The 57671-nt window shown below is 71.2% G+C and carries 38 protein-coding genes and 3 pseudogenes (2 of these 41 cut by a window edge); 17 read left to right on the top strand and 24 right to left on the bottom strand.

All coding sequences use genetic code 11. The features are described from left to right. The 5 genes and pseudogenes from OG435_RS01415 to OG435_RS01435 form a co-directional block, all read right to left on the bottom strand. Nucleotides 1-1020, bottom strand: the beginning of a protein-coding gene (locus tag OG435_RS01415; RefSeq protein ID WP_266874849.1) for a CehA/McbA family metallohydrolase. It extends 1530 nt beyond the left edge of the window; 1020 of the gene's 2550 nt are visible here — the first part of the coding sequence; its start codon is at nt 1018-1020; its stop codon lies off the left edge, out of view. A gap of 1324 nt (nt 1021-2344) precedes the next feature. After that, complete coding sequence (locus OG435_RS01420; RefSeq protein WP_266874850.1) at nt 2345-4342, bottom strand: DUF6351 family protein; 1998 nt, start codon at nt 4340-4342, stop codon at nt 2345-2347. A 184-nt stretch (nt 4343-4526) separates the two neighbouring features. Beyond that, on the bottom strand, nt 4527-4850 hold the full coding sequence (locus OG435_RS01425) for an AMP-binding enzyme (RefSeq protein ID WP_266881493.1): 324 nt from the start codon (nt 4848-4850) through the stop codon (nt 4527-4529). Between the two features lie 33 nt (nt 4851-4883). Beyond that, nucleotides 4884-5515, bottom strand: a pseudogene (locus tag OG435_RS01430) (carbohydrate-binding protein); the annotation flags it as partial. Between the two features lie 169 nt (nt 5516-5684). Continuing rightward, the gene (locus OG435_RS01435; RefSeq protein WP_266874851.1) at nt 5685-6974 is read right to left on the bottom strand and encodes an ABC transporter substrate-binding protein; all 1290 of its coding nucleotides are present in this window, start codon (nt 6972-6974) and stop codon (nt 5685-5687) included. 295 nt (nt 6975-7269) lie between these two features. Between OG435_RS01435 and OG435_RS01440 the strand changes: the two genes are divergently transcribed. From OG435_RS01440 to OG435_RS01450, 3 genes and pseudogenes are all read left to right on the top strand, one after another. Further along, nucleotides 7270-8148 carry a CPBP family intramembrane glutamic endopeptidase gene (locus OG435_RS01440; protein WP_266874852.1) on the top strand — a complete coding sequence of 293 codons (879 nt, stop codon included), beginning with the start codon at nt 7270-7272 and terminating at the stop codon, nt 8146-8148. Between the two features lie 26 nt (nt 8149-8174). Then, the gene (locus tag OG435_RS01445; protein WP_266874853.1) at nt 8175-8423 is read left to right on the top strand and encodes a hypothetical protein; all 249 of its coding nucleotides are present in this window, start codon (nt 8175-8177) and stop codon (nt 8421-8423) included. 151 nt (nt 8424-8574) lie between these two features. Beyond that, a pseudogene (locus tag OG435_RS01450) lies at nt 8575-8676 on the top strand (HNH endonuclease); the annotation flags it as partial. A gap of 6 nt (nt 8677-8682) precedes the next feature. Here OG435_RS01450 and OG435_RS01455 read toward each other — a convergent pair. Both OG435_RS01455 and OG435_RS01460 read right to left on the bottom strand, forming a co-directional pair. After that, nucleotides 8683-9093: a hypothetical protein gene (locus OG435_RS01455; protein WP_266882301.1), complete on the bottom strand. Its 411-nt coding sequence runs from the start codon at nt 9091-9093 to the stop codon at nt 8683-8685. Between the two features lie 43 nt (nt 9094-9136). Beyond that, nucleotides 9137-10111, bottom strand: a complete 975-nt coding sequence (locus OG435_RS01460) for a glycosyltransferase family 2 protein (protein WP_266874854.1) — start codon at nt 10109-10111, stop codon at nt 9137-9139. A gap of 107 nt (nt 10112-10218) precedes the next feature. Between OG435_RS01460 and OG435_RS01465 the strand changes: the two genes are divergently transcribed. Together OG435_RS01465 and OG435_RS01470 are read left to right on the top strand one after the other, a co-directional pair. Then, a complete protein-coding gene (locus tag OG435_RS01465; protein WP_266874855.1) occupies nt 10219-12228 on the top strand; it encodes a GtrA family protein in 2010 nt (669 codons plus the stop codon). A gap of 444 nt (nt 12229-12672) precedes the next feature. After that, on the top strand, nt 12673-13848 hold the full coding sequence (locus OG435_RS01470; RefSeq protein ID WP_266874856.1) for a hypothetical protein: 1176 nt from the start codon (nt 12673-12675) through the stop codon (nt 13846-13848). Nucleotides 13849-13907: 59 nt separating this feature from the next. On the opposite strand, the gene OG435_RS01475 is transcribed toward OG435_RS01470, so the two are convergent. The 6 genes from OG435_RS01475 to OG435_RS01500 all read right to left on the bottom strand — a co-directional run bounded on the left by OG435_RS01475 (nt 13908) and on the right by OG435_RS01500 (nt 20644). Next, nucleotides 13908-14333, bottom strand: coding sequence for a hypothetical protein (locus OG435_RS01475; RefSeq protein ID WP_266874857.1), 426 nt, complete (start codon nt 14331-14333; stop codon nt 13908-13910). Between the two features lie 1782 nt (nt 14334-16115). Further along, nucleotides 16116-16655: an aminoglycoside phosphotransferase family protein gene (locus OG435_RS01480; protein ID WP_266874858.1), complete on the bottom strand. Its 540-nt coding sequence runs from the start codon at nt 16653-16655 to the stop codon at nt 16116-16118. A gap of 83 nt (nt 16656-16738) precedes the next feature. Beyond that, nucleotides 16739-17656: an IS3 family transposase gene (locus tag OG435_RS01485; protein WP_266874687.1), complete on the bottom strand. Its 918-nt coding sequence runs from the start codon at nt 17654-17656 to the stop codon at nt 16739-16741. Then, nucleotides 17653-17961, bottom strand: coding sequence for a transposase (locus OG435_RS01490; RefSeq protein WP_266874686.1), 309 nt, complete (start codon nt 17959-17961; stop codon nt 17653-17655). The genes OG435_RS01485 and OG435_RS01490 overlap by 4 nt, the downstream gene beginning before the upstream one ends. Nucleotides 17962-18520: 559 nt before the next feature. Continuing rightward, nucleotides 18521-19600 carry an IS630 family transposase gene (locus OG435_RS01495; protein WP_430625555.1) on the bottom strand — a complete coding sequence of 360 codons (1080 nt, stop codon included), beginning with the start codon at nt 19598-19600 and terminating at the stop codon, nt 18521-18523. 792 nt (nt 19601-20392) lie between these two features. Beyond that, entirely contained in the window at nt 20393-20644 is a 252-nt protein-coding gene (locus tag OG435_RS01500) for a hypothetical protein (protein ID WP_266874860.1), read from the bottom strand. 342 nt (nt 20645-20986) lie between these two features. Here OG435_RS01500 and OG435_RS01505 point away from each other — a divergent pair, with 342 nt between their 5' ends. Beyond that, nucleotides 20987-21637 carry a hypothetical protein gene (locus tag OG435_RS01505; RefSeq protein WP_266874861.1) on the top strand — a complete coding sequence of 217 codons (651 nt, stop codon included), beginning with the start codon at nt 20987-20989 and terminating at the stop codon, nt 21635-21637. A gap of 462 nt (nt 21638-22099) precedes the next feature. On the opposite strand, the gene OG435_RS01510 is transcribed toward OG435_RS01505, so the two are convergent. The 3 genes from OG435_RS01510 to OG435_RS01520 form a co-directional block, all read right to left on the bottom strand. Beyond that, nucleotides 22100-23071 carry an MSCRAMM family protein gene (locus tag OG435_RS01510; protein WP_266874862.1) on the bottom strand — a complete coding sequence of 324 codons (972 nt, stop codon included), beginning with the start codon at nt 23069-23071 and terminating at the stop codon, nt 22100-22102. A gap of 115 nt (nt 23072-23186) precedes the next feature. After that, entirely contained in the window at nt 23187-23567 is a 381-nt protein-coding gene (locus OG435_RS01515) for a DUF4240 domain-containing protein (RefSeq protein WP_266874863.1), read from the bottom strand. A gap of 341 nt (nt 23568-23908) precedes the next feature. Continuing rightward, nucleotides 23909-24439 carry a hypothetical protein gene (locus OG435_RS01520; RefSeq protein ID WP_266874864.1) on the bottom strand — a complete coding sequence of 177 codons (531 nt, stop codon included), beginning with the start codon at nt 24437-24439 and terminating at the stop codon, nt 23909-23911. A 516-nt stretch (nt 24440-24955) separates the two neighbouring features. Between OG435_RS01520 and OG435_RS01525 the strand changes: the two genes are divergently transcribed. Beyond that, nucleotides 24956-25900, top strand: coding sequence for a hypothetical protein (locus tag OG435_RS01525; RefSeq protein WP_430625556.1), 945 nt, complete (start codon nt 24956-24958; stop codon nt 25898-25900). Here the strand turns inward: OG435_RS01525 and OG435_RS01530 are convergent. From OG435_RS01530 to OG435_RS01555, 5 genes and pseudogenes are all read right to left on the bottom strand, one after another. Next, the gene (locus tag OG435_RS01530; RefSeq protein ID WP_266874865.1) at nt 25897-27480 is read right to left on the bottom strand and encodes a hypothetical protein; all 1584 of its coding nucleotides are present in this window, start codon (nt 27478-27480) and stop codon (nt 25897-25899) included. The genes OG435_RS01525 and OG435_RS01530 overlap by 4 nt on opposite strands. 352 nt (nt 27481-27832) lie before the next feature. Continuing rightward, nucleotides 27833-28630, bottom strand: a pseudogene (locus tag OG435_RS01540) (ABC transporter permease); the annotation flags it as partial. A gap of 1 nt (nt 28631) precedes the next feature. Further along, nucleotides 28632-29330 (bottom strand): ABC transporter ATP-binding protein, encoded by a 699-nt coding sequence (locus OG435_RS01545; protein WP_266874866.1) that lies wholly within the window; start codon nt 29328-29330, stop codon nt 28632-28634. Beyond that, the gene (locus OG435_RS01550; RefSeq protein WP_266874867.1) at nt 29327-30403 is read right to left on the bottom strand and encodes a peptidoglycan-binding domain-containing protein; all 1077 of its coding nucleotides are present in this window, start codon (nt 30401-30403) and stop codon (nt 29327-29329) included. Before OG435_RS01550 ends, OG435_RS01545 begins: the two co-directional genes overlap by 4 nt. Continuing rightward, complete coding sequence (locus tag OG435_RS01555) at nt 30400-31053, bottom strand: hypothetical protein (protein WP_266874868.1); 654 nt, start codon at nt 31051-31053, stop codon at nt 30400-30402. Before OG435_RS01555 ends, OG435_RS01550 begins: the two co-directional genes overlap by 4 nt. A 274-nt stretch (nt 31054-31327) precedes the next feature. Between OG435_RS01555 and OG435_RS01560 the strand changes: the two genes are divergently transcribed. Both OG435_RS01560 and OG435_RS01565 read left to right on the top strand, forming a co-directional pair. Next, nucleotides 31328-32359 carry a terpene synthase family protein gene (locus OG435_RS01560; protein ID WP_266874869.1) on the top strand — a complete coding sequence of 344 codons (1032 nt, stop codon included), beginning with the start codon at nt 31328-31330 and terminating at the stop codon, nt 32357-32359. Nucleotides 32360-32422: 63 nt separating this feature from the next. After that, nucleotides 32423-32611: a hypothetical protein gene (locus tag OG435_RS01565; protein ID WP_266874870.1), complete on the top strand. Its 189-nt coding sequence runs from the start codon at nt 32423-32425 to the stop codon at nt 32609-32611. 90 nt (nt 32612-32701) lie between these two features. On the opposite strand, the gene OG435_RS01570 is transcribed toward OG435_RS01565, so the two are convergent. Continuing rightward, the gene (locus OG435_RS01570; RefSeq protein WP_266874871.1) at nt 32702-33034 is read right to left on the bottom strand and encodes a hypothetical protein; all 333 of its coding nucleotides are present in this window, start codon (nt 33032-33034) and stop codon (nt 32702-32704) included. Nucleotides 33035-33420: 386 nt separating this feature from the next. Between OG435_RS01570 and OG435_RS01575 the strand changes: the two genes are divergently transcribed. Continuing rightward, nucleotides 33421-36642 carry an AfsR/SARP family transcriptional regulator gene (locus OG435_RS01575; protein WP_430625557.1) on the top strand — a complete coding sequence of 1074 codons (3222 nt, stop codon included), beginning with the start codon at nt 33421-33423 and terminating at the stop codon, nt 36640-36642. Between the two features lie 316 nt (nt 36643-36958). Here OG435_RS01575 and OG435_RS01580 read toward each other — a convergent pair whose 3' ends face one another. Further along, entirely contained in the window at nt 36959-37141 is a 183-nt protein-coding gene (locus OG435_RS01580; protein WP_266874873.1) for a hypothetical protein, read from the bottom strand. Nucleotides 37142-37427: 286 nt separating this feature from the next. Between OG435_RS01580 and OG435_RS01585 the strand changes: the two genes are divergently transcribed. The 6 genes from OG435_RS01585 (at nt 37428) to OG435_RS01610 (ending at nt 54544) form a co-directional block, all read left to right on the top strand. Continuing rightward, nucleotides 37428-38837 carry a helix-turn-helix domain-containing protein gene (locus OG435_RS01585; protein WP_266874874.1) on the top strand — a complete coding sequence of 470 codons (1410 nt, stop codon included), beginning with the start codon at nt 37428-37430 and terminating at the stop codon, nt 38835-38837. 148 nt (nt 38838-38985) lie between these two features. Further along, nucleotides 38986-45387 (top strand): non-ribosomal peptide synthetase, encoded by a 6402-nt coding sequence (locus tag OG435_RS01590; protein WP_266874875.1) that lies wholly within the window; start codon nt 38986-38988, stop codon nt 45385-45387. Then, a complete protein-coding gene (locus OG435_RS01595; RefSeq protein ID WP_266874876.1) occupies nt 45384-46205 on the top strand; it encodes a thioesterase II family protein in 822 nt (273 codons plus the stop codon). Before OG435_RS01590 ends, OG435_RS01595 begins: the two co-directional genes overlap by 4 nt. 51 nt (nt 46206-46256) lie before the next feature. After that, nucleotides 46257-47297, top strand: a complete 1041-nt coding sequence (locus tag OG435_RS01600; RefSeq protein ID WP_266874877.1) for a TauD/TfdA family dioxygenase — start codon at nt 46257-46259, stop codon at nt 47295-47297. Between the two features lie 5 nt (nt 47298-47302). Beyond that, entirely contained in the window at nt 47303-49180 is a 1878-nt protein-coding gene (locus OG435_RS01605; protein WP_266874878.1) for a non-ribosomal peptide synthetase, read from the top strand. 12 nt (nt 49181-49192) lie between these two features. Continuing rightward, a complete protein-coding gene (locus tag OG435_RS01610; protein WP_266874879.1) occupies nt 49193-54544 on the top strand; it encodes a condensation domain-containing protein in 5352 nt (1783 codons plus the stop codon). Nucleotides 54545-54646: 102 nt separating this feature from the next. On the opposite strand, the gene OG435_RS01615 is transcribed toward OG435_RS01610, so the two are convergent. Beyond that, a complete protein-coding gene (locus OG435_RS01615) occupies nt 54647-55033 on the bottom strand; it encodes a DUF4440 domain-containing protein (RefSeq protein ID WP_266874880.1) in 387 nt (128 codons plus the stop codon). A gap of 190 nt (nt 55034-55223) precedes the next feature. Here OG435_RS01615 and OG435_RS01620 point away from each other — a divergent pair, with 190 nt between their 5' ends. Continuing rightward, nucleotides 55224-57671, top strand: the 5' end (the start) of a protein-coding gene (locus OG435_RS01620) for a non-ribosomal peptide synthetase (RefSeq protein WP_266874881.1). 4680 nt of this gene lie beyond the right edge of the window; only the first 2448 of its 7128 coding nucleotides appear in the window; the start codon lies at nt 55224-55226; its stop codon lies beyond the right edge, outside the window.

Here is a 57671-nt window from a genome sequence, read left to right on the forward strand (position 1 = left end):
GGGCTGCCCACCCGTCCCGCCGGATCCGTTCCACACCTCCATGGCGTCGACCTTGTCCAGCCCCAGACCGAACTCCCAGAAGGAACCGCGAGCCGGGGTCAGGGGATGAGCGGCGATCACCATGCCTCGGAGGTCGCGCACCTGCTGGGCGTAGGCATCGAATGTGCCCTCCGAGGGCTTGTACCGCCAATCGATCCACTTGCCCTGGGGGATGCCCACCGCCAGCCAGTGCCCGTGCCGAGTGGTCACCTCCTCGGCATTGATCACCAACAGGCCGCCGGGGATGTTGCCCCGCCAGGACACTCCGGTGGAACTGGTGTTGTGGTCGGAGATGGCGATGAAGTCCAGTCCTGCGGCGATGGCGTCGCCGACCCGCTCGTCAACCGTGCGCTGGGAATCGGAGTGGATGGTGTGCATGTGTAGATCACCCCGGTACCAGCCCCAACCGGTGTTCGGGATTTTCGTGGGAAGCATGTCATAAGGAGATATGTCGGGCAGACGGTCGCCGTATTCGAGGGTTACGTCTACCTGCCAGCTCATTCCGGTTTGCACATCGCCGACCATCGGCCCCAGGACGATCGACCACTTGCCCTGTTGGATCCCCCCGGGAACATAGCCTGTGGTGGCGTCTGCAGCGGACAGGGTGAACTCCGAACGGGCGCTGCCGGAGTAGCCGCGAAATCCGGTCGGCCCTAAAATACCGATGTCCATCACGCCTGCCAGCCGATCGTAGGAATAGCTGACAGAGATTCGCCGCACACCTGCTGGAACGGCTATGTCGACAGACGACCACTGGTCGAACCCTGACGGTGAATTTCCCTGGTAGGTCGTCGTCACCTTCTGCCCGGACGTGCCACTGGTGGCGGCCCTGGCGATGCCGGCCGGAACCAGGGTGCCCGCACCTCCGGCGGCCAGGAATGCACCCCACCGCAGCAGACTTCGACGGCTGACACCGTTGGTTCCGGCGACGGCCGTGGGGAAGAGCGGCTCTCCCAGTTCGTCGTGGTGTTGATCGCGCATGACGCCTCCTTGCGAAAGGTGTGGGTCGCTATTGCGAGGGATCCGGTGCCGAGCCAGGCTAGGGCTCCCGATCCTGCTTCCAACAGGTCTCAATCAAGCCGCACGGTGGCAGCATGCGACAGACCCAGATGGAAGATCTCGGCCCTGAACTCCTGGCGTGAACGTGCAGCGAGGGCGCAGGTTCTTCTTCCCCTGCCATCCAGGACGAGCATCATCCGTCCGAGGCTGAACCCCTGATATCAGAGGCCTGACAATATGGATCAAGCCCAGCAACACCTCATCGACTACGCGATCGTGCACGAATCGAGCGAGGGGTTCCGATGAACTGAGCTCGCAGGACCAGTTCAGGAAGTGTGCCAATGGCCCAGACCATGGCCCGACCTCGTTCCGCGCCCCGAGCTTCCGCCCACGCGGCCGCCTCGGTAGAGGAGCTACGCGTGGCTTCGGTACACGACGGCATCATCTGTGGAGCTGCTCGGATCCGGCACGCGCCGTCGGCCTTGAGTACGCCGCCCACTCCCCCATACTTCCCTATTTCAAATCCTCCACAACCGCTACATGTGCATTGCATTGGGTCAATAGAATCAACGTATTGACGAGGGCTGCCTTATCGACCGGCCTCAGGCGTTGGGGACGAACGTACCCCGGGAAGCCAACGTCGGTCGGCGCGGTCAACCGCTCTTACGAGATTGATGGTGTGTCAGGGTGTGTCGAGGCCCGGGGTCGGGGCGTGGTTGCTCGGCCGAAGTCATGGGGAACCCTGGGCACCTGACGCCGACAGCTCCAAGATCACCAACAGAGCCAAGCCGAGGAGTGGGCCGCACGGCGCCATCAGTTGCGCGGACTGCCCGCGAATGACTGATTGAGGTATTTGATCTCTCGGGAGAGGTCAACTATCTGGATTGCAGATGCTGTTGTTGCCATCCTCATCCAGGCCAGGGCATTCCTTCGACGACTGATGCCTCTTGATGGACCAGTCCTCTGTTCGGCGTGCACGCCGAACTTCCCCCCCTTGTCATCGCTGTTGCCGCGGCTCTTTGTGTTTCTAGGCCCGCAGGCCGACGCCGCACCGGACAGCACGGGTGGCGCACAGCTGTCCAAGCCTCCTACCGGAGCCCCTGTGGAGACGGCGGCCATAGGCGTGGCCGCTGCGGTCGGCGCAGTCATCCGCGACACGAGCGAGTTCGCCGACGTGTATGCCGGTTCCTACAGCGACATGGAGGCGTCGCGCGTCACCGTGTACGCCACTGACATCACCCGCGGACGCGCCCTGCTCGACAAGGCGATGAAAGACCTTTCCAAGGCCGACAGGCGCCAGGTGGCCCTAGGGGTCCAGCAGGCGAAGTACAGCAAGACCCAGCTCAACCAAGCGGCCGACGGCATCGGGCGGCAACGCGCCTCCTGGAAGGCGGCGGGCACCGAGGTGCAGGTGATCAGCATCAGTCCGCGGGGCACAGGTCTGCGCCAGCGGCTCGCCGGCCTGCATCCGGGGGTCCGAGCCGATCGGGTAGTCGGCGGCGCACGGTCCGCTCGCTGGGTAGGTCAGCGTGGTGTGGACGCGGTTGCCGGGAGTCAGGTAGCAGGCGTCGGAGAGGTCGGCGGGCTTGTTCGCCGCTGTCTTCGCCTGCTTGCCGCGTGTGGAGGTGTCGGCCGTGATGGCGGTGAGCCAGCGGTCCATCGACGCCAGTACATAGGTGTCCGCGGTCTGGGTCGCGGCCATGACCAGTTGGCTTTCGATGATCACGTGGTTGGCCGTGGTGCCGTTGGCTGACTTGAGCCGTGCCCGCACGACGTAGGACCACTGGGCGGTGTGCACGTCGAGCGGCACCCTGTCCATGTAGACGCGGTGGTCGATGATCGGCGTACTGCGCAGGCCGAGGCTCATGCTGTTGAGGAGGTCGTCGCGGTAGGCGGTTTCGAGTGCCTGCGGGTCCGCTTGGCTCCGCCGGGGCGATGGCGCGCCCTGGGCGTCGTATCCGCCGATGGCTGCGTTGAGGGCGATGAACTGGTCCGGGGTGATCTGCTCGGCGTTGAGCGCCTGGAGGCCGTATTGCACGCCGACGTTGTCCAGGGTGCTGCGCACGAAGCCGGTACCCGGGTCGCGGCCGAACTGGTTGGCGTAGGCCTCCATGAGCGTGCACTTGACACCCCCGGGGTTGGCGGTCGCGTGCCAGCGGGCCGTGAGCGGGATCGACTTGTCGCAGCGTACGGTCGGGTGGCGCAGGTCGATGCCCTGGTCCATGCCGATGCAGGTGCCGAATTCGAGGAAGCCGGCCACCGCGTCCCACTGTGCGGGGGTGAGTGAGCTACCCGCGCCGGCGAAGTAGCGTACGAGGAGCTGGCAGTCGGAGGCTGCCTTTTCTGGCGTGAACGTATCCGGGAAGCCGACGGTGGGGATGATCCCGTCGAGGATGCCGGGGTAGGCATCGGCGATCGTGTACTGCTGGATACCGCCGCCGGAGCCGCCCCAGCCGATGGTGTGCGCTGGAGGTCCGTAGGTCTCGGTGAAGTGTTCCTTCACCGTCATCGCCGCCTCCGCCGAGGTGGGGATGTTGCAGTTGGTCTCCAGCACGTTGAGCGTGGAGGAGGCGACCGCGTATCCCTGGGACAGGAAGAGGTCGTTGAGGACGCCGCCGGTCTGTGCGCCCTGGTGGTGTCCGCCGGCGCAGCCGCCGCCGAAGACGTAGACGAGCCGGTCGTTCCAGCCTTGTTCCTGACGCAGCGGGGAGGGATCGGTGCCGTCGTAGAGGGCGGCGGTCTCGTAGACGGCGCGGTCGATGGTACCGGTCTCGACACGGACGATGTAGGGCACCTTGCGGCCGTCCACGGTCGTGTCTGCGAGGTCGGACGGACGCCGGGCCGGGTCGGCGAGAGGGGCGAACTCACCCGCCTTGCTCCGGTACTTGTAACTGACCCTGGTGGGTGCGGAGCAGTACGGCGGGTGGGCGGGGGCAAGTCCGAAGGCAGTCGTCTCGCAGTAGAACGGCAGGGGTTGCGGTCCGGCGAAGACGGGTCCGTCGGTGCGGTGGTTGATCAGCGTCCGGGTGGCCGTGCGGCCGCGGGATCGGGCGGTGATGCGGTTGGGGCCGTCCTTGAGGCCGGAGACCAGGCCGAGGTGGCTGCCGTCGGGCTGCCGCACGAAGCCGTCGGCCGTGTGTCCGTTCACGGTCACCCTCACTTTGCCGGATCCAGGAGCCGTGACTCGCAGCAGCGCGTCTCCGCCGCTGACCCGGCCGCGGTCCGGGGCAGAGGCGACGGCAATCTCGGGGGCGGGTCGGTCCTCGGCTGCCACACTCCCACCCGGGGGCAGGACGGCGGCCATCAGGACGGCGCATGCGAGGGTGATCGCACTGCGGAGTCTGTGCCCATGGTTGGTCCTCCTTGCTCGATGTGCAGGTGCATGGCGGATCGCAGGAGGTACGCCTTGCGCGGAGGCGACGTCGAGGAAGGCCTCCCCGTGGTGTGCGTGCCTGTTCGGGCCTTCGGGGTGTCGAGGGCCTGGCCGGCTAGTTGACGGAGCGGTCCTTGTCCTGCCAGTACGGTTTGCGCAGCTCGCGCTTGAGGATCTTGCCGGCGGGCGAGAGCGGCAGCTCGGAGACGAACTCCATGCTGCGCGGTGACTTGTAGCCGGCGATCAGTGTCTTGCAGTGTTCGCGCAGCTCCCCGGTGGTGGCCGTGCTGCCGGGTGCGAGGACCACGACGGCGTGGACGCGCTCGCCGTAGGTGTCGTCGGGGACGCCGATGACCGCGCAGGCGGCCACGGCCGGGTGCTGTGCGAGGGCGTTCTCGACTTCGGCGGAGTACACGTTCTCTCCACCGCTGACGATCATGTCCTTGATGCGGCCGACGATGTAGAGGTATCCGAACGCGGCCGCTTCCTGCCTCTTCACGTGTCCGAGCCGGTGTTCGCGAAGCCCGGGTATGCGGAAAGCGCGTTGACGAGGCCGGTGTAGGTGTAGAAGGGGTTCCGGCTCGGGAACATCTGGTTGAACTGGGCCTCGGAGACGACGAACCCGCCCGGGTTGGGGGTGGTCAGGCTCGGGGTGGGCGTCGGCTCGCCCGTGCAGGCGTAGGGGCTCCAGAACCAGGTGGATATGGTCGGGTCGTAGCCCGGGTTGTCGTGGGTGGCAATGTAGAACTGCCCGTTCGGCGCGTACGTGACGACCGCTCCGGTGGCGTACTGGGTGCCGGCCGCCCAGACCGGGTGATTGCAGGCCGTGGGGGAGGTCGGGGTCGGACTCGGCGTGCCGCCGCCTCCGCCGCAGGTGCCCTGGTCGGACCAGACGCCGGAGCCGCCGGTGGAGGGGGTTTCCCCCTGGGTCCACCATTTGGCCTGCCAGTTGTGGCCGCCCGAGGAGGCGGACATGCCGCCGGTGTAGACGGTGGCGGCGGCATAGGGGGCGGCGCACTCCGCCGCGTACGCGCGGGAGCCGAACGGGTTCAGGGCGGCGAGGGCCGCAACGGTGACCGCGGCGGCCGACATCGCGATGAGCCTCTGCTTGGACACGTGCCACTCCTCGGGAGGAAAGGGGCCTCGCCACCACGGCGGGCCGTCCACAATCAAGCTAGGGGCTGGTCTGGACCAATGAGGATCCCCCGTGAGTGGACAACCCGGGTAGCTCTCACGGGGGATGCGCAGGCCGGGCCGAGTTACGTCCGGGCCTCTACTTGTCCGCCTTGCGGGCTCCCTGGGCGATGTCTGCGAGCACCTTCGCCGGCAGTGCGCCCGGCCGCACGGCCGCGCCGATGTTCTTCTTGAAGTCGGCGCTCACCGAGGCCCAGGACTTCTTGCCCACCGGGTACAGACGCGAGGACGGCAGGGCCCGCAGGAACACCTTGAGCGGTGCGATCCCGGGATCGTCGGAGGCGAGCATCCGCCGATAGCCACTAGTCGTCACCGGCAGCAGGCCGTACTTCGAGGTGAAGGCGGTGACGTTCTTCTCCTCGTACAGGAAGTCGAGGAACAGCCCGGATTCCTTCGGGTGCCCGTTCTTGAAGGCCATCACCCAGTCGGCGACGCCCATCGCCTGCGGCTCCGAGCCGTCCGCGGCCGGCAGCGCCACCATCCCGAGCTTGACGCCCTTCGCAGTCGCCTGCTTCACCAGGGTGGGGTGGCCGTTGAGGATCCCCACATCCCCCCGGGTGAAAGCATCGAAGGCCTCCTGGCGGTCCAGCTTTCCCGGCTCGTCCGGCCCCGTCAGCCCGGCACCGACCAGATCGTCCCGCAGGAACTCGAACGTCTTCACGTTCGCCGACGAGTCGATGACGTAGGCCTCGGAGTCGTTCGTCATACCGCCACCGCCGGCGAGCATCCACTGCATCGACTCGGCCTGCGCCTCCTCCGGACCCAGGGGCAGCGCGATCGGCGTCCGCACACCGTCGCTCTTGAGCTTCTTCGCCGCCGTTGTCAAGGCGTCCCAGCTCTTGGGCTGCCACGACGCACCCCTCGTGATCACGCCGGCGTCTTCCAGCAGCTTGGTGTTGTAGAACATCAGCCGGGTCGAGGCCACGAACGGCAGACCGTACTGAGCGCTGCGGATCCGGCCCGCCTGCGCGAGCGGCGTCAGCAGGTCGGCCTCCGTGCGCACCGACAGGAGCTCGTCGGCCGCGTACAGCTTTCCGGCCGCCGCATAGTCGGCGTAGGCGCCTATCTGGGCGATGTCGGGCGCGTGGCCAGCCCGGACCATCTCGGCCACCTTCGCGTCCACATCGTTCCAGGACAGGACGCTCACCTCCACCCGCACGCCGGGATGCGCCTGCTCGAAGCTGTGCCCCAGCTCCTTCCAGTACGGCTCGGAGGAGTTGGCACGGCTGTCACCGTAATCGGCGGCCACGACCCGCAGCACCACCTTCGCGGAGCCCGGATCGGACACCGTCCCGCAGCCGGCGGCCAGCATCACCATCGCCAGGCATCCGGCTCCGGACGTCCACAGTCCACGACGCTTCGCCCTCATGACCCACCCTTCATCGCTCCTTTGCAGGGCGTAGGTCTACACCACTTTCACGCCGCCTTCACAGGGGTCTGCACGAACGAGACCACTCCGTGGCCACCGCAAATCCCCCCGGGCTTCGCATACTTGTATCTGACATGGGCTTGCGGCCGCCCACATGGCGCGAAGCCGGGCATCTGTGCATCCCCCGTGAGAGCTACACGCCCTGTCCCCGCGCGGGTGATCCCCGGGGGGCCGCACATTCCTACCGTGTTCCTCAGATCACCACCGCACGGTGCCCTTGCGACAGGAGACCACCATGGACACCACGTCCGACACCCAGCACCAGCCCGACTCCGCCCCGGGCCAGAGCCCCGACGAACGCAGCGGGCGCTTGGCCCGGATCATGCGCTCGCCGCTCGGCTGGCTGCTGACGGGCGTGGTCGGTGTCGGCCTCGTCTCGGCCCTGACGGCGACGGGCCCTGGCCCCGTACCGGCGCTGGGCGCGGCCGCCGCAGTGGCCGTGTACTGGTGGGTGACGCACCGATTGGCCGGTCGCGACGTAGCGGAGATCGCCCGCCGCGGTGCCCTACGGGAGGCACTGTTCGGTGGCGGGATCGGCCTGGGGTTCATCCTCGTCCCCGTCCTGCTCCTGACCGTCTTCGGGGGCTACTCCTTCTCCTGGGCCGGCCACGGGTTCATCGGGGTTCTCTGGACGACCGTGATGGTGCAGCTCGGCGGGTCGGTCACCGAGGAGCTGCTCTTCCGTGGTCTCGCCCTTCAGGCCTTGGAGCAGCTGTGGGGCAGCAAGGCCGCCGTCGTCATCACCTCGCTGTTCTTCGGCATCGCCCACCTCGGCGCCGCGGAAGCCACCTTGTGGAGCGCGCTGGCGATCGCCGTGGAAGCGGGGGTCCTGCTGGGAGCGGCGTTCCTGTGGCGACGTAGCATCTGGTTCGTCGCCGGGCTGCACTTCGCCTGGAACGCGGCGGAACAGCTGCTCGGCATCTCGGTCTCCGGACACACCCCGGAAGGCTGGTTCACCCTGGATGTCCACGGCCCCGCTTTCCTGACCGGCGGTGGTTTCGGCCTGGAGGCATCGATCCTGTCCGTCCTGGTCGGCTCGGTCATCGCCTTCTGGATGCTGCGCCGGGCCCAGGCCGGCGGCGGGATCACAACCCGCAGCCGTGCCGGCCTCTGAGAGCGGCCGAACCCCCAGGAGACGAAGTGACGACCCTTCAGGCACTGTTCAGACTTCAGCTGCCGAGGGTGCCGTACGACGGGTGGCGGCGTCGGGACGCCTTCGTCCAGGACACCATCCTTGCTCTGGCACTCACGGTGCCGGCCTTCGTGCCGAACTTCTCCCACATCGGTGGTCAGATCGGCGACCTGCCTCAAGGACACAGCCGTAGACCGAGCAGCTTGATCTCGGGGCTCGACAAGGTGAGCCCAAAAACCGCCACCAAGTGGTCGTGAAGTCCCGGCGCAGCATGCACCAACACAACGCCCTACCGGCATGGCGCCCCATACCCGCAGCCCGCCCGTTCACCGCGACGCGACCGCCCCACCGAATGTGGAGTGGCCTCTCGTTCTGTTCGAAAGCACCCCGCCAGCTGAACGAACCCCCTGGTCAGCGGCCCGGCGAGAGGCATACGCCAACGACCAGAATAGCCCCGACACGTTGATCGCAGTGTCCGCCGCCTCCAACAGAGGCAAGTCCGACAAGGACCGTCGCCTACGAGAGCGCCCTGTAGGCCGCGGGACGGGACCCGCTTGCCGGCGCAGCAAGGCCACCGCGTACGGGCGCGCTGTCCTGGGAGGCTGGCTGGTGGAGCTCGTCCTGGTCTTCCTTCGCACGTCGGTCCGGGCTGGCCGCCCCCTTTACCAGGACCAGCATGGTGACGGTCTCGGGCAGGGGGACGGTGGTCGCCTCGACCTGGTCGGTGTGCGCGGACCAGTCCCGGTCGCAGGCATCCGCCTGGCCGTCCCCGGCCTCGGCCGGATCCCGGTCGCCGATCGCCTCCCACTCCAGGCGGTGTTCGAGGCCGGCCCAGCCACAGGAACACACCGCACGTAGCGCGGCAGCCCGCGGAACGTGGGGCCGGCGGCCGTCGTAGACGCTCCGCTGCGAGACCGGGTCCCCCACACCAACCACCACCCCCTCCGGCGTCAGCCGCGGTGCGGTGTCGTCAGGACGGGTTGGGGGCGTTCTGGTGGAGCATGTCCGGGACGAAGTCCGTGTCTCGGGTCGGGGCCGGGTACCTCAGGTGGGCGAGGCGTGCCTGCTCCTGACGCATGTGCATGAAGGACTCCAGGATGTACCCGACCAGCAGCACGAGCACCGCGATGATCATGATCGAGGCCGACAGTACGGCGGTGGGGAGGCGCGGGACCGTGCCGGTCTCAATGAACTCGCTGACCAGTGGGGCTCCCAGGATGAGGGAGACGAGGGCGAGCAGGCTCGCGACGACGGAGTGGTACAGCGAGGGGCGCTGGCGGCGGGCGAGGCCCAGTATGAGCTTCAGGATGCGCCAGCCGTCTCGGTAGGTGCGCAGCTTGCTGACGCTGCCGGCCGGGCGGTCCTTGAAATCGACCTCTATCTCGGCCGTGGGCAGACGCAGGCTGAGTGAGTGCACCGTCATCTCGGTCTCGGTCTCGAACTCGTGCGAGAGCGCCGGGAAGGACTTGATGTAGCGGCGCGAGAAGACGCGGTAGCCGCTCAGCATGTCCGTGACGTCGTTGCCGAACAGCGAGCGGACGGTGCCGGTCAGCATCTTGTTGCCGACCGCGTGGCCCGCGCGGTACGCCGTCTCGACTATCTCCCGCCGGGCGCCGACGATTTGGTCGTACGGGCCTTCGAAGAGCAACTCGACCATCTCGCGGGCGCGCGACGCGTCGTAGGTGTCGTCGCCGTCGATGATGAGGAGCGCGTCCGCCTCGATGTCGGCGAATGCGCGGCGGATCACGTTGCCCTTGCCCTTGCGGAGTTCGTGGCGCACCACAGCGCCCGCCTTGAGGGCTTCGGCGACGGTGCCGTCCGTGGAGGCGTTGTCGTACACATAGATGACTGCCTCGGGGAGGGATGCGCGCAGGTCGCGAACGACCTTGCCGATGGCGGCCTCCTCGTTGTAGCAGGGAACGACACACGCAATCGCCGGATTCATCGGGTGATTCCTCGTAATGGTTCGGAAGGTGACAGGGTGATGACCTTGAGCGTTCGGATGTTATCCCTAGTTTGTTCACATGACTTCCGTGCGCTTACGTTCTGTCCATGCTGCAAACGATGGCGTGGAGTCGGCGCATGCCCGCGTGGGCGCGCAAGGTCTGGCGGGAGGTCGCGGCCTTCGGCGTCGTCGGCGCTCTCGCGTTCGTGGTGGAGACCGCCAGTTTCAACCTCATGATCTTCGGTTCCGCCTCGTCGGGCGGCGGAATCCTGGGCAGTGTGCCCGTGCTTGCCTCCGTGGTCGCCACCCTGCTCGCGATGGCTGTGAGCTGGTTCGGCAACCGCTACTGGACCTACCGGGACCGACGCGGCGGCGCCCAGCGCAGTGAGCTCATCTGGTTTCTGGTCATTAACCTGGCGGGCATGGCTGTGACGGCCGTCCCCATCTTCGTCTCCCACGAACTGTTCGGCTTGGGGTCGCCCCTGAGCGACAACGTGGCCCGGCTGATCGGCTGGGCGACGGCGACGCTGCTGCGCTTCGTCGCCTACCGCAATCTGGTCTTCGGCCAGCCTGGAAAGGACGCCATTCCCGTGACCGTCAGCACCGACCGGTGGACCACGACACTGCGCGGCGCCTGGCGGCGCGGCGAGCCCTGGCCGTGGTGCCTGGCCGTCATCGCGATCATCTGCGGCGTCGTGGTGAATGCCATCTTCCACCCCGGCTACCTGAGCACGGACAGCGTGGAGCAGCTCATGCAGGCGCTGGGAGACCGGCCGGTGACCGACTGGCACCCGCCGGTGATGGCCCTGCTGTGGCGCATCCTCATCGACACCACCGGCGCCATCTCGGCTATGGCCACGCTCCAGATCGCTGTTCTGTGGGCGACGTTGTGGGTCCTCGCCCGACTGCTGTGGAAGAAGACCGGCAGCCGTGCGCTGTCCCTCGCCGTGCTCGCAGTCGGCCTCGCCCCGCACATCCTGACCTTCACCGGGGTGGTGTGGAAGGACGTGCACATGGCGTACGCCATGCTCGCCGTCCTCGCGGTGGCGCTCACAGCGCGCGAACTGCCCGCCGGCCGGACCAAGACGCGCTGGTCCCTGCTGGTCCTGGGTGTGCTGTTCCTCGCGTACGCCATCCTGGTCCGCAAGAACGGCTTCCCGGCCGCGATCCCTGTCTTCGTGCTGCTGGTCATGGCCGTGTGGCCCGCCCCGGGCCGCCGCCGCTGGCTGGTCGCCACCGGCGCTCTCGTCGCGGTCACCGCGGTCGGCAGCGTCGCCGTCTCGGCGGCCACGAGCCCCGTAGCCACCCGCCAGTACGCGCAGATTCCCTTGGACGACCTCACTCACGTACTCACCCCGAAGCAGGTGCGCGAGGCCGCCGAGCAGGCCGGAGCGAGCGCGGACTTCCGTGACCGCTTGGTCACCACCACCGTCCAGTGCCAGAAACGGCACATCCAGGCCGACGTGTACTTCAACTGCTACCCGAGGGACCTGTCGCTCGGTGCCACCGAGCTGAGCCAGAACGCCGACGTCCTCGTACGGATGTGGACGCAGCAGATACCCAAGCACCTGGATGGCTACGCCGCGTACCGGGTGCAGGTGTTCGCGAAGCTCCTCTTCCAGGGCAACCTGGCCTTCTACGACGGCTCCGCGACCAAGCTCGACGTCCTCAAGAGCGCGCCGGTCAGCCAGCCCCTGAAGTTCACCGTGCAGAGCTATGTGACCGGCTTCGACCGCGACCTGCCGATGCTGTTCGAGGGCTGGTTCTGGTTGGCCATCTCCCTGGTCCTTGCACTGCGCCGCCGCTGGGTCGGGCCCTACTCGCGGGAGCTGAGGCTCCTCGGGGCCAGCACCGTGCTGTACATCCTCGCCTACGTGCCCACGGCGCCCCAGTCCAACTTCCGTTACGTGTACTGGCCCGCGCTGTCCGGAACCATCGCGCTGGTCCTCATTGCGGCCGGGTACCTGGTGCGGCGCCGTGAACAGGCCGCGGAAGCCGTGCACGCGACGGACTCCGTCCCCGAGACGGCAGCCACCGCGGCGACCCCGTCCCCCGGGGCCCCGGCCGCGCCTCCGCAGGAGGTCGCCGCTCCGCAGGAGGTCGCCGCCCCGCGGTGACCCGTGTGGTCGACATGGCGAGTCCGGCTCGAGATCGGACCGTGGGGTACTCGACGGTGGAGCCTTGACCCAAGGCCGGGTAGTTGACGTTTCCACAGGTCAGGCAAGCCAGTTGAAGGATTTTTGACGCAGAGCAACGGAGCTCGTTGGTACAGGCAGTCGATCAAGACAGCTTGTCCCGAAGGAGCTCCGTTGCATGTTTATGCAGGTCAGGGCTGCAATGCGCAGTCGTGTTGCAGGGTCGGTATTACACAGCCCGGGTGAGCACTGTCCGATGACAGCGGATTCTGAGGCCGCACCATCGCATGTTCAGTGGTCTAGGCCACTCTTCCGCATGCCGTCGCGGGAGGGCGCGTTCAGGCATCCTTGGGCTGCGTGATCATCCGGAATGCCCCATCTACTGCCCTTTCGAGCCCTCGAAGGCTCCTGTACTCCATACCTGCGATGGTCTTGGGGGTGGCGGCGATCCTGATCGGGGTCTGGCTGCTTCTCGTCCCCGTGCGCCAAGACCGTTCCGACGCCCGTGCGTACGACGCCGCCACCAGCTGTGTGGCCGGAAGCGCGCGGGAGCGGGCGGGCGACTGCCTGAGCGCGGTGCCGGCCGTCCTGGAGAAGATCCGCAGCGAGGGCAGCCGCAACCCAAGAATCTACATGGAGGTCCGGCGCGAGGACGGTGGCCGGCAGGACATCCGGCTGTCCCGCTCCACCAGCTCCTCCTTCGCACCCGCCGGCACCGCGCTGCGGCTGGTCAGCTGGCGGGGCGAGATCCGGCACGTCAACTACGGCACGGGCAAGGCCGCCAGGACCGTCTTCACCGAGCACAATCCGCGCACCGCGCACGAGACCTCGCTCGGCTGGGCCCTGGGCCTCGGGCCCGCGGGCGCCGCTCTGCTGTGGGGCGGGGCCTGGTTCGCCTGGTATTCCGGATACTCCCGGCGGACCACCCCCTGGCAGTTCAACGTGCCGGTCCTGGGGCTCCTCCTCCTGGCCGTCATCCTGGGGACCTCCCCGATCATGTACGACAGCGTGCGCGAGACGCTGCGCTGGTCCGGGTTCATCCTGGCGGGCTGGGTGGCCGCCATAGCCGCCAGCTGCCTCCACCTGATGAGGACGAGCACCGACACGATCCGGGTCCGCCCGCGCACCAGGAAGCGAGACCGGACCTTCCCAGCTCTCCTGCTCGGCGACACCAGCGGCCCCGGGGGCACCCCACGCCACAGCCACATCGTCGTGGGCCCAGGCGTCCTCGCGTGGACCAACGACCCCAGCGGCCGTTCAGGACGCACACCTCTGCCACCCGGCCTGGTGCTGGAGCGGGTTCGCCACCCGTACGCCACAGACCCCAGGCCCGTGCGAAGTGGCAACAAGTGGCAGTTCTGCCACGTGGCCCAATGCCGGGACGGCGACACCGAGATTCTCATCGCGGTCGAGCGGCGCGCCATGCCCTGGCTGGCCGGCGCGCTCGAAGCAGCCCGCCAGGCCCTCAGCCATCCAACCCCGACAGCCAGAGGAACAGCGACAGCCAGAGGAACACCGACCACACCCACATACCAGCCAACCAACCTGCACACCCCCAGGTCAGAAGGCCAGCACAGGCACTACATCAATGGCCCGTCATAGAAGCGGCCCCGGGAGCCAGGATCTGCACCCATCGTCGTTCCACCCTGCCCACCGGACGATCACCCGTCCTGCGGGAGGCAGGATCCGTCAGGGTTGTGTCCTTCGGCTACGGCTCCGGCCTCCCCCGGATAGATCGTGGCATTGATGCAGGCCCGGCCTTCGCTCAGCCCGATCCTGGCGGGGTGGGCGCCGCTCGCGGCCCTGACGTCGAGCCGTGCCGACGCGGGCGGCGCGAGTGCTGCCCGCGTACGGCTGAGGAGCCGCTCCTCGGTCAGATCGGACTCCCCCTGGAGTTCCTTGGCCAGCGCCTCCATGGCTGCCCTGCGGGGCTCGGCAAGCTCGTGTTCGGCCCAGGTGAGCGACTCCCGTTTGGGATCCCCTTTCGAATGGGCGAACTGTGGGCCGATGTGTTCGGAGAGCTGCCAGAGGAAGACGGAGGCGAGGCCGAGGAGGACCAGAAGGGAAAGGGCGCACCCCAAGAACACGTATGGCTTCGTCCTCGGGGTGCGGCCTGCGGGCTGAGCGGCCATCAGATGCTGCCGTACCCGATGTCGCGCAGCTTGTGCCCCTCGGTCAAGATCCGGTCCGCCGCCAGATGAGGACACACCTCCGAATGCCATGTCGTCAGCACCCGGCCCTGCGAAACGCACACCGTGCGGTTATCGCCCTGCCCTCCGGCAGCACCACGGAAAGCACATGAGTCAGGCCGTAGGAGTTCACCGAGCACCATGCCCTCACCCTTCCCACCCCACACAAAGAATCCCCTCACCTGAACAAGATGCGATCCGCCCGTACCAGCCACAGCCGGTTGAAGCCACGCACGTGGACCGCCCTCAGCCCGTCTTGGTCCCGGGGCGGGGCACGGGGAGATAGGGCCCGGGGCCGTTGCCACTCTGAGGACCACTCCGTACCGGGCACGGAGGTCCGCGATGGACGGCGGCCGGGCCCGGTCGGTGGCGCAGCGGGAGTACGGGACGATGTCGGCCCGGCATGAGTGATCTTCTGCGACCTGGCCCGACTGCTGCGGCTGGCCAGGTAGAGGCGGATAGTCCCAACTGACGGACAGATCCGCGGCCTCCGACTCCAGGTGCGGCGCCGGCATCAGAAGCCCGCCCGACTCCTGGGGATACACACCCTGCTGCTGGTGGTACATCAGCGCATAGTCCAGGGATCCTCCTGAGGCGCTCCCGGGGCCGTTGATGTTCTCTGACCAGGTGGTGATGCCCGATGCGCCAATGCGGCGCAGGACCTCGGTGATGTCACCCTCGACCCCGTACACAGCCTCGGCGCTCATCGAACAGGACATCAGGTGGACGGTGGCCTCCTCCTTGAAGCCCCCGTTACTCGGCCCGGTACACACATCCGAGACAGCCGTGAACCCCAGGTGTAGGCCCTCAATCCCATCAAAGCGACCCAGCCGCGCGCGGAGCCTCACCTCCTCGGCATCCCGCTCATGCTGCGCGCCGGCGGTAGTGGCCATGGCACGCAACTCCCCGTCATCAGGCAGCGCGGAGCAGCCGCTCGTCAGGATCACCGCACTCAGCCCTGCCACGACGCCCGTCAGGCGGCTCCTGGGTCCCCTCGCGCGTGCCATCCCCGCCCCGTCTCATCGGTTCCGATCATCGGTTCCGAGGCCCATCCTCGTTCTGACCGGACACGGGCGCATGAGTACGCGTACTCACCCGCAGCGACCTCAAACACTTTCACCGAGGCCTGGATACGGGCACGCAGCCCGACATCCTGAAAGCAGACCTCGGGTGCAGCCCTGGTGGCCCGCCTCATGGACGCACCCGTCTGCTCGCTGACCGTGCCGCCGTCGGCGCAGCCCGCCTCCCGCGCCCGGAATCCCCGGCGGCGGCTCGTTCCCGCTTCGCCACCACCCCTGTCGCTGCGCCCGGCCGGACAGGTACCGCCCCCGCCGCGCTGGCAGGAGGCTGCGCATGGCCGCGGGTGGTACGGGGGAGGTCGCGTTGGCGTCGGGGTGGGCAGAAGGCGGTGCGGTTGCCGGTGGGCAGCGCGCGGTCTGATCCCCGGGGGACATCCGCGTCAGGCCCCAACGGGCCTCGAAGGCAAGGGCCGCGGCGTGCATCGCCACGATGTCACCGCGCAGCCGGGGCCGGCGTCCGTCGACGCGGGCGAGGGTCGCCAGGAGGCAGACGTGGTGCCCGACGCCAGGTCACCACCGACCCGGTGCCCCTGGGGATGATCCGCAGCAGCCGCCCCTCGTCATCGTCGATCTCGTGTACCCGCACCCGTTCCGCCACAGATCAGCAGCCTGACCGATCCGTCCAGCCCCCACCAGGCCCGTTGCCGACGGCATGCCGCCGCAACCACGCCGCCTCCGTGGGCGTCAGATTCGGGTCATCCAGCTTCTCCCGGACCGCCTCCCGCATCCGTCCCGACGGGTCGGTCCGACAGCCGCTGCGCATACCGCGCAGCAACAGCCCCCGCCCGAGGCGGGCAGCGAGTCCCGGCACGTCCGCGCTGCCCACGGTCACGAGGGTCATCGCCACATCGGCAGCCGGATCACCAGCTCCCGCGTTGCACCAGTCGATCACCACCGGACCCCGCCGGGTCAGAATGATGTTGCCGGGGTGCAGGTCGAGATGCAGTACCCGGTCACCATCCGCCGTGCTGAACCGCTTGGGCAGCCACTCCGGTGCCGGCAGCGCATGCAGCCGGTCGTGCATGCGGCCCAGCTCCCGGCCGAGAGAACCCACCCGCCACCGGCGCCGGGCCAGCTCATCCAGCATCGTCGGCCCGGCCAGCCGCTCAAGAACCATGTCGGTGTCGGTGATCTCGTACACCCGCGGCACCGGATACCCACATGCCGCAAGGTGCGTCATCAACCGTGACTCCTGAGGTTCCCCCGTTGTTCGGGAGTTGCTGATTAGCTGGTCAGGAGGGGTTGACGGGTGTTCAGGTTCGCTGGTTCGGCCGTCGCCTGGTTGGCGTAGTGCTTCTCTTCGTACTCGATCGGGCTGAGGAAGCCGAGCCGTTCCTGGATGCGACGGGAGTTGTAGAAGCCATCGATGTACTCGAAGAGCGCGAGGTTCGCCTCAGCCCGGGTGGTGAAGGTCCGGCCACGGAGGCCCTCGGTTTTGATGAGCATCCAGAGGTTCTCCGCGAGAGCGTTATCGTATGAGTCGCCGATCGAGCCCATGGACGCTTCAACTCCAGCTCTCATTAGCCGGGTTGTGAGCTTGATAGACGTGTATTGACAGCCGTGGTCCGCGTGATGAATCAGCTGGCCGGGCTCGACCTCGCGGGACGCGAGGGCGTACTCCAGGGTGGTCAGCACCAGGTCGGCGTCCGCGCGGGCGGAAGTCTCCCAGGCGACCACCCGGCGGGAGAAGGCGTCGCGGATCGCCGAGAGCCACAGAGGCCCCTCACCGGTGGAGATCATGGTGAGGTCGGTGACCCACAACCGGTTCGGAGCCGGTGCGGTGAAGTCCCTGTTGACCAGGTCCGGGGCCAGGGTGGCCTTCGGGTCCCGGCGCGTGAAGCCCTTGCGCCGTGGGCTGACCCCCGCGATGTCGGCCTCGCGCATCAGGCGCTCGACCCGCTTGCGGCCCACGTGGACACCCTCACGCTTGAGGACGGCGTGTACCCGCGGCGAGCCGTAGTTGCCGCCGGAATCCGCGTGGATCTCTTTGATCCGCTCGGTCAGCTCGACGTCACGGCGCCTTCGCTCGCACGGCTCGGCCTCTGCACGGCGCCAGCGGTAGTAGGTGGAGGAGGGGATGTGCAGTTCCCGAAGTACGCACTCGACTCCCAGGCACGGGTGCTCGTCAACGAGCGCCGTCACCTGGGCCGGGTCGGGTCGAGTTGCGCCGCGAAAAACGCCGAGGCCGTCCGCAGTACGTCGTTGGCCCGCTTGAGCTGGACATTCTCCTTGCGCAGGGCCGCGAGCTCGGCGCGTTCGTCGGTGGTGAGCCGGTCATCGCGTTCGCCGGCATCCGCCTCCGCCTGGCGGATCCACCCGCGCAGGGCCTCGGGATGCACGCCGAAGTCGACAGCCAGCTTCTTGATCTGGGGCTTCGGCTCCGCGGTGCGATACATCCGTACCGCACGCTCACGCAACTCGAGCGAGTATTTCCGGGGTGCAGCCATGGCCACTGGTCCTCTCATGAGTCCCATCTGACCCGATGTCAACACTCTCCGCATCCCGGGGGAACCTCACTCCAGACCGGTGGGCCCCCCATGCCGGTATCGCCGCAGCACCCTGTACTCATCCAGGGCATACACATCAGCATCCCGGCCCTGCGCGATCAACTCCATGCCGTGCAGTCTGCATTGATGGCCCAGCCCTCGCCAACAAGCCCAACGTTGCCTGATGCGGCACTAGCCACCCCCGGACCCTGCTGGTCCACCACTGCGGACGAGGCCGTGCTGGACGGTGGACGAGACCGAGGACTCCTCCGGCCCGCAGGGCCACGACGGCTGGCCCACCCCCGCAGCACACCGTAAGAAGGAGCACATCCGTGACGCAGCAGCACATCACCACGACCAATTCGGATGGCGAAACGGTCATCGCCGCGACCCTCGAGGACGGCACCGAGGTCACGGTCGAGAACCCCGAAGCAGCCGAACTCGGCTCCGCCTACGAGGCCTCGTGGTCTCCCGCTCGGCACACCGGGCTCCACCCTGCCTGGGTACTGACTTCGGCTTTTCAGGGTGAGGGTGGTGCGTCGAGGGTCAGGCCGGTGCCGGCTATGAAGCCGTCGAGGGTGTGGGGCCGGTATTGAAGGCGTTTGAGGCGGTTGCGGACGAGGGCTTCGAGGCGGTCGAGGGCCATGACGGCGAGGTTGGCGAGGCTGCGTTTGACGTGGGCCCATACCCACTCGACTGGGTTGAGTTCGGGTGAGTAGGCGGGCAACAGGAACACGGTCAGCCATTCACGCTCGGCGACGAAGTCGCGCATCCTGCGGGAGACGTGGGTGTTCAGCCGGTCCCAGACCAGCACGATCGGTGCCCTGACCAGCTGGTGGACTCCGTCGACGAGCGCGATGAAGTCCCGCTCGCTCATGCTGCGACGTGTTCCCTTGCCCGCGGGATGGGTCCGTAGGCGGTGACACAGCCGGGTCCTCGAGCCTGGCCGCATCGCGATCAGCCCGGCCACCGACAGCCGTCCCGACCGCCGGCCGCTGATGGTGACGACCGGAGTCACTCCTCGCCGGCCCCAGGTACGCCCCCGGGGCGGCCTGCGGGTGAACCCGGCTTCGTCTTCGAAGCAGACGTAGCCCCCGCAGGCCGCCCCTCGCCCTTTTACCTCCGGCCAGGTCGCCTCCCGCCACATACTCACGGCCTGCTCATCGCGTTCGGCGACCCGCCGGGCGGGGACCTGCGGGCTGAAGCCGAGCCGGTGCATCAACCGGGTAGCGCCCGAGACGCTGTAGGTGACGTGGAACTTCCGGCCGATCAGCGTGGCCACCCTCGACGCGGTCCACACCTGGTCCTCCACCCAGCCATGAGCGGCCGGGCCCTGCTCCAGATACGCGGCCAGCTTCTCCAGACACCGCGGGGACAGACGGCACCGTGGACCGCTCGGACCGCGGGAGGCCAGAGCCTGAACACCACCATCCCGCCACAACTGATGCCATTGATAAGCCGACTTCACGCTCACCCGAAGCCGCCGTGCGACCTCCGACGGATTGATCTTCTGCTCGAACAGCTCAGCCGCCTGCATACGAACCGTCTCCCGGCGCCGACGTCCCGCAGGAGTCAGCCCGCCCCCATCCGCATATTTCACACACCACGGATACAGCCACCCACCCAGACCCATCAGGGACTTCGCAAACATTCACCCCAAAGAGCTGAAGTCAGTAAGCGGCGTCGGACGGCTTACCCAGGGCGGAGCACTTGCCAGACAGGCCACCCGCTCGCGAAGTGCCTGCCCCGCATCCAAGCCCGGCCCCGTCTTCACCGCCTACCGGCCGGAGAACCGTGAACGAGTCGGCGGCGGCGGTGATGCTCCTCCTTCGTCTCCCGGCCGGGGTCAGCTCGGGGCAGCCCGGGACCGAGAACAGGAGACGATCCCGTTCGCGCCACCTCGTCGATTCCTGGCCGTTCCGCCGCAAGTCGCGGTTCGGTGACGTTGCGCGCTGCAACGCTCTGACCAGGTAGGCAGGCAGCCAGCAAGGAGACAGTCATGCCGTAGGCGGCTGGCTTCGAAAGCATGCATCGTTGAATCGGTGACGCCGCTCACCTGCCCCGGCACCGTGCACCATCACTGTGCCGGGGCTTGCCGCGCAAGCGGCGCGGCCGCCTTCAGTACGCGGGGCCGTCGGCCGTCGTAGACGTCCTCCTGCGAAACGGCCTCCCCTCCCCCGCCGGAGACGCTGTCAAAGGACACCGGCTCCGGGACGATGCCATCGACGAGGACCGCCTCGACGGCACCCGTGTGGGATCTACCGAACACCTCCGTCGTCCACCGCTCGTGCCTGCTCACAACGCCCTCCCCGCACCGTTCCTCAGGCGGCCCGCGATCCGCAGCCGCCTGAACACGACGATCTCGCCGACAGACCGTCGGGCAGGCCGGTATTCACGAACTGGTGGTGGGGACTTCGGCCGCGCCGCCGGCCTTGACGGCGTCCACGACGCGTTCGTGAAACGCCGCGAGGCCGTCTGGTGGGAGCGGGGTGGGGCTGCCCGTGAGGGTGTAGGACTCCTCCGCCCCCGTGTACTGGATCCGGACCTGCACGGTGCCGTTCGGGCCGGCCTCGGTCGTCACGCTGACGTCGCCGGTGATGGCGCCGACCTCGTCCGTTATCGCTCCGCCGTGCCCTGCCTTCATGTGGGCGGTCAGAGAATCCGACCCGGCCTCGCTACCGTCCGGGCCGGGGCCGTCGCTCGGGCTGCTGGGTGGTCATGAGGGGCACGTCTCCAGCATCGCGGTCAGCTTCGCCTTCTCCGTGTTCAGGGACGTTGAAGGTGCGGATGAGGGCGACGTGCTGGTTACCGATGTGGCGAGGCGAAAAGGGGGACCCGGTGCCGTCACCACCAGGCTCTTACGTCACCACCATGTCCCGGTGCTGTAAGGGAACTGAGCTCGGGGCACCCGCCCGCCCAGTCGGCCACTAGCCTGCGGCATTGGGCCCAGCAGCCCAGCCGGCCACCACACCCGGGAGACCCCGCCATGCCCATCTTCGGTCCCCGCCCCCTCCTCGCCACGATCGCCCTTGCAACCACGCTGACGCTGACCGCCTGCAACCCTGCAGCCGAAGCCGAAAGCCCTCCCGCCGCTCCCACCTCGGCCCCCGTCTCCGCGCCCGTCTCCGCGCCCGCAAGGCCCGCTTCCACCCCGCCCGCCGGTTCGGGCAAGCACACCCTGACCGAGGCCGCCACCGCCGGCGGGCTCACCAAGGCCACCGGCGCCAACGCGGTCTCCGACGTCCCCATCGACCCGGGCGAGATGCGGGACGACATGCACCTGGTGGTCGCCGACTACAACCGTGCCGGCCAGACCTCCGGCCGCCGCATCCTTTTCGTAGGCGTCGACAGCGTTCCCGAGGACCCGAACAAGCGTCGCGAGCACCTTTGGCGCGGCCTGATCGACTACGCGCTGCAGAACGGCTCCACCGGCACCCCCACCACCGCCAAGCCGTACCAGCCCGGCCCGTTCGGCGGGTCCCTCGAATGCCTCAGCCTGCCCGAGTCCGCCAACGCCACCGACGTCATCTGCGGCTGGTCCGACACCACCACCGCCGCCGTCGCACTCTTCCCCCGCACCACCCCAGCCGACGCCGCCCGCCTCTTCGCCGCCATGCGCGCCGACCTCGAACACTGACCGCCCCATCTACCGCACCCCCACGGCCGGGACCGGGCCGCCGCTGGCCGCCCGGAAGCAGCAACTGGGCGAGAGCGAGAGGCTGGTGGCCGTCAGCGTGCACCTGGCCCGCCTGAACGGAGATCAATCCTGCCGCTTGGGCGCTGATGCGTCGGCACCGGGCCAATGGCGGCACCGGCACCGTCATCGACGGGCACGCGACGGACGTGGCGCTGCTGAAGGAGCTGCGCAGGCTCGGAGGGCCTCGGTCACCGGCAGGTGACCGAGGCCTTCGCTGCATTCGGTCCCGGCCCCTCCTCCGTGAAGGCTCTGACGGGACCAGTGCGGCGCCACCCTCTCTACCCGCACACCGGGCGCACGTGCGGCCTCCGCCACGTCCTGCTCCCGCGAGCAGGACGCGGCCGGCATGGGGTCAAACTGCTGGGGAGCCGGTGTGGTCGTGACCTCGGTAGCCGTGGCCGGCTATGCCGCCGCAGTGCGCTTCTCGTCCGGCGAGGCACCGAGGGTCGGTGGGCCGGTCCGGACGACGTGACGGGCTTTGAGCGCATCGGATTCCGGCGTGTTCTCGGCATTGACCGTCACGCCTTCCTCGACGTTCTCTTCCGACAGCGTCAGCGGGCCGAACACCGGATTGATCGGCAGTTGGTACCCGGGCGGAGCTTGAGTCTCCACCCAGCAGTACGTGCCGAGTGCCTCGGTACGGGAGCACACACCGTTGGCCCCGGTGGTGCAGGAGCCTCCGATGTCGGTGTCCGGGTCGGCGCCGGTGGTCTGGAGACCCGGAATGCCGTTGGTCTCCTCCCACATCTGGAAGACGGCGCCGGCCAGCGGGTTGCCCGTGTTCTCGTCCTCCTTGATCACGGTGACCGCACCGGTGACGGGCAGGCCGGGACCGTCGCAGCCGGGCGAACCGTCGGGGCAATGGTGCGGGGGGTGGCAAGGGCTGCTGCGGAAGGCCAGATCGCTGTGGGGGGTCAACCAGCCGCCGTGACCCGGTGGGCACACGGCGCCCGCGCCGCCGCTGGCCGGAGCCGTGTTCGGGAACGGCTCTGCCGCCGCAGCGTACGTAGGGGTCGTCGCCAACAGCGCCGCCGTCACCGTCCCGAAGATCCAGGGGCGCCACGAAGCCCATGTCCGGCGCAGTTCACGACCGGCGAACCCCGAGACCGTCTCCGGGGCCTTCTCCAGCCGGCCCGCCTCCCACTGCGCGGCGACCTCGGCATCGGCCAACACGGCCTGAAGGATCCGCTCGGCCTCCCCCTGCACCGGCTCGCTCACCGCATGCCCGGGCTCGACGGCCAACGTGCGCGCGAGCTCGTCGATCACCACGTGCTGACCGTGCGACAAGTTCGGCAGCTGGGCAGCGTCCAGCCTGCGGTGCGCCGTAGGGAGCGCCTCGCCGAGCTGGACCAGAGCGGGGTTCCGACACAACATTCCGTGAGGATGATCACCGGCGCTGGAGGTCGTCACCATCCGCAGGCCATGCCGTGCAAGCGGCCCAGCCCTCGGTGTTGGAGGAGGATTCGTAGGAGTAGCGGGTATCGCGGTCCTACTCCTCCCCCGTGATTCTTTTGTATGCCCGGTCCGGGGTGTAGAGCAGGTGCTCGGCCCAGATGAGGTCGGTGGCGTAAGGGGTGAGGACCAAAGGGCCTTGGAGGGCGCTGTCGAATTCGGTGCGGCCGGCGGCGACGACTGCGGCACGGGTGTGGAGGAAGGCGTCATCGGACAGGTCGTGTCCGTACTCCGTACGGTCCGGCCGGTAGGGCGCCCAAGCCAGTTGTTCCGCAAAGCCGATGACCAGCGACAACGTGGACTGGGTAAGCCGCTCGGTCCGCGTGGCTGCAAGGAGTTCGGCGTCCGGGTCAGGTTCCGGGGGCCTGCAGTCCTCCATGAGGTGCCAGAAGGCGTCTCCGGACCGATGGCAAGGCATCCAGACGGGGCAAGTCCGCGGTGCGGACGACGGTGATCCCGTCTTTGAGGCACTGACCGAAGCGGGTTTGAAGGATCTCTGCGAAGCTGCGGACGTGCGTGTGGAGGGCTCACGGACACCGTTGACCTGCGGAAATGCTACAGAGGGCCGATATGTGCGGTCCGTCCGCGGGAAGGTGACAGCTGAGGCGCCGTCGCCGGTCAGGGCGTCGGGGAGGCTCCCGTGAGTGACATCCAGTCTCGGATCGTCTCCTGGTGCGAACCGTTCACCGTGCTCGCGGCCGCTGCCTCGGCTTGCTCAATGGAGCATGGCGCTCCTGCCCGAGTGAGCAGGACCAGTGGTCACCTGGGGCCTGTGCCGACTGGCTGGCCATCGAAGGGCATCCACTCCCAGGGCCCGTCGAACCGCCATGCCCGGCCGTCGGCATCACCCACATCGTCGCCCGGTGCGAGGTGGGCGTACGGCCGCATCAACAGCTCGAAGGCGAAGGGGGTCCCGTCGTCAGGATAGACGTCGTACCCCGAGCCGTTACGATGGCTGCCGTCGTCGGGAAACTCCCGGTAGGACAGGCCGTGGCGCAGCACGGTCAGTGTCCGTTCCGGGCAAGGGAGCCAGCCCGTCTCCAGGGGCGGATCATGATGGTCGACGGCCGTCACGTGCACCACGGTCGGCGGCACTCCGACCCGGCAGATGTCTCCCGCCTTCAGCTGGTGGGGCGGCGGTTCGGTGCGGAACAGCTCCGTCTGCACGTCTGGCGCGCCGGACTCGCCCGTGTCCACGCCCAGGGCGACGATGCCGTTCCAGTGGACGGAGCCGCAGGCGCTGTCGATTTCCCACCAGGGCCAGTGCACGGACACAGTGCCCCAGGTCACGGCCCGCTCGACTCTGGCCTGCGTGAAGGGACAGCCAGCGCAGTGGACACGCTCGTGCTGGCACGGCGTCTGTGCTCGCTGATAGAGAGGTGGGGTTCGGTTGGCGAGCTGACCGCTGATCTGCAGACGGCCGAAGACGTGTGGAGGATGGTGGGGGTCTTGCCCAGGGCTGTCTACAACGCACAGGGCGTGTCATTCGACGCGCACCAGTGGACTCACGAAGTACCGGGCGGACACGTTGCCCAGGGATTCATACGGGCTCGTGCCGTTGCTGCCGTTCCGCGTGGACGTCGATGCGCCGGTGGATGCGGGCCGGCCCAAGAGCCCCCTCCGCCAGTGACTTAGCCGCGCTGTCGGCACCTGTCAGAGCACTCGGAAGCTGCAGGGGTGAGGGTGCAGCGGTGACCGCCCGGCCGTCCGTGTGCAAGACGGCCCGGCCGTGGCGTGGTGCGGGGGCACGGCCGGGCCGCCGGGGCTAGCCTCGGCGGCCGGACGACCAGGACAGGTAGGTGCGCCGTGCCCCGTTCCGCAGTGCCCGAACCCCCGCGTACGGGCCGTACCGGCCGCAGGGCCGGCTCCGTCCTGGTGCTGCTGGCGCTGTGCGCGATCGGGCTGGCCCCGGCCGGTACGGCAGTCGCCTCCGACCCGGGATCCGGGGGCGCGGGCGGCCCGCTGTACGTCTCCGACTACGGGAACGACCGGGTGCCGCGGGTGGCGCGGCGCGGCGGGCAAGACGTGGTCCCCGCCGTGGGCCTGGTCCGGCCCACGGGCATGGTGGTCGACGCCGCGGGCGATCTCTACGTGGCGGACACCGGGAACAACCGGGTCGTACGGATCCCCGCGGACGGCGGCCCCCAGGTCACCGTCGCGACGGACGGGCTCTCCCGCCCCCTCGGGCTGGCCTTGGACGCCGCGGGCGATCTGTACATCGCCGACAGCTTCAACGACCGGGTCGTCGAGGTACCCGCGGACGGCAGCGGGCAGCGCACCGTACCCACCGTGGGACTCCTCCACCCCTGGGGCCTCGCCTTCGACTCCTCGGGTTCCCTCTACATCACCGACTTCGTGAACGACCGCGTCGTCACCCTCCCCGCCGGAGGCGGCGCGCAGCGCACCCTTCCCTTCATGGGGCTCTCCCAGCCGGCCGGCATCGTCCTCGACCCGGCGGGCAACCTCTACGTCTCCGACACCGGCAACAGCCGTGTGGTGAGGCTGGCGGCCGGCGGCTCCGGCCAGAGCACGGTCCCCGCGTCCGGGCTCAACGACCCGCTGGGCCTGGCCCTCGACGGGAGGGGCCGCCTCTACGTCGCGGACGCCTTCAACAACCGGGTGGTCCGCCTCTCCCCCGACGGCAGCGGCCAGACGACCCTCCCCGTCACGGGCCTGAACACCCCGACGGGCCTGGCGATCCCGCCCACCCGCACCCTCCCGGCGGGCATCCATCGCGAGGGACGGTCCTAGGAACCCTGCGCCTCCGCGCCGACCGCCGGGTGGACCAGTGCCGCACGCAGCTCGAGGGTCAGGGAGTCTGCCCGGGCGGCCAGGTCCGGGTCGAGGAACGTCACCATGCCGTAGCTGCCCCTGTCACCCCACATGCAAATGGCGCGCCGGGCACGGTCGAGGCAGCTGAGGTCCGCGCACTCCAGCCAGCCCCCGGCCGGTCCGGCCGCCGGATTCCAGGACCGGTTCACCCTCGCGCCGACACGTTCGGCTCCGGCACGTGCGGCGTCCATGAAGGAACTCAGGGTGTCCGCCGACATGTCGTGGAAGTCTCCCGTCACCACGTGGACGCCGATGAGCCCGTCGTTGGCCTTGAGGTCGCCGTACGCGGGGGTGAAGGACTCGTAGCCTTCCCGGGCTACGTAGGCAGCCTCCAGCTCCTGGTTGAGCGGGGAGTTCCACAGGTGCCGCATGCCCTGGAACGTGTCCGGGACAGTGACGTCGTAGCGCGGATACGCGGTGTACTTCGCGTACGACCACACCCCGGCCCCCACCAGGCTGCTCAGCACCACCGCCGCCCCGGCCAGGCCGAATGCCAGCTCGCGGGACGAATACGGCGGTACGGGTGCCGGCGCCAGCTCGGGCAGCGGCGCTTCCTGAGGCACCGGATGTGCGGCAGCGGCCAGCTCGCCCCGGCGCCGGGCGCCGCGCAGCACCCTGCCGAGCCAGAAGGGCAGCGCTCCGTAGGCAGCGATCCCGGCCCACCACACCCATTGCGGAAGCCCCAGGCCGACCACGGCGACGAGCACCGCGCCGAGCAGGACGCCGCGTACGAGGCTCGACTCGAACGGCCGGCGGACGAGCGGCAGCAGGAGCACCCGACCGGGCCGGTCCAGCACTTCGAGGGCCTCGGCGAGCATGGCGCGGCGCGCGTCGTCCGGCCGCTGCGCGGCATCCGCCCGCGCCTGCCCGGCCGCGGGGCGCACACCGCGGGCGGCCGTCAGTGCCTGGCGCAGGTCGTAGAGCTGCGTCCGGGCGATGCGCGGCGGCCTCGCGGCGGCCTTGTCGCGGGCCGCCGCCAGCCAGGGCGCACCCTGCACCTGGGCCACGCGCAGCGCCTCGGGCGAGTCGGGGGCCAGTTCGGCCACCCGCGCCGCGAGGGCGGGGCCCCGGTTCTTGCGTGCCGGGTGGTCCTGGAAGTCGCTGCGCAGGCAGAGTTCCGCGTACCCGGCGAGCAGCCCCAGGTGGTCGGGGAACACCTCGAGAGCGTCCCGGTAGACCTCTTCGGCGCGGTCGTCCTCGTCGTCGTCGTCCTCGGCCGCGTGCGCGAGCGCGAGGAGCAGCGACAGCTCGGCGTCGGGCCCGTACGCCTTCAGTCCCGTCCGGGCCGACTGCCGGGCCGCGCCCCACCGCCGCGCGGTGAGCAGCGCCCGGATCTCGGTGCGGGCACCTTCGGCGCCTCCGTCCGCCGCGACGTTCGCGTCCGCGACTTCCTGCCCGGCGCCTTCGGCTGCGGCGGTGACGGGCGAGGTCTCGTCACCGGCCGGGCGTGCGCCGACAATGCCCTCATTGAACTGGTTGTTTTCATTCGCGCCGTGCATCGCTACTGCGTCCCGTCCCTTGGTCGTGCGACCGGGCCCCTTCCCGGCCGCGCAACTATCGCGTGCAAATCGGAGTCCGTCAATCCATCGGACGGGCCCGGGGAGAGGCATCGTGGCTTCGGGGTTCAGGAACACCCGTACAGCGCTGGGCCGGTGGATACTCGGGGCATGACTGTCTCCAAGCCCGGTCTCGACGATGCCGTGCTGTACAGGCTGAAATTCGCCCGACGGCTGCCCGCGAACCTGTCAGCGCTGACCGGGCCGTCCCACGGAATCATCGAGCTCCCCCTGCACGTGGCCTGGTCCGGGCAGCGCGCCTTCGACCTCGACCAGCCCCGCCAGCGAATGGGCCTCTACCGCACCGTCCTGGCCGAGGGCACCCGCCCTTCACCGAGCCCTCGTTGCCCGGATTGACCGTGCGGGCCAGGACGGTGCGGACGTCCTCGACGGAGGCGTCCGTCGAGCGCTCGAAGATCATGGACGGGTGGCCGTCGAATCCGAAGTACTTTTCCGCGGCCGGGAAGCCTACCATCGCCACGCGGTCCAGGTTCGGGACCAGTTCGACGGGCTGAAGGATCCCGATGACCACCATCCGTTCGTTGTTCATCATGATGGTCTCGCCGGGGGCGGTGACACCGAGGCGGTCCGCCGCCACCGACCCGAGGACCGTCACGGGGAACTTCTCGTTGCCCTCGTTCAGCCAGCTCCCCTCGGCGACGCGGGCATTGAGGGCTTCCAGGAGATCGGGGCGGGCCGCTTGCGTGGTGACGCCCGCGGTCCGTTCCTGGGGCACGACGTCGCTGCGGCGGATGCGGGCATCCACGTCGGCGGTGGCCGTGGCGTGCTGGACCGGGCCGATGCGCTCCACCATCGCCACCGCCGACTTGGGAAGCTTCACGTCCTGGCCCAGTGCGTCCTTGCCGGCCTCGGCGGTGAGCAGGTTGGTGCCCAGGCGGTCCAGCCTCGCCATCAGGTCGGCCTTGCTGGACTGGGACAGGCCGACGACCGCGACCATCGTGGCGATGCCGATCGCGATGCCCAGGGCGGAGAGGAACACGCGTGCCCTGCGGGCCCGCAGGCCCACCGCGCCGACGCGCAGCACATCCCGGAGGGAGAGCCGGGAGGGCTTCAGTGCGCGGACGGATCCCATCTCACCTCACCTCCCGGGTCGGCGCGTCCGTGATGATCTCGCCGTCCCGGAAGCGGACTCGACGCGGCAGCGATTCGGCGATCCCGTTGTCGTGCGTGATCACGCAGATCGTGGTGCCTGCCGCGTTCAACTCGTGGATGAGGTCCATGACGATCCGGCCGGACGCCGTGTCCAGGGCGCCCGTCGGTTCGTCCGCGAGCAGCAGGTCGGGGTCGCCGACCAGGGCGCGGGCGATCGCGACCCGCTGCTTCTCGCCACCGGAGAGTTCCTTGGGTGTGTGGCCGAGGCGGTGGCCCATGCGGACGCGCTCCAGCGCTTCCCGGGCGCGGGCCTTGCGTTCCTTCGGTCCGACCCCCGCGTAGAGGAGTCCGTCGGCGACGTTGTCGACCGCGTCGCGGCCCGCCGCCAGGTGGAAGTGCTGGAAGACGAAGCCGATGTGGCGGGCTCGGAGCGCGGAGAGCTGGGCGTCGGTGAGCTCGCGCACGTCGTAGCCGGCCACCTTGACCGTCCCGGACGTCGGGCGGTCCAGGGTGCCGATGACGTTCAGCACGGTCGACTTGCCGGAGCCCGACGGGCCGACGATCGCCATCAGTTCACCCGCTCTCACCAGCAGGTCCACGCCGCGCAGGGCGTGCACACCGCCCGGGTACGACTTCGTGACGTCCCGGAGTTCGATGACCGGGGTGTCGGGGGTCGTCATTGCTTTGCCACTCCGACCTTCTGGCCCGCCTCGATGGCAGCGCCGCTGACCTCGATCCGTCCGTCCGCTGTCATGCCGGTCTCCACACGGACCATCTTCGAGGTGTCCCCGGTGACGATCTGGAGCCCGTAGCCGCCGCCCTCGCCGCGCAGTGCGACGACCGCTTCCACCGGGACGGCCAGGACGTCCTTGCGGCTCTCACTGACGAACTTCACGCTCGCCGTCACCTTGGCGTCCTCCCCCGACACCGCTGCCCCGCCGCCGTCCAGGGCGACTTCGACCGTGATGCCGCTCTGGGCGGAGGCTCCCTGCCCCGGGTCGGCTTCCGGTGCGACCTTTCCCAGCACCTTGCCCGTTTCCGTCTTCCCGCTCGGCAGCGTGACCTCCACCTTGGTGCCCTTCGCGGTGAGCGCCGTGTCCCCCTGATCGAGCAGGGCGCGTACGACCGGCTGTGCGGAGGCCACCGTGAGGACGGGCTTGTCGGGGCCCACCTGGTCCGCGAGGGCCGCGTCCGCCTGGACGACCTTGATCTGGTCGGGCTGGAAGACCACGTCGCCCCGGCCGACCTTGCCGGTCGCCTCCCGGTTCAGGGACTTCTGCCACTGCTTGACCGCGGCCTCGGTCGCCTCGTCGAAGCGCGGATCGACGTAGAGGTCGCGTCCGTAGCCGAGCGCGCTGAGGTTGCGCTCCAATTGCAGTACGTCCGATCCCCTGTCCCCCCGCTTCATTTCGCGGAAGGCGGGCACGGGTCCGTACAGCAGCGTCACCGGCTTGTCGTTCAGCTCGTAGAGCGCATCGCCGCGCTTGAGGGTCGCCCCCTCCTTCGCCGCGACGGTGACCGTCCCCTCGACCGCCGACTTCACTGCGCGGCGCTCCGCGAAGTCGATCTTGCCGTCGACCGTCTTGGACTGGACGAGGTCGGTGCGCTCGATCACCGCGGTGGCGGGCGGGAGCCGGCTGTTCCCGCCCTCGGCGCCCGCCTCCTCCCCGCCGCCGATGACCAGCGCCCCGGTCCCGACCGCGGCCGCGGCGATCGCGGCACCTGCCACGGTGAATCCCGTACGCCGCCTCATCCCTGCATCCCGTCCAGGCCGTCGAGCAGCTTGGGCTTGCACGTCTCGCGGGCCGCCTTGAGCGTCGGCGAGTTCCTGTCGATCTGCGGCGACACCGGGTTCGGGTCGCCACCGGGCATCACGTTGCCGCCGGACATCGTCGGGTTGGTGAACTTCGAGATGCCGTTCTCCCGCATGCACTTGGCGTGCGCCAGCATCGACTCGTAGTCCTTCTGCGCGTCGCGCTTCGGCTCCAGCTTCATCGCCTCGGACATCTCAGGGCCGCAGGCGCCGCCCTTGCCGCCCTTCTGCTCCTCGCCGCTGCCGCTCGGGGAGGTGATGGCGTCGATCTTCGCCCAGTCGAGATGTCCACTGAGCTTGGGATCGGGGAAGTCCTTCACCCCGCCCTCGGTCCGCATGCACTGGACGTACTTCATCTGTGCGTCGAAGAACGCGCCCTTGCCCCGGGCGGCCGGCTCCCCGGCGGTGCTCTCCGGCGAGGCGGCTCCCCCCGTGGCGGCGCCCGCGGCGTCCGGGACCGAGGCGACTCCGTCGTTCTGCTTCGCCCCGTCGGCGTAACCGCCGTTGCCTCCGCACGCGGCGGAGAAGGCGAGAACGGGGGTGACGAGGAGGGCCGCGGTCCGCAGCCGGGTGCTGGTCTGAATGCTCATGAGGACCACCCTCCGGGCCCTACATGGTGGCCAGTAGATGACCACATGATGAGGACGTAACAATGCGACCGCTCCAACGAGCGGTCCGCCAGCCGTGTGGCAGGAGGCGAGCACCGGCCCGACTGGGGTGCGGACGAGGACCGGGGTGAGCACCGGCCGGCTTCTGGCTTGAAGCCAGCTGCGTTCCACCCCGGATCCGGGAGATCGTGAACTGCGCACAAGACGCCGGCGGGGAGTCCACCCGGCTGTGACCAGCTCGTTTCACGGAGGGCACATGCCGCAGGACATCCACTTCCACCTCCCCTTCCCCACCTCGCTCAGCCCGGACCTGGTGGCCGCCCGGGAACGGAATCTCGCCTGGGTCCAGGAGGTGGGTCTCGTCGGAGAGGGGCGCTCGCTGGAGTGGTACGCCTCCTGGGACATGCCGTGTCTGGCCGCCGCCGGGTTCCCCTACGCCCAGGGCGCGGCGCTGGACCTGTGCGCGGACGCGATGGCGCTGTTCTTCGTCTTCGACGACCAGTTCGACGGCCCCCTGGGCCAGGCCCCGGCCCGGGCCGCGGCCGCATGCCAGAAGATGATCGACATCGTCCACGGGATCCACCCGGGGATGGGAGCGGATGCGTGCGCGCGGGCGTTCGCCGACATCTGGGCACGGTCGGTCGACGGCGCACATCCCGGCTGGGTGGCACGGTGCGCGCACGAGTGGGAGTACTACTTCGCCACCCAGGCCCACGAGGCCATAGGGCGCCTGCGCGGCACCCCTGCCGACAGGGAGACCTACCTCCAGGTGAGACGCGGCATCGCCGGCACCGACCTGCCGCTCTCCCTGGGCGAGAGGGCGGCCGGCGTCCACGTTCCCGCGGCGGCCTTTCACAGCCCGCAACCGCGCCTCATGCGCCAGGCCGCCACCGACGTCACGTTCATGTGCAACGACGTCTACTCCCTGGAAAAGGAGGAGGCCCGCGGCGACATGGACAACCTCGTCCTCGTCATCGAACACGAGCGTCGGTGCGGCCGTGAGGAAGCCATCGCCGAAGCCCGCGAGGAAGTCGGCCGGCGGGTGGTCCGGTTCGGGGAACTCGCCCTCCAGGTTTCCGGGCTGTGTGCGCAGCTCGGGCTGACCGGCCGGGAGACCGCGACCGTGGACACGTACGTCGGGATCATGGGCGCGTGGATGAGCGGCTACCACGCCTGGCAGACCCGGACCCACCGTTACACCCACGCACCGCGCGTCCTCCCCCACACCGACCCCGGCCACTTCGAACAAGTCCTCGGCGCCCAGGGCGGCATCACCCACCGTGTTTAGAATCTCTCATTCCGGTAACAAGAAGTAGCGACAGACAGTCAGAACCCGACGGAAGGCAGGAACATGACCCTCGTTACCGTGCTCATCCTCGTCGCGGTCGCAGCCCTCGTCGCCCTACTGGCACTGGCCCCCAGCGCGCCCGTCCGGCGCAACCCCTTCCCCGGCCGACGCCACCGGGCCACCCACCGCCGCACGACCCCGCGGCCCGGCGGCCTTCCCCACCAGCGGGGACTCCACCACCACACCCGCTGACCACGGCTCCCGGGCGCGGCTCCCTCTCCGGCCCTGCGCCGGACGGCACCCGCCGCGCCCGGGAAGAAGCCGCGGCCCTGGGCGCCGCGGTCAGTGCGGGCGGGTGGAGTAGTAGCGTCGGCAGGCGCGGAGCATTCCCTCGTCGGAGAGGGTGAACACGTCGACGAAGTCCCTTTGCTGCGGTGCGAGTCGGCCCATCGCGACCACGCAGTCCCCCTCGGCGACGATCCGGGTGATGTGGTGCCGGCTGCCGTCGCCCCGGGGGGCCTCCAGGTCGGGTCCGAGGCTGCCTTCGTCCAGGAGGGACCCGTAGCCGTCGGCATCCCCGCTGTCGAGGTAGTGGTACGCGAGGCGGACGTGATCGACCCCGGAGTCGGTGATGACGGGGCTCGGCGGGATCCGCCTCGGGTGCCGGCTGGTCATGAAGGTCCTTTCGTACGGCCGCCTCCCCTCCGGGGGGGCGGGTACACCGTCCTCCACGTGCGCAACTCGGGGCTATCCCCGCCTTATCACCGGAGTCGGGCCGGGGCGGATCCGCCGGGCAGCGATGGCCTGAACTGCACGATCCCGTTCATCGCCACGAAACCTCCACACCATGGACAACCGCAGAGGTGTTCGGAAAGACTGGCCTCCGCTCCACCCGTCTTCCCTCCCGGCTCCACCGCATCGTCCATGCGCTGCGAGCGGGATCAGGCATGTCTCCAGCTGGGAGTCTCATGACCGTTTCACCCGGCGGGGTTCCGCCAACCCCCGACTCAGCGGTGTTCCGGATCCTCGGACCGTTACAGGTGAACGGCGTCGGCGGCCCGGTGCGTGTGCCTCCGGGCCGGCAGGAAGTCATCCTGGCCGCGCTGTTGCTCGAGGCCAACCGCGTGGTGAGCACCGACTATCTCGTCGATCTGATCTGGGACGACGAACCCCCGGACACCGCCCGCACCCAGGTGCAGATCTGTGTGTCGCGACTGCGCAAGCTCTTCAGCACGGCGGCGATCCCGGCCGCGATCACCACCCGGCCACCGGGGTACATCCTCAAGACGGAGGGCAACCTCGTCGACGCCGTGCTGTTCGCCCGCGCCGTCACCGAGGCGCGCACGCTGGCCAAGCAGGGCGCGTTGGGAAGCGCCGCGGAACTCCTGCGCGCGGCGGGCGAGTTGTGGCAGGGCCACTGCCTCAGCGGGGTGTCGAGCGAGACCCTTCGGAGCAAGGCCCTGCAGTTGGACGAGGAACGCCTCACGGTGACCGAGACCCGGATCGGGCTGGAACTGGAACTGGGGCGGCACCACCAGCTCGTCGGCGAGATCCAGCTGCTCGTACGGGTCCACCCGCTGCGGGAGCGGCTGCGCGGGCAGCTGATGCTCGCGCTGTACCGCTCGGGGCGGCAGGCGGAGGCCCTGGAGAGCTACCGGGTCGGGCGCGAGCTGCTGGTGGAGGAGCTCGGCCTCGAGCCGGGTTCCGAGCTGCGGGCACTGGAATCAGCCATTCTCGCCGGGGACGTGGCGCCGCCGTCCCTGCCCGGGGTCGGTGGCTACGGCGGCGGAACTCCGGACTCCGGTGCGGGTCCCGGTGCCGGTCCGGGTCCCGGTGCCGGCGTGGATCCGGGTGCGGGCGCGGGCACCGGCTCGGGCACCGCTTCGGGGTCCGCGCTTCCTCCCGCGACAGCCCTGGCCACCGCGGTGGGCGATCCCTCCTCCCCGGCGCCGACCGTGCTTGCATCCGCCGCGCCCGGTGGCGTCGCGCACCGGGAAGAGATTCCTCGTCAACTCCCCTCGGACACCTCCGATTTCGTCGGGGACGAGGCACAGATCGGCCGTATCGAGCGGACCCTGCGCGGTGAGGGCGGGCGGGCGGTCGGGCTCGTCGTGATCGTCGGCAAGCCCGGCACCGGCAAGTCCACGCTGGCGACGCACATTGCGCATCGCCTGAGCGAAGACGCCTTCCCCGACGGGCAGTTGTACTGCGACCTGCGCGGTACGGGCACCCCCGCGACCTCCTCCGAGGTACTCGGCCGGTTCCTGCGCGCCCTCGGCATCCCCGGTGCGGTGATCCCCGAGTCGCAGGACGAGCGTGCCGAGATGTACCGCACGCTCATGGCGTCGCGACGGGTGCTGGTGGTGCTCGACGACGCGGCGTCGGAAAGCCAGATCCGCCCGTTGCTGCCCGGAAGCCGCCACTGCGCCGTGCTCGTCACCAGCCGGGTCCGCCTGACCGGCCTGCCCGGATCGCACCGTGTCGAGCTCGATGTGATGAGCAACGAACACGCGCTGGAACTGCTCGTACGAGTGATCGGCGAGGACCGCGTGAGGCAGGAGAGGGTCGCCGCCGAAGCGCTGATCCGCACGGTGGGCGGACTCCCGCTGGCCCTGCGGATCGTCGCCGCCCGGCTGGCGGCCCGACCGCACTGGACACTTGCCTCGATGGTGCACCGCCTCGCCAACGAACGGCACCGCCTCGACGAACTGACCCACGGCGAGATGACGATGCGGGCGAGCCTCTCGCTCACGCACGACGGTCTGGCAGCGGCGGACCGCCGACTGCTGCGGCTGCTGAGCCTCGCGAAGGGTCCCACCCTTCCGGGATGGCTGGCCGGAGCGCTGCTGGACGATGCCCGCCCCTTCCCTTCCGACCTCCTCGAACCGCTCGTCGACGTACAGATGCTGGACGTCGTGGGGGTCGAGTCCACCGGCGGCTTCCGCTACCGCTTCCACGAGATCATCCGGGTCTTCGCGCGGGAGCAGCTCGCCGCGCACGACGAGCCGGCCTCGCAGACGGCGGCGCTCGGGCGGATGCTGGGCGGCTGGCTGTCCCTGGCCGAGCAGGCCCACCGGCGCATCTATGGCGGGGACTTCACCGTGCTCCACGGCAGCGCACCGCGCTGGGAGCCGCCCGAGCCGTGCGTGGAGGAACTGCTCGTCGATCCGCTGGAGTGGCTCGACAGCGAGCACGCGAACCTGGTCCAGGCCGTCGAACACGCGGCGGCGGCGCAGATGCACGAGCTCTGCTGGGACCTGGCGACGACGCTGACCACCCTTTTCGAGGGGCGGGGCTACTTCGACGACTGGGAACGCACCCATCAGCTCGCGCTGGAGGCCGTCCGGGCGGCGGGCAACAAGCGCGGTACCGCGGCCCTGCTCGGCTCGCTCGGCGTGCTGTACCTCGGACGCAGCCAGAAGGAGGAGTCCCTGGTGGCGCTGACCTCGGCGCTCGGACTGTTCCAGGAGCTGGACGATGCCCACGGGCTGGCGCTGTGCCATCGCGACCTGGCCCTGCTGGAGCGGATGCGGGGCAACGAGGACCGCGCGCTCTCCCTGTACGACCGGGCGCTGCGGGATTTCGACCAAGTCGGTGACGTGGTGGGCCGGGCCATCGTCCTGACGCAGAGCGCGCAGATCTGGATGGTGCGCGGGCAGCTCTCGGCCGCGCAGGACCGGCTGGACGAGGCACTCGGCATCTACCGTGCGGTGGGTTACACGGGCGGACAGGCCAGGACGCTGCGCAGGGCGGGACAGTTGTCGCAGGCCCGCGGCGAACACGAGCTCGCGGTGCGTACGTTCACCGAGGTGCTGGAGCTGTGCCGGGACTCCGGGGACGTGATCGGCGAGGGGCACCTGCTGCGGGACCTGGGCCACGCGCACGCCGAGCTCGGCCGGGGTGAGGCCGCGCGGGGCTTCTACGCTCAGGCGTTGTCGGTCCGCGAACAGATCCTGGACCAGGGCGGGGCGGCGCTGGTGCGGCTGGACCTGGCGAGGCTGCTGATGGCGAACGGGGGCGCCGGTGAGCGCTCGCGTTCGCGGGAGCTGCTGGAGAGTTCGGTACGGGTCTTCCGCGATCGGCGGATGGACTCCGAGCTCGAGGAGGCGATGCGGCTGCTGGGTCCTGCCGCGCTGCCGGCCCTGTCGGCCGTGGTGCAGGCGGGGGGCCGGCTCATCGGCGGGCCCGTCGGTGGCGCTGCTCATGCGGACCCTGCGCTGGGAACGGCGCTGGGGTCGGGAGCTCCTCACGCACCGGCGAGCGGGGCCGCTGCCGGGGTCTGACGCCACGGGTCGGGGCCGGGTGCGGGTGCCGGGGTCGGGGTCGGGGTCGGTGGCTGGGTGCCGGCGCCACGGTCGGGGGCCGGGGCAGGGGCCGGGGCCGGGTGCGGAGGCTGGGTGCCGGTGCCGGTGCCGGGGAGCCGCGTGAGGGATCCTCGTGCCGATGCTGGTACGAGGGCTCGCGCCGAGGGCGGATGCAGGGGGCTCGCGCCGAGGGGCCGTTGCAGGAAGCTCGCACCGAGGGGCCGTTGCAGGAAGCTCGTGCCGCGTTGGGGTACGGGCCTCGTGTCGTTCGCTTCGGGGGCCGGTGGCGGGGGCGTCAGTCCCACGGGTTGGTCTTCGTGGTGGTGCTCGGCGACGGGGTGGCCTGCGGGGCCGGGTTGCCGGCCGTGGTGGCGGGGGCGACCGGGCCGTCGGCCTGGGCGGCCTGGGCGCCGAACACGGCCGCGCCGGCGATGGCGACGGTGACGAGGGCGGCGCGGAAGGCGGTGGCGAGCTTCATTTCGAGGTCCCTTCGTCGGTGCGCTCCGGTCTTCCGAGGCGCTTCCTTCGTTCTGGGACAGACATTAGGAACCGCCGGAATCCCCGCACCGTCCCCGGTCCTATCCCCGCGCTATCACGGGCTTCCCCCGCGCGGTGATAGCGCCCGCACGGTGATAGGACGGCCTACCGGAGGCGGTACGTCCGGTGATGCCGGGGCGATAGCGCGCTGCCGACGATGGGAGTCAGGAACCGGGCCGTGTCACCCCAGGCCCCGTCGTTCCCCACCACCACCGCCGGGAGCGCACATGCACAGCACGGCCGTCGCCGCCGCAGTCCCCCTCGCACAGGAGGCCACCCGACTGGGAGTCCTGATCCGGGCCCACCGGCTGCGGATCGGGCTCACCCAGCAGGAGCTGGCCGATCTGTCCACCATCAGCGTCCGCGCCATCCGTGATCTGGAGCAGGGCAAGGCGAGAAGGCCCCGACCCGAAACCCTGCGCCTGATGGCGGACGCCCTGCGGCTGGGCCCGCGGGCCCGCGCTTCGCTCGAGGCGGCCGTCCAGCGGGGACGGGCGACCGGTGCGGGCTGGGAGCAGCCGCCCGCTCCGCCGACGGCCCTGCACCCGATGACAGGCAGGGAGGCGGAGCTCGCGGGGCTGGAGCGCGAGCTCTCCTCGGGCGCGGAGCGGCTGATCCACCTGGTGGGGCTGACCGGTGTGGGCAAGACCCGGCTGGCGCTGGCGGTGGCCGAGCGGCTGCACGCGGCCGGGATACCGGTGCTCTGGCACGCCTTCCCCGGTGCGGCGGCCGACCACCTGGGCTGCGCGGAGGGCGAGCTCGCGGCCCGGGTCGCGGTGGCGGTCGACGAGTTGCTCGCGCCGGCGAGCGGGGTGCGGCAGCCGGGGAGCGGCCCGGGTTCCGGTACCGCGGCCGGGGCTGCACCGAGTACACCGGGCGCGGTCGACTCACTGGCGGAACTGCTGGGAGAGCAGAGCGTGTTGCTGGTGCTCGACGGTGTTCCGGCCGGTACGGCCCGGTGCGACCGGCTGATGGGTCTGCTGCGCGCCTGCCCGGGGCTGCGGCTGCTGGTGACCTCGGACCAGCCGTGGGAGGTGCCCGGTGAGCGGATCTTCCTGCTGGCGCCACTGGAGGTGCCCGCCGCCGGGGTGGCGGACACGTCGGCACCCGCGGTCAGGGTGTTCCTCGACCATGTCCGTCGGGTGCGACCGGAGTTCGCGCCGACGGCGGCCGACGTGGAGCGGGCGGCATGGGTCTGCCGGCGGCTGGACGGGCATCCGGGAGCCCTGGCCGCGGCCGCCTCCTGGCTGGTCGTGTGCGATCTGCCCGCCCTGTGCGACAGCCTCGGCGAGGATCCGCTGGCCCTGCTCGACCACCTGGGCGGTCGCCCGGGGGCCGACGGGTTCCGCGGTGTGCTGCACCACCGGCTGGACCGGCTCTCGCCGGCCGTACGGGGCCTGCTCGAGGCTCTGTGCGACCGGGCCGGGGAGGAGTTCGAGCTGGCCGGGGTCACCGCCCTCACCGGCGGCGGCCTGGCGGAGACCGGGCGGCTGCTGCGCGAGCTGCTGCTCAGCGGTGTGGTGCGGGCCGCGCACGAGGGCGGCCCCTCCCGCTTCCGGGTGCTGGGGATGGTCCGGGCCGCCGCCACCACGCGTCCCCGTACCGCCGCTGCCGCTGCCCCCGCCACTGCCGCCTGAACTGCTGGCCGAGTGCCGGACCAACTGCCGCAGGCCCCGGGGGGCCGCCGGTTGGATGGCGTACGGCCGGACCGCACGGCAGAACCCGGACCGGCGTCCGGACCCCGCTCGACCGCCCGCCACGGAGACCATTTTGAGGAGCACCGGCATGTCCCCCAAGCTCGCTGAACCGAGCAGTACCGCGCACGGTCCGGTCGCTGCGCGCCTGCCGCTGTCGGCGGCGCAGCGCGACATCTGGATGGCCCACGGGCTGGACGCCTCCGGCTGCCGCTACAACATCGGGGAATACCGCGAGATCCTGGGTGCCCTCGATCCCCAGCTGCTCGCCCGGGCCTGGTACCAGCTCGCCCGCGAGGCGGACGCGCTGCGCATCCGCGGAACCGGTGCGGACGAGGACGGCGGCCTGTGGCAGCTCGTGCGGGCCGAACCGGGCGACCGGCAACTGGAGTTGCTGGACCTCAGCGACGAGCCGGACCCCGCGCGTGCCGCCCGGGAGCGGATGGACGCGGAGCTGGCCCGGCCCTTCGACCTGGCGGGCGGATGGCTGACCCGGCACCTCCTGATCGACGCGGGCACCGCGCCCGGCGGCGAGCGGCGCTGGTTCTACTTCCACTCCTTCCACCACCTGGCCGTCGACGGCCTGGGCGTCGCCCTGATGGACCAGCGGCTGGTGGAGCTGTACGAGCGGGGCGCGGCCGGCGAACCCTGGGGACCGAGCCCGTTCGGCACGCTGGAGGCCCTGTACGCCGAGGACGCCCTCTACCGGGCGTCGCCGGAGGCGGCGGCGGACCGGGCGCACTGGGCCGGGCACCTCGCGGGGCTGCCCCAGACCCCGCGGATCGGCGAGGGCCGCACCGGCGGACCGGCACCGGATGCGCTGCCCTTCGTACGACGGACCGTGGTACTCCCGCCGGACCGGGCGGACCGGCTGCGGTCGGTGGCGCGGGAGCGGCGGGCGCCGTGGTCGATGCTGGTGATCGCGCTCGTCGGGGCGTACGTGCACCGGGTGAGCGGGAGCGCCGAGCCGGTGCTCGGACTCCCCGTGACGGGGCGGCGTACGGAACTGGCCCGGCGTACGCCGGGGATGATGTCGAACGTGGTGCCGCTGCGGGTGCCCGTGGCTCCCGACGGGACGCTCGCCGAGCTCCTGACGGACGTGGTGAAGGAGACCCGGCAGGGCCTGGCGCACCAGCGGACCCGGTACGAGGACATGTGCCGGGACCTGGGTGTCGGCGAGGCGGAACGACGGATCACGGCGCCCCTGGTCAACATCATGGCCTTCACCCCGGGGATGCGGTTCTGCGGATTCCCTACGACGCAGCACAACCTGAGCAACGGTCCCGTGGAGGACCTGGCGGTCGGCGTCTACGACCTGGGTCCGGAGGGCGGGCTGCGCATCGACTTCGACGCGGCTCCGCAGGTCTGCGATCTCGCGGCGGTGGCCGGGCACCAGGACCGGTTCGTGCGGTTCGTGACGGCCTCACTGGACTCGGCGCTCGAAGTGCCCTTGTCCGCAATCGAGTTGCTGGATAAGTCCGAGCGGCGGCAGGTCGTGGAGGAGTGGACCGGCCGGCGGGCCGAGATCGGAGAGGACACCCTCGTCGACCGCTTCGAGGCGCAGGCCCGTACCCGTCCCGGAGCGCGCGCCCTGGTCTTCGGCGACGAGGAACTCACCTACGGCGAACTCGACGCCCACGCCAACCGTCTCGCCCACCACCTCGCCGAACGCGGCCTGGAAAGAGGTGATTTGGCGGGTATTCTCCTCGACCGCGGTACCGACTTCGCCGTCGCCCTCCTCGCCGTCCTCAAGACCGGCGCCGGATACGCCCTCCTGGACCCCGAGTTCCCCGACGAAAGGCTGGCGGGCACCGCGCGGGACGCGGGGGTGGGCGTCCTCGTCACCGACTCCCGTCACCACGCCCGGGTGGCCGGGCCGTGGGACTGCGTGCTGGTGGACACCGACGCCGGGGCCATCGGCCGGCAGCCGGCCACGGGACCGGGAGTCTTCCTGACGCCCGCCGATGTCGCGTGCGTGATGTTCACCTCCGGCTCGACAGGACGCCCCAAAGGCATCCTGTCCTCCCACCGCAACCTGGCCTCCACCGTCACCGCGCAGACCTACGCCACCTTCGGACCCGGCGAAGTCTTCCTCCAGTGCTCCCCCGTCTCCTGGGACGCCTTCAGCCTCGAATTCTGGGGCGCCCTCCTCCACGGCGGCACCACCGTCCTCCAACCCGGACAACGCCCCGAACCCGCCCTCATCGAAGCACTCGCCCCGCACCGGGGCGTCACGATGCTCCAGCTCTCATCCAGCCTCTTCAACTTCCTGACCGACGAACACCCCGAGGCCTTCGCCACCACGCGGATCGTCTACACGGGAGGAGAACCCGCCTCACCCACCCACGTCCACCGGCTCCACACCCTCCATCCGAAGCTCACCATCACCAACGGCTACGGCCCCGCCGAATCCATGGGCTTCACCACCACCCACACCATCCCCGTCACGGACGAGGTGGCGGGCACGGTGTCCATCGGCCGGCCGCTCACCAACAAGCACGCCTACGTACTCGACACACGACTGCGCCCCGCGCCGCCCGGCGTCACCGGAGAGCTCTACCTCACCGGCGACGGCATCGCCCACGGCTACCTCGCCCAACCCACCACCACAGCCACCCACTTCCTCCCCAACCCCTACGGACCCCCCGGCTCCCGCCTCTACCGCACCGGCGACCAAGCCCACTGGGACACCCACGGAAACCTCCACTACACCGGCCGCACCGACACCCAGATCAAAATCCGCGGCTTCCGCGTCGAACCCACCGAGATCGAGACGGTCCTCACCGGCCACCCCGGGATCGCCCAGGCCACGCTGGTGCACACCACCCATCTGACGGCCTACGTCACCCTCGCCCCCGGTGCGGAGCTGGGCCCGGGCGAGCTGAAGGGCTGGCTGCGCGAGCGGCTGCCGCAGCACATGGTCCCGGCGCAGTTCGCGGTGCTTGACCGGCTGCCGCTCACCGCGAACGGGAAGATCGACAAGCGGGCGCTGCCCGCGGTGGAACTGCCGCTGACCACCGGCGGGCGCCAGCCGCGCACCGAACTGGAGGAGCTGGTCCGGACCCTCGTCAGCGAGGTGCTCGGCTCCCCCGTCCCGCTCTCCATCGACGACGGCTTCTTCGACCACGGCGGCCACTCCCTGCTCGCCGCACGGCTGGTCAACCGCATCGGAGCCGTCCTCGGCGTCACCCTCACCCTCCGCGACGTCTTCCAGCACCCCACCCCCGCCGCCCTGGCCCGCCAGGTGACGGCCGCCTCGGGCCGGCCCGCGCTGCCTCCGCTGACCCGGGCCTCCGTACGGCCGGAGCGGCTGCCGCTGTCCTTCGCGCAGCAGCGCCTCTGGCTGGTGTCGCAGCTCCAGGAGCAGGGGACCTCGTACAACGTGCCGATGATCGTCCGGCTGGAGGGTGCCGTGGACGTGGCGGCGCTGCGCGCCGCCTTCGGTGACCTCGCCGGCCGGCACGAGCCGCTGCGGACCCGGTTCACCACCGTGGACGGCGACCCCCGGCAGGTCGTCGATCCGGCGGGGCCGGCCGTCTTCGAGGTCCGTACGGTCACTCCGCGGGACCTGGACGCCGAGCTGCTGGCGGCGGCGCGGTACTCCTTCGACCTGGCCGCCGAGCAGCCGCTGCGCGCGACGCTCCTGCAGACCGGCGAGGCCGAGTCGACCCTGCTCGTCCTGCTGCACCACATCGCCACCGACGGCCAGTCGCTGCGCCCGCTCCTCGGCGACCTGTCGACCGCGTACGCGGCCCGGGTCGAGGGCCGCGCCCCCGACTGGGCCCCGCTGCCCGTGGACTACACCGACTACGCGCTCTGGCAGCGCGCGGTGCAGGCGGACGGCGGATTGCTCGAAGGACAACTTGCCTACTGGAAGTCCGCGTTGGCCGGGCTGCCGGAGGAGCTCGGGCTGGTCACCGACCGGCCCCGGCCCGCGGTGGCGGGGCAGCTCGGCGGCGCGGTGCGCGTCGACTTCGGGCGCCGGCTGCACAAGCGGATCGTGGAGCTGGCGCGCACCGAGCGGTGCACGCCCTTCATGGTGGTGCAGGCCGCGCTGGCCGCGCTGCTGACCCGGCTGGGCGCGGGGACGGACATCCCCCTCGGCTCGCCGGTCGCGGGGCGTACGGACGAGGCCCTGTCGGACCTGGTGGGATTCTTCGTCAACACCCTCGTGCTACGGACCGACACCTCGGGGGATCCCGCCTTCCGGGAGCTGCTGTCCCGGGTGCGGGCGGCCGACCTGGACGCCTTCGCCCATCAGGACGCCCCCTTCGACCTGGTGCTGGAGGCCGTCAACCCGGCGCGCACGCCGGCCCGGCATCCGCTGTTCCAGGTCTGCCTGGCCCTGGAGTCGGGTACGGCGGCCACGGCGGACCTGCCCGGTCTGCGGGCCGGGGCCGCGGAGCCACTGGCGACGGGGGCGGTCAAGTTCGACCTGGAGTTCCTGCTGCGGGCCGAGCCGGACGGGCCTCTGACGGGCGCGGTGCTGTACAGCTCCGACCTGTACGAGCGAGCCACCGTGGAGCGGCTCGCGCAGATGCTGCGGCGCACGTTGGATCACGTCGTAGATGTCCCCGAAGTGCCGCTCTCCGAGCTGGAGTTGCTGGGTGAGTCCGAGCGGCGGCAGGTCGTGGAGGAGTGGACCGGCCGGCGGGCCGAGATCGGGGAGGACACCCTCGTCGACCGCTTCGAGGCGCAGGCCCGTACCCGTCCCGGAGCGCGCGCCCTGGTCTTCGGCGACGAGGAACTCACCTACGGCGAACTCGACGCCCACGCCAACCGTCTGGCCCACCACCTCGCCGAACACGGTCTGACCCGAGGTGATGTGGCAGGCATCCTCCTCGACCGCGGCACCGACTTCGCCGTCGCCCTCCTCGCCGTCCTCAAGACCGGCGCCGGATACGCCCTCCTGGACCCCGAATTCCCCGACGAACGACTGGCCGGAACGGCCGCCGAGGCCGGCCTGCGGGTGCTGGTGAGTGACGGGCCGCACCACGCCCGGGTGGGCAGCGGGCCGTGGAGGACCGTACGGGTGGACTCCGAGTCGGACCTCATCGGCGGACGGCCGTCCGGGCCCCTCGACATCCCCTTGACGCCCGCCGATGTCGCGTGCGTGATGTTCACCTCCGGCTCGACAGGACGCCCCAAAGGCATCCTGTCCTCCCACCGCAACCTCGTCTCGACCGTCACCGAGCAGACCTACGCGGCCTTCGGACCCGGCGAGGTCTTCCTCCAGTGCTCCCCCGTCTCCTGGGACGCCTTCAGCCTCGAATTCTGGGGCGCCCTCCTCCACGGCGGCACCACCGTCCTCCAACCCGGACAACGCCCCGAACCCGCCCTCATCGCAGCACTCGCCCCGCACCGGGGCGTCACGATGCTCCAGCTCTCATCCAGCCTCTTCAACTTCCTGACCGACGAACACCCCGAGGCCTTCGCCACCACGCGGATCGTCTACACGGGAGGAGAACCCGCCTCACCCACCCACGTCCACCGGCTCCACACCCTCCATCCGAAGCTCACCATCACCAACGGCTACGGCCCCGCCGAATCCATGGGCTTCACCACCACCCACACCATCCCCGTCACGGACGAGGTGGCGGGCACGGTGTCCATCGGCCGGCCGCTCACCAACAAGCACGTGTACGTCCTGGACGCCCATCTGCGCCCCACGCCACCCGGCGTCACCGGAGAGCTCTACCTCACCGGCGACGGCATCGCCCACGGCTACCTCGCCCAACCCACCACCACAGCCACCCACTTCCTCCCCAACCCCTACGGACCCCCCGGCTCCCGCCTCTACCGCACCGGCGACCAAGCCCACTGGGACACCCACGGAAACCTCCACTACACCGGCCGCACCGACACCCAGATCAAAATCCGCGGCTTCCGCGTCGAGACGACGGAGATCGAGACCGTCCTGACCGGCCACCCGCAGATCGCCCAGGCCACCCTGTCCACCCATCCCGACCACCACGGCACGCCCCAGCTGACGGCCTATCTCGTCGCGACCACGCCCGGCCTCTCGGGCCAGGACGTCCGGCTCTGGTTGCGCACGCTGCTGCCGGACCACATGGTCCCGGCCTTCGTGGTCCTGCTGGACCGGCTGCCGCTCACCGCGAACGGGAAGATCGACAAGCGGGCCCTGCCGGTCCCGGAGGCGGCCGCCACGGCCGGCGGGCGCGCTCCGCGCACCGAGCTGGAGGCATCGGTCCTCGGGCACTTCGCCGAGGTCCTGGGCACGAGCGCGGCCCTCTCCATCGACGACGGCTTCTTCGACCACGGCGGCCACTCCCTGCTGGCCGCCCGCCTCACCAACCGGATGGGCGCCGACTTCGGCGTCACCCTGACCCTCCGCGACGTCTTCCAGCACCCGACGCCCGCCACCCTCGCCCAGCGCATCGAAGCCCTGCGGCGGTCCGCCCGTGCGGCGCCCCGCCGGGCCCGGCCCGCGCTGCGCCGCCGTACCCCCGATCAGGAACGGAGTTCCTCATGAGCAACGACACGTACCCGGACTTCACGCCCGCGCCCGACGACGTGGTGTGGGACCTGCCGGGCGACGGCCCGCAGCGGACCTCGCTGCTGGTCCTGCCGCACGCCGGCGGCAACGCCCACGCGTACGCCGAATGGCGCCAGTACCTTCCCGCCGACGTCCGGCTGCTGATCGGCCAGTACCCCGGACGCGGCGCGCGCTTCGCCGAGGACCTGCCCCGTACCATCGCCGACCTGGCCGGTCCCGTCGTGGCCTCGCTGCCGGCGGGCACCACCGACGACCTGGTGGTGCTCGGGCACAGCATGGGTTCACTGGTCGCCTTCGAGGTGGTACGGGCCCTGCAGGCGGCGGGCCGCACCCCGCGGGCCCTGATCGCCTCGGCCTGCCGGGCCCCCTACCTCGCCAACCCGTGCGCCGTGTACCCCGAACGCCTGGACGACGACGAGCTGGTCGCCGCCATCAAGGAACGCGGGGGCACCGACGACGGCATCCTCGACGAGCCGGAGCTGAGGGAGATCATCGTCCCGTCCATCCGCGCCGACTTCGCGATCGACGACGTCTACCGCTGCGAGGAGTCCGAGGCCCGCGTGGACTGCCCGCTGACGGTGATCGGCGGGGACGCCGACCCGGTCGCGCCGGCCGCCTCGCTGGAGCGCTGGGCGCAGATCACCGACCACCCCTTCGCCTCGTTCGTGCTGCCCGGCGGCCACTTCTACTTCCAGCAGCAACTGCCGGAGTTCTTCGCCGTCCTCGGCCCCGTCCTCAGCCCCGGCGTCAGCTCCGTCGCCGCGGGCCGGGCCACCGCCGGCTCCGCGGCCTGAACGCCCCGCCCCTCCGCCTTTCTCGACTCCGCACCCTTTTAAGGACCCTTCATGACCACGTTCGCAGACGCCCCCGCCGAGACCGGCATCCGCCCGATCCGCGAGGCCGGCAAGCCCGTCGTCGTCCAGACCCCGCCCGGCGCCGACCTGGAATCGGCGGTTGGCTGGCTGAACGCCCACCGCGCCGCCATCCAGGCCGAGTTGCTCCGTTCGGGTGCGGTCCTGCTGCGCGGGCTCCCCGTATCGGACGCGGCGAGCTTCGCCGCGGCCCGCGACGCGCTGATCCAGCAGCGCGCGGGCTACAAGGAGAAGGCGACCCCGCGCACCGACTTCGGCGAGGGCGTCTTCTCCTCCACCGACCTGCCGGCCGTCCAGCCGATCCGGCTCCACAACGAGAACAGCTACACCCTCGACTTCCCCGGCGTGCTGCTGTTCGGCTGCGTGATCGCCCCCGAGGAGGGCGGCGCCACCACGGTCGGCGACATGCGCGAGGCGCTGCGGCTGCTGCCGGCGGAACTGGTGGAGCGGTTCGCCCGGGCCGGCTGGCTGCTCGTGCGCAACTACTCGGAGCTCGCCGGTCTGCCCTGGTACAAGACGTTCGCGACCGAGGACAAGGCCGTCGCGGAGGCCTACTGCGAGGAGAACACGGTCGGCTACGAGTGGGTCGAGGAGGACGACTCGATGATCACCCGGCAGCGCCGGTCGGCGATCGTCACCCACCCCGCCACGGGCGAGCAGACCTGGTTCAACCACTTCGCCTTCTGGAACAGCCGCACCCTGGACCCCGACATCCGCGAGGTGCTCGTGGAGACGTACGGCGAGAACGGCCTCCCCTTCAACACCTACCTGGGCGACGGGACGCGCCTGACCGACGCCGAGGTCGACGCGATCAACGACGTGTACGACCGGGTCACGGTCCGCGAGACCTGGCAGCAGGGCGACCTGATGCTCGTCGACAACATCCTCTGCGCCCACGGCCGCGAGGCCTACAAGGGTGACCGCAAGATCCTGGTCGCCATGGGAGAGCCGGTCGCACTGGCCGACTGCGCGCCCGCCACCCAGCCGTCCACCACCGTTTTCGCCGGGGAGTGACCATCATGACCGCCGTGCTTCCCGAGCGTTCCCGTACCTCCGAGTCCCTCCCGCGGGACTCCTCCTACGACGGCCCGCGCACCGTGGCGGACCTGCTGGAGCGGCTCGCGCTGGTTCCCGCCGCGCGGACCGCCGTCGTCGCGGCGGACCGCGAGCTGACCTTCGGCGCCCTGCGCACGGAGGCCATGCGGATCGCCTCCCGCCTGGCGGCCCGCGGCATCGGGCCCGAAAGCGTCGTCGCCCTGGCCCTGCCGCGCGGTGCCGGTCTCGTGGCCGCGCTGATCGGCACCCTGACCGCGGGCGCCGCCTACCTCCCGGTCGACCCGAAGCTGCCCGCCGAGCGGCGCCGCTACCTGGTCGAGGACTCCGGAGCCGACCTCGTCGTGACGGCCGGCCCGGAGGCCGAGCCGCTCGCCGCCGGGACCGAGCACCTTTCCCTGGCCGAGCTGACCGCGCCCGACGGGACCTCCGACCCCGCGTACGCCCCGGCGGCCGTGTCCGCCGACACACTGGCCTACGTGATCTACACCTCCGGTTCGACAGGCCGCCCCAAGGGCGTCGAGATCGGCCGGGCCGCCGCCTCCGCGCTGCTCGCCGAGCTGGAGGGCGCGGACATCGCGGTCACCGACGGCGGCCGGGTCGGCTGGAACGCCTCGCCGTCCTTCGACGCCTCCGTGCAGCAGTGGGTGCGGATCTGCCGCGGCGACACCCTCGTGATGATCGACGAGGAGACCCGCGCCGACCCGGCGCTGCTGGCCCGCTTCGTCGACGAACAGGGCCTGACCGACCTGGACATCACCCCCTCGCACGCCGAGCCGCTCCTCGACCTGCTGACCGCGGACGGCGGTCCCCGGCCGCTGACGCTGCTCATCGGCGGCGAGGCGGTCGGCCCGGACCTGTGGCGGCGCCTCGCACGGAAGGGGGCGCAGGGCGTCCTGCGCACGGTGAACCTGTACGGGCCCACCGAGTGCACGGTGGATTCCACGGCGGGCTGGATCGACGGCGCCGACGAGCCCCACATCGGCAGCGTGCTGCCGGGGCTGCGCATGCGGGTCCTCGACGAGAAGCTGAATCCGGTGTCCGAGGGCGGCAGCGGGGAGCTGTACCTGGCCGGCCCCCGCGTGGGGCGCGGCTACCGGCGACGGCCCGCCCTGACCGCGGAGCGGTTCACCGCGGACTCGGGCGCGGACGCCGCGTACGGCGGGCGGATGTACCGCACCGGCGACCTGGTGCGGCTGCTGCCGGGCGGCCGTCTCGGCTACCTGGGCCGGGCCGACGGACAGGTCAAGCTGCGCGGGCACCGCATCGAGCTCCCGGAGATCGAGGCCGCGCTGACGGCGGTCGACGGGGTCGCCGAGGCCGCCGTCCTGCTCCTCGACGAGGTGCACGGGGCGCCCGGGCTCGTGGCGTACTACCGCGCCTCCTCCGACGGGGTCAGCGAGGGAGCACTGCGCGAGCACCTGGGGACGGCTCTTCCCGCCTACATGCTCCCGGCGGCCTTCGTCGCCGTGGACCGCTTCCCGACCACCACGAACGGCAAGCTGGACCGGGCGGCTCTGCCCGCACCGGCCGCCGCCTCCTCCGAGCGGGAGCCGGTCACCGAGGGTCTGACCCGGTCGCAGGAACTGATCGCGGGTGTGTGGGCGGCGGTGCTCGGCGCTCCCCGCATCGGGCCCGACGACAACTTCTTCAAGCTGGGCGGGCATTCGCTCCTCGCGATCAAGCTGGTGTCGCGGGTCCGGGCCGAGCTGGGCGTCGCCCTGCCGGTCAAGGCCGTCTACGCCAACCCCCGCCTGCGGGACCTCGCCTCCCACCTCGACACGCTCGTCGCGGCGACCGCCGGGGCCACCGCCGACGCCGACGCCGCGCGCCAGGACAGTTAGGACAGTCAGGACATGACCGAGATCCCGTTGTCGTTCGCCCAGCGCCGGCTGTGGTTCCTGGGCCGGCTGCACGGACCGTCCGCCGCCTACAACGCCCCCGTGGTCGTGCACCTCGACGCGGTGCCCGACACCACGGCCCTCGGTGCGGCGCTGGCCGACGTGGTGGAGCGGCACGAGGTGCTGCGGACCGTGCTGCCGGCCGGGGCCGACGCGGAGCCGTACCAGCGGGTGCTGGAGGCGGCCGCCGTACCGGGGCTGACCACTGTGGTGCGCCCGGTCGGCGGAGTGGACGCGGCCGTCGCCGCCTTCACCCGGCAGACGATCGACATCACCGCCGAACCGCCCTTCCGGACACGGCTGTTCCTCCCGGGCGACGGGACCTCGGTACTCGTCCTGCTCATCCACCACGTGGCCACCGACGGGTGGTCCGTACGCCCCCTGCTGCGCGACCTGTCCGAGGCCTACGCGGCCCGCTTCGCGGGCCGGGCACCGGACCGGGAGCCGCTGCCGGTCCAGTACACGGACTACAGCCAATGGCAGCACGAGTTGCTCGGCGACCCGGCCGACCCGGACGGGCTCGCCCACGAGCAGCTGGCGCACTGGCGGGGGGTCCTCGACGGGGCTCCGCAGGTCATCGCCCTGCCCGCCGACCGGCCGCGCCCGGCGGAGCCCTCGGGCCGGGGTGCCACCGTGACCTCCCGGCTGGACGCGTCCGGACACCGTGGTCTGCTCTCCCTGGCCCGCGGCCACCGGGCGAGCCTGACGATGGCGGCGCGCGCCGCGCTGGCGGCGGCGCTGTCGGCCACCGGGGCGGGCGAGGACGTGGTGATCGGGGCGCCCGTGGCGGGCCGGCCCGACGAGGACCTGTACGACCTGGTCGGCTTCTTCGTCAACTCCCTGGCCCTGCGCACGGATCTGTCGGGCGACCCGTCCGTCGGCGAACTGCTGGGCCGGGTACGGGAGGCCGACCTGGTGGCCTACGAGAACCAGGAGCTGCCCTTCGATCTGCTGGTGGAACGGCTCGCACCGGAACGGGCCCTGGGCCACCACCCCTTCTTCCAGGTGATGCTGACGGTGGACGCGGACTCCGGGTCGTCGGGGCCCGTGGAGCTGGCCGGCGGGGTCGGCGGCCGCCTGGAGGACGTCGGCCTGGACGCCGCCAAGTTCGACCTGACCTGGTACTGCGCGGAGCGGCACACCGCGGACGGCGCTCCCGACGGCATCGACGTCGCCCTGCAGTACGCGACGGACCTCTTCGACGAGGACACGGCGCGGCTGCTGCTGGAGGTGTACGTACGGGCCCTCGGCGCGTTCGGCGCCGCGGCGCAGGACCCGGGCCGGCTCCTCGGCGAGCTGGACCTGGTGACGGCCGGCGAGTCCCGGACGCTGGCCGCCCGGCACGCCGCGGCCGTCCCGGACGCGGCCGCTGCGGCGCCGGCCGGGCCGGTGCGCCGTGACGTACTGTCGCCGCGCGAGGAGATCCTGTGCGGACTGTTCGCGGAGGTGCTGGGCCGCGAGGCACAGGACGCCGACGCCAACTTCTTCAAATCGGGCGGGCATTCGCTGCTGGCGAGCAAGCTGGTCAACCGGATCAGGGGCGCGCTGGGCCTGGAGCTCGGCATCCGTGACCTGTTCCTGGCTCCGACCCCGACGGCGCTGCACCGCCGGCTCGCCGAACTGGACGGGGCGGCCACGAGCAGGCCCGCGCTGACGGCCGCGGCCGACCGGCCGGAGCGGCTGCCGCTGTCGGCGGCGCAGCGGGCGCTGTGGCTGCTGGACCGGATCGAGGGGCCGTCCGCGACGTACAACGCGCCGCTGGTGCTGCGCCTGGCCGAGGTCCCGGACCGGACGGCTCTCGCCGCCGCGCTGAGTGACGTGGTGGGGCGGCACGAGGTGCTGCGCACCGTGTACGGCTCCGAGGGCGGCGAGCCGTACCAGCGGGTGCTGGCCCCGGACGCGGCCGGGCTGGACTCGGCGGCGCTGGAGTTGATGCGGTGCGCCCCGGGGGCGCTGGAGGGGCTGGTGGCCGGTTTCGGCCGCGAGCCCTTCGACCTGGCGCTGCGGCCACCGCTGCGGGCCCGGCTGTTCCTGCCGGGGAACGGTACCGCGGTGCTGGTCCTGCTGGTGCACCACATCGCGACCGACGGCTGGTCGATCGCCCCGCTGCTGCGGGACCTGGGCGAGGCCTACGGAGCACGGCGCACCGGGCGGCCCCCCGTGTGGCGGGCGCTTCCGGTGCAGTACGCCGACTACGCCCTGTGGCAGCGCGAGCTGCTGGCGGACCCGGCGGCGCTGCTCGGCTTCTGGAAGACGGCGCTGGACGGCGTGCCGGCCCGGACCGTGCTGCCCGTGGACCGGCCCCGGCCGGCCGAGCCCTCGGGGCGGGCGGTGACGGTTTCGGCCGGGCTGGACGCCGCCGCGCACCGGGCGCTGCTCTCGCTGGCGCGGGACCGCCGGGCCAGCCTGTTCATGGTGGCCCGCGCCGCACTGGCGGCGGCGCTGTCGGCCACGGGCGCCGGGGAGGACCTGACGATCGGCACCCCGGTGGCGGGCCGGCCCGACCAGGACCTGCACGACCTGGTGGGCTGCTTCGTCAACTCCCTCGCGCTGCGCACCGATCTGTCCGGGGACCCGGAGGTCGGGGCGTTCGTCGAGCGGGTGCGGGACGCCGACCTGGCCGCCTTCGACCATCAGGACCTGCCCTTCAACCTGTTGGTGGAGCAGTTGGCGGAGCCGGGCCGGGCCCTGGGCGAACACCCCTTCTTCCAGGTGATGCTGACCGTGCAGGAGGCCGCGGAGGAAGCGGTACTGCTCGGCGGCGTCCGGGGGCGGGCGACGAGCACCGACCTCGGCGCCGCGAAGTTCGACCTCTCCTTCCACTGCGCCGCGCGGCGGGGCGCGGACGGAACGGCGGACGGACTGGACGTGCACGTGCAGTACGCCGAGGACCTCTTCGACGGGGGGACCGCCCGACTGCTGCTGGAGGTGTTCGTACGGGCGCTGCGCGCCTTCGCGGACTCCGCGCAGACCCGGCTGGGCGCGCTGGAGCTGGTGACGGCGCAGGAGCGGGCGGGTCTCGTACGGCGCCGTGAGCGGCTCGCGGCGGCCGCCGCGGCGGCGGAGCGGCCCGCCGCGGTCGCGCCGACGGCGCTCTCGCCCCGGGAGGAGATCCTCTGCGGGCTGTTCGCCGAGGTGCTGGGACGCGAGGAGATCGGCGCCGACGCCAACTTCTTCAAGTCGGGCGGGCATTCGCTCCTGGCCAGCAAGCTCGTCAACCGGATCCGGGCGGTGCTCGGGGTGGAGGCGGGCATCCGGGACCTGTTCCTGGCCCCCACGGCCACGAGCCTGCACCGGCGGCTGGCCGCGGCGGGCGCCCCGGGCTCCCGGCCCGTGCTGGCGCCCGTGGAACCCCGGCCCGAGCGGCTCCCCCTGTCGTACGCGCAGCGCCGGCTGTGGTTCGTCGACCAGCTGGAGGGCATGTCCCCGGCCTACAACATCGCCCTGGTGCGGCGTCTGGACCGGCCGCTGGACCCGGCGGCGCTCGCCGACGCCCTGGCCGACGTGGTGGCGCGGCACGAGGTGCTGCGCACGGTGTACGGGGCCGAGGGCGGCGAACCGTACCAGCGGGTACTGGAGCGGGCACGGCCGCAGTTGGAGCTGGCGCGGCCCGAGGACGTCGGCGCCGCCGTGGACGAGGCCGCGGCGCACGTCTTCGACCTGACGCGCGATCTGCCTCTGCGGGCCTGGCTGTTCCTGCCGGACGGGGACGGACCGCAGACCCTGGTGCTGCTGCTGCACCACATCGCGGCCGACGGCTGGTCCACGGGGCCGCTGCTGGCCGATCTGGCCTCCGCGTACGAGGCCCGGCAGGCCGGCCGGGTTCCCGACGCGCCTGCGCTGCCGGTGCAGTACGCCGACTACACGCTGTGGCAGCGGGAGCTGCTCACCGACTCCCGGCCCGAACTGGACTTCTGGCAGCGGACCTTGACCGGCCTGCCACCGCTGATCGATCTGCCGACCGACCGGCACCGCCCGGCCGAGCCCTCCGGGCACGGGGCACTCACCGCCTTCACGGTGTCCGCGGACACCCATGCCCGCCTGACCCGCCTCGCCCACGGCCAGGGCGCCACGCTCTTCATGGTGGTGCAGGCCGCGCTCGCGGCGGCTCTGACCCGGCTCGGTGCGGGCACGGATCTCGCGCTCGGCACGACGGTCGCGGGGCGCGGCGACGACGCCCTGTCGGGACTGGTCGGCTTCTTCGTGAACACCCTGGTCCTGCGTACCGACACGAGCGGCGATCCGACCTTCGTGGAGCTGCTCGGGCGGGTCCGGGAGGCGGGCCTGGCGGCGTACGCGCACCAGGACCTTCCCTTCGACCTGCTGGTGGAGCACCTGAACCCGCTCCGGTCCGCGGCGCACCATCCGCTGGTGCAGGTCATGCTCCAGGTCAACCGGGCGGACGCGGGTGCGGACTCCGGCGCCGGGAGCCCGCTCGCGGGCGTGGAGCTGCCGTACGGGTCGGCGACCGCCAAGTCCGACCTGACGTTCGCCCTGACGGAACGCGCCGACGGCGGCTTGTCGGGGGTGCTGGAGTACGCCACCGACCTGTACGGGGAGGCGGGCGCCCAGCGCCTGGCCGGCCTGCTCGTGGCGGCGCTGGAGCTGTTCGGCGCCGACCCGGACCGCCGGGTCGGGGACCTCCCGGCGCCGGCCGACCGGAGGCCGCAGCGGCTCCTGGCCGGTGGGTACCGGATCGACGCCGAGCACGTCGCGGCGGTTCTCGCGGAGCACCCGGCGGTGGCCGGGGCGCGGGTCCGCGTGGTGGAGGACCGGCTGGTCGCGGAGGTGCTCGACCAGGAGGGTCCTCTCGGCCCGCTGACGGAGGCGGCCCTGCAGGAGTGGGCGGCCGACCGGCTGCCGGAGTACGCGGTGCCCTCCGCGGTGCGCCTCCTGTCGGGGGCGGCGACGGAGGCGGACCCGGGCCCGGCCCCAGCCCCGGCCGGGGCCGCCGACCGGCCCCGCCCCGGCGGCGGCGACGGTGACGGTGACGGCGGTAGCGGCGGTGACGGCAAGGACCGGCTGGCTCCGGCGCTGCTGAGGCTGTTCGCGGAGGTGCTGGAGCGGGGGCAGCTCGGCCCGGACGACAACTTCTTCAAGTCCGGCGGGCATTCCCTGCTGGCGGTCCAGCTCGTCAACCGGATCAAGGCGGAGCTGGGCCGAGAGCTGACCCTGCGCGAGGTGTTCCGGCACCCGACACCGGCCCGCCTGGCCGCCCTCCTCGCGTCGGCGCCCCCGGTCCCCCCGACCCCGCCGCCGGCCCTGCGCCGCCGCACCCGAGCGGGCTCCCGGGTCCGCCAGCCGTAGGGGCCGCGGCAGACCCCCTCCCCGGAGACCGTTCGTGAGGCCCTTCGGACCCTTCGTGAGGCCCTCCCCGGCAGCCTGCCGGGGAGGGCCTCTCCGCGACCGTCAGCTGCCGCCGGGCGGGACGGGTGTGGCCTGGTGGTAGTACATCCGCCACGTCGCGGCCGCACCCCGCCGGCGCCAGAGCGAGCTCCGGCGGGCCCGGTTCCCGTCCAGCGTGGTCTCGTACGTGAGGTGCACCAGCCCGGGCGCCAGTACGACGCCGGTGAAGTGCGAGGCCACGTGGCGCGGACCTCCTTCCGCCGCACCGGCCAGTTCGGGCAACGCGGCGAGCATCTCCTCGTACGTCCACCGCCGCCCCGACGCGCCGACCTCCACGAAGTCCGGGTCGAGGAGCTCCCGGGCCTTGGAGCGCGATGCGCGCACGCGGGGGTCCATGAGGCGCAGCTCGGCCGCGATCGCTTCGCGGACCTCGTCCGCCTCCCGGTTCATGCCGGCATTCTCGCCCGGGTGACCGGGCCCCTCGCAACCGAGTTGCCGGGTGGCGGCGACCGGCAGTTCGCAGCGGCAGAAGGGGTGGCGGGGAGCTGCCGCGGGGACTGCCCGGAGGGGTGGGGCGGGGTGTCTAGGTTGGGGGCACGGACTCCGCTCCGCATCCCATCCCCCGCCTGGAGGCTCCGCGATGCCCTCGACCGCCCCCACCGCCTCCGCCGTCCTGGACGGCGGCCCGGCGATCACCCCGGCGCCCCGTGTGCTCGACCGGATCGACGCCCGGGTCGCCGCCGGCGCCGAGCGGCTCGCCCTGGTGCACGGTGCGCGCCGGATGACGTACGGGCAGCTCGCCCTCGCCGTCGCGTTCCGCGCCGAGGAGCTGGCCGCCGAGGGCGCCGGGCCCGGCCGGCTGGTGGCCGTGCACCGGCCGCGCGGGATCGACGCGGTCGTGGGGCTGCTGGCCGCCCTGCGGACCGGCGCCGCCTACCTGCCGCTGGACCCCGCCGCCCCGGCCGCCCGTACGGCCGCCATCCTCGCGGACTGCGCCGGGCAGGAAGTGCGCCCTGTGGAGGGCGAGTTCACCCTCCCCGGTCCCGGCGTCCCGCAGGACGCCGCGTACGTGATCTACACCTCCGGCTCGACCGGGACCCCCAACGGGGTGGTGGTCGGGCAGGACGCCCTGGCCCACTTCACCGCCGGGGCGACCGTCCGCTACGGCATCACCGCCGAGGACCGGGTCCTGCAGTTCGCGCCGCTGCACTTCGACGCGAGCGTCGAGGAGGTGTTCCTGACCCTGGGGGCCGGCGCCACCCTCGTCCTGCGCGACGAGGAGATGCTGGACGTCCCCGGGCTGCTCGCGGGATGCGCCGCGCACGGTGTGACCGTACTGGACCTCCCCACGGCCTACTGGCACGAGTTGACCCACGCCCTGTCCGCCGGGATCGCCGAACTCCCCTCCTCCGTACGCACGGTCGTCATCGGTGGCGAGGCGGCACTGCCCGAACGGGTGGCGCAGTGGTGCGCGGCCGTCGACCCGGACCGGGTGCGGCTGCTCAACACCTACGGCCCCACCGAGGCCACCGTCGTCGCCACCGTCGCGGACCTCTCCCGGCACCCGGGCGGCCCGGTGCCGATCGGGGAGCCGCTGCCGGGGGTGCGCGCGGCCGTGGTGGACGGTGAGCTCTGGCTGCTCGGCGGAGGCCTGGCCCTCGGCTACCTCGGCCGGCCCGAGCTGACCGGGCGGCGCTTCGCCGTGCTGGGTTCCGAGCGCGCGTACCGGACCGGTGACGTGGTGTTCGTACGGGAGGACGGGCAGCTGGGCTTCCGGGGGCGGGCCGACGACGAGGTCAAGATCAACGGCCACCGGGTGGACCCGGCGTCCGTGGAGTCGGTGCTCATCGCCCACCCGGGGGTCCGTGAGGCCGCCGTGGTGCCGCAGGAGACCGCGGACGGCGTGAAGCGGCTGGCCGCCTTCGTCGTCGCGGACCCGGGGGTGGACGCCGACGCGTTGCGCGCCCGGGTGCGGGAGCACCTGCCCGCCGCCGCCGTGCCGTCGGTCCTGGCCCTGGTGGAGGCTCTGCCCCGCACTTCCTCTGGCAAGATCGACCGGAAACTGCTGCGCATCGCGTCCGCCGGTGAACGACTGCCCTCCGAGGCGGTGTTCGACGGGGAGGTACTGCCTGCCGAGGACCGGATCCCGCTGTCCTTCGCGCAGCGCAGGCTGTGGTTCCTGGCCGGGCTGGAGGGCCCCTCGACGACCTACAACCTGCCACTGGTCCTGCGGCTGGACTCCGCCCCCGACCGGGAGGTGCTGGCGGCGGCCCTCGGCGACCTCGTGGAGCGCCACGAGGTGCTGCGCACGGTGTACCCGGCCGTCGACTCCGAGCCGTACCAGCACGTCCTGGACCCGCTTCCGGTCCCGCTCACCGCGCGGGAGTGCGGACCCGGCGAACTCGACGCGCTGGTCGCACGATTCACTGCCGGAACCTTTGACCTTTCCTGCGAACTACCGATCCGCGCAGCCCTGTTCACCACGGGCGACGGCGGGGCCACCCTCGCCCTGCTGACGCACCACATCGCCACGGACGGCTGGTCGGTGGGCCCGCTGCTCGGCGACCTGGGCCGGGCCTACGAGGCGAGAGCGGCCGGCGCCGCACCCGGCTGGGAGCCGCTGCCGGTGCAGTACGCCGACTACACCCTGTGGCAGCACGAGCTGCTGGAGGACCCGACCGCGCTGCTGGAGCACTGGCGGGCCGCCCTGGAGGGGATGCCGACCGTGCTGGACCTGCCGGCCGACCGGCCCCGGCCGACCGAGCCGACCGGGCGGGGCGGTGATCTCCTCGCACGGCTCGACGCCGAGGCGTTCGGGCGGCTCACCGCGCTCGGCGAGGAACGCGGCGCCAGCCTCCTGATGCTCCTCCAGCCCGCGCTCGCCCAGGCGTTGGCCGCGGTCGGCGCGGGAGAGGACATCGCGGTCGGGACCCCGGTCGCGGGCCGTGGCGACGAGGCCCTCGACGGCCTGGTGGGATTCTTCGTGAACACCCTGGTGCTGCGTACCGATGTATCGGGCGACGTTCCGTACGCGGAGCTCGTGGACCGGGCGCGGGACGTGGACCTGGCCGCCTACGCCCACCAGGAG

Origin of the sequence: Streptomyces sp. NBC_01264 (genome assembly GCF_026340675.1) — a bacterium.
Classification (GTDB): domain Bacteria; phylum Actinomycetota; class Actinomycetes; order Streptomycetales; family Streptomycetaceae; genus Streptomyces.

Coding starts and splice junctions, on each gene's coding strand:
- OG435_RS01565 (WP_266874870.1), top strand. CDS start 32,423: ATGACCCTCGTTACCGTGCTCATCCTCGTCGCGGTCGCAGCCCTCGTC.
- OG435_RS01605 (WP_266874878.1), top strand. CDS start 47,303: ATGACCGCCGTGCTTCCCGAGCGTTCCCGTACCTCCGAGTCCCTCCCG.
- OG435_RS01470 (WP_266874856.1), top strand. CDS start 12,673: ATGGTCTTGGGGGTGGCGGCGATCCTGATCGGGGTCTGGCTGCTTCTC.
- OG435_RS01420 (WP_266874850.1), bottom strand. CDS start 4,342: ATGGCCGCCGTCCTGCCCCCGGGTGGGAGTGTGGCAGCCGAGGACCGA.
- OG435_RS01515 (WP_266874863.1), bottom strand. CDS start 23,567: ATGCCTTGCCATCGGTCCGGAGACGCCTTCTGGCACCTCATGGAGGAC.
- OG435_RS01615 (WP_266874880.1), bottom strand. CDS start 55,033: ATGAACCGGGAGGCGGACGAGGTCCGCGAAGCGATCGCGGCCGAGCTG.
- OG435_RS01440 (WP_266874852.1), top strand. CDS start 7,270: ATGGACACCACGTCCGACACCCAGCACCAGCCCGACTCCGCCCCGGGC.
- OG435_RS01550 (WP_266874867.1), bottom strand. CDS start 30,403: ATGAGGCGGCGTACGGGATTCACCGTGGCAGGTGCCGCGATCGCCGCG.
- OG435_RS01435 (WP_266874851.1), bottom strand. CDS start 6,974: ATGAGGGCGAAGCGTCGTGGACTGTGGACGTCCGGAGCCGGATGCCTG.
- OG435_RS01595 (WP_266874876.1), top strand. CDS start 45,384: ATGAGCAACGACACGTACCCGGACTTCACGCCCGCGCCCGACGACGTG.
- OG435_RS01560 (WP_266874869.1), top strand. CDS start 31,328: ATGCCGCAGGACATCCACTTCCACCTCCCCTTCCCCACCTCGCTCAGC.
- OG435_RS01555 (WP_266874868.1), bottom strand. CDS start 31,053: ATGAGCATTCAGACCAGCACCCGGCTGCGGACCGCGGCCCTCCTCGTC.
- OG435_RS01570 (WP_266874871.1), bottom strand. CDS start 33,034: ATGACCAGCCGGCACCCGAGGCGGATCCCGCCGAGCCCCGTCATCACC.
- OG435_RS01505 (WP_266874861.1), top strand. CDS start 20,987: ATGCCCATCTTCGGTCCCCGCCCCCTCCTCGCCACGATCGCCCTTGCA.
- OG435_RS01500 (WP_266874860.1), bottom strand. CDS start 20,644: ATGAAGGCAGGGCACGGCGGAGCGATAACGGACGAGGTCGGCGCCATC.
- OG435_RS01510 (WP_266874862.1), bottom strand. CDS start 23,071: ATGTTGTGTCGGAACCCCGCTCTGGTCCAGCTCGGCGAGGCGCTCCCT.
- OG435_RS01490 (WP_266874686.1), bottom strand. CDS start 17,961: ATGGCTGCACCCCGGAAATACTCGCTCGAGTTGCGTGAGCGTGCGGTA.
- OG435_RS01600 (WP_266874877.1), top strand. CDS start 46,257: ATGACCACGTTCGCAGACGCCCCCGCCGAGACCGGCATCCGCCCGATC.
- OG435_RS01545 (WP_266874866.1), bottom strand. CDS start 29,330: ATGACGACCCCCGACACCCCGGTCATCGAACTCCGGGACGTCACGAAG.
- OG435_RS01425 (WP_266881493.1), bottom strand. CDS start 4,850: ATGATCGTCAGCGGTGGAGAGAACGTGTACTCCGCCGAAGTCGAGAAC.
- OG435_RS01610 (WP_266874879.1), top strand. CDS start 49,193: ATGACCGAGATCCCGTTGTCGTTCGCCCAGCGCCGGCTGTGGTTCCTG.
- OG435_RS01460 (WP_266874854.1), bottom strand. CDS start 10,111: ATGAATCCGGCGATTGCGTGTGTCGTTCCCTGCTACAACGAGGAGGCC.
- OG435_RS01580 (WP_266874873.1), bottom strand. CDS start 37,141: ATGAAGCTCGCCACCGCCTTCCGCGCCGCCCTCGTCACCGTCGCCATC.
- OG435_RS01590 (WP_266874875.1), top strand. CDS start 38,986: ATGTCCCCCAAGCTCGCTGAACCGAGCAGTACCGCGCACGGTCCGGTC.
- OG435_RS01585 (WP_266874874.1), top strand. CDS start 37,428: ATGCACAGCACGGCCGTCGCCGCCGCAGTCCCCCTCGCACAGGAGGCC.
- OG435_RS01465 (WP_266874855.1), top strand. CDS start 10,219: ATGCTGCAAACGATGGCGTGGAGTCGGCGCATGCCCGCGTGGGCGCGC.
- OG435_RS01530 (WP_266874865.1), bottom strand. CDS start 27,480: ATGCACGGCGCGAATGAAAACAACCAGTTCAATGAGGGCATTGTCGGC.